At 33.4% G+C, this 57,211-nt stretch carries 47 protein-coding genes and 3 tRNA genes; 30 read left to right on the top strand and 20 right to left on the bottom strand.

The features are described 5' to 3' along the window. Positions 1-104 precede the first annotated feature (104 nt). The 3 genes from YW9_RS0102525 (at position 105) to YW9_RS0102535 (ending at position 3,330) form a co-directional block, all read left to right on the top strand. Positions 105-2,045: a DUF349 domain-containing protein gene (locus tag YW9_RS0102525; RefSeq protein WP_018278609.1), complete on the top strand. Its 1,941-nt coding sequence runs from the start codon at positions 105-107 to the stop codon at positions 2,043-2,045. 77 nt (positions 2,046-2,122) lie between these two features. Further along, positions 2,123-2,710 carry a non-canonical purine NTP diphosphatase gene (locus YW9_RS0102530; RefSeq protein ID WP_018278610.1) on the top strand — a complete coding sequence of 196 codons (588 nt, stop codon included), beginning with the start codon at positions 2,123-2,125 and terminating at the stop codon, positions 2,708-2,710. 5 nt (positions 2,711-2,715) lie between these two features. Further along, on the top strand, positions 2,716-3,330 hold the full coding sequence (locus YW9_RS0102535) for a 3'-5' exonuclease (RefSeq protein WP_018278611.1): 615 nt from the start codon (positions 2,716-2,718) through the stop codon (positions 3,328-3,330). An 8-nt stretch (positions 3,331-3,338) separates the two neighbouring features. Here the strand turns inward: YW9_RS0102535 and YW9_RS0102540 are convergent, their stop codons facing one another. From YW9_RS0102540 to tgt, 6 genes are all read right to left on the bottom strand, one after another. Beyond that, entirely contained in the window at positions 3,339-5,672 is a 2,334-nt protein-coding gene (locus YW9_RS0102540) for an ATP-dependent helicase (protein WP_018278612.1), read from the bottom strand. Between the two features lie 143 nt (positions 5,673-5,815). Continuing rightward, positions 5,816-6,502: a PAS domain-containing protein gene (locus tag YW9_RS0102545; RefSeq protein ID WP_018278613.1), complete on the bottom strand. Its 687-nt coding sequence runs from the start codon at positions 6,500-6,502 to the stop codon at positions 5,816-5,818. A gap of 174 nt (positions 6,503-6,676) precedes the next feature. Continuing rightward, on the bottom strand, positions 6,677-7,156 hold the full coding sequence (locus YW9_RS0102550; RefSeq protein ID WP_018278614.1) for a Dps family protein: 480 nt from the start codon (positions 7,154-7,156) through the stop codon (positions 6,677-6,679). Positions 7,157-7,280: 124 nt separating this feature from the next. Then, on the bottom strand, positions 7,281-8,360 hold the full coding sequence (locus tag YW9_RS0102555; RefSeq protein ID WP_026193764.1) for an LptF/LptG family permease: 1,080 nt from the start codon (positions 8,358-8,360) through the stop codon (positions 7,281-7,283). Next, positions 8,357-8,776: a DUF6678 family protein gene (locus YW9_RS12415; protein ID WP_018278616.1), complete on the bottom strand. Its 420-nt coding sequence runs from the start codon at positions 8,774-8,776 to the stop codon at positions 8,357-8,359. The genes YW9_RS0102555 and YW9_RS12415 overlap by 4 nt, the downstream gene beginning before the upstream one ends. Before the next feature lie 24 nt (positions 8,777-8,800). Continuing rightward, positions 8,801-9,931 carry a tRNA guanosine(34) transglycosylase Tgt gene (gene tgt, locus YW9_RS0102565; RefSeq protein WP_018278617.1) on the bottom strand — a complete coding sequence of 377 codons (1,131 nt, stop codon included), beginning with the start codon at positions 9,929-9,931 and terminating at the stop codon, positions 8,801-8,803. 201 nt (positions 9,932-10,132) lie between these two features. On the opposite strand from tgt, the gene YW9_RS0102570 reads away from it, so the two are divergent. The 7 genes from YW9_RS0102570 to YW9_RS12420 all read left to right on the top strand — a co-directional run bounded on the left by YW9_RS0102570 (position 10,133) and on the right by YW9_RS12420 (position 17,716). Then, complete coding sequence (locus YW9_RS0102570; protein WP_018278618.1) at positions 10,133-11,539, top strand: SPOR domain-containing protein; 1,407 nt, start codon at positions 10,133-10,135, stop codon at positions 11,537-11,539. Between the two features lie 39 nt (positions 11,540-11,578). After that, complete coding sequence (locus tag YW9_RS0102575) at positions 11,579-12,211, top strand: 7-carboxy-7-deazaguanine synthase QueE (RefSeq protein ID WP_018278619.1); 633 nt, start codon at positions 11,579-11,581, stop codon at positions 12,209-12,211. 154 nt (positions 12,212-12,365) lie between these two features. Further along, complete coding sequence (locus YW9_RS0102580) at positions 12,366-15,131, top strand: sodium-translocating pyrophosphatase (protein ID WP_026193765.1); 2,766 nt, start codon at positions 12,366-12,368, stop codon at positions 15,129-15,131. Positions 15,132-15,438: 307 nt separating this feature from the next. Further along, positions 15,439-15,522: transfer RNA gene (locus YW9_RS0102585), tRNA-Ser, on the top strand. Positions 15,523-15,541: 19 nt separating this feature from the next. Further along, a tRNA-Pro gene (locus tag YW9_RS0102590) sits at positions 15,542-15,616 on the top strand. Positions 15,617-15,686: 70 nt separating this feature from the next. Further along, a tRNA-Arg gene (locus YW9_RS0102595) sits at positions 15,687-15,760 on the top strand. 129 nt (positions 15,761-15,889) lie between these two features. After that, positions 15,890-17,716 carry an alpha-1,3-galactosidase-related protein gene (locus YW9_RS12420; RefSeq protein ID WP_018278621.1) on the top strand — a complete coding sequence of 609 codons (1,827 nt, stop codon included), beginning with the start codon at positions 15,890-15,892 and terminating at the stop codon, positions 17,714-17,716. A gap of 639 nt (positions 17,717-18,355) precedes the next feature. On the opposite strand, the gene YW9_RS0102605 is transcribed toward YW9_RS12420, so the two are convergent. Next, on the bottom strand, positions 18,356-19,399 hold the full coding sequence (locus YW9_RS0102605) for an isochorismate synthase (protein ID WP_018278622.1): 1,044 nt from the start codon (positions 19,397-19,399) through the stop codon (positions 18,356-18,358). Between the two features lie 48 nt (positions 19,400-19,447). Continuing rightward, complete coding sequence (locus YW9_RS0102610) at positions 19,448-19,873, bottom strand: PaaI family thioesterase (protein ID WP_018278623.1); 426 nt, start codon at positions 19,871-19,873, stop codon at positions 19,448-19,450. Between the two features lie 94 nt (positions 19,874-19,967). Here YW9_RS0102610 and porD point away from each other — a divergent pair, with 94 nt between their 5' ends. Both porD and recN read left to right on the top strand, forming a co-directional pair. Further along, positions 19,968-20,849 (top strand): type IX secretion system protein PorD, encoded by an 882-nt coding sequence (porD, locus tag YW9_RS0102615; RefSeq protein WP_018278624.1) that lies wholly within the window; start codon positions 19,968-19,970, stop codon positions 20,847-20,849. Positions 20,850-20,915: 66 nt separating this feature from the next. Continuing rightward, entirely contained in the window at positions 20,916-22,574 is a 1,659-nt protein-coding gene (gene recN / locus YW9_RS0102620) for a DNA repair protein RecN (RefSeq protein ID WP_018278625.1), read from the top strand. A 53-nt stretch (positions 22,575-22,627) separates the two neighbouring features. On the opposite strand, the gene YW9_RS0102625 is transcribed toward recN, so the two are convergent. The 3 genes from YW9_RS0102625 to YW9_RS0102635 all read right to left on the bottom strand — a co-directional run bounded on the left by YW9_RS0102625 (position 22,628) and on the right by YW9_RS0102635 (position 25,087). Then, positions 22,628-23,062: a PepSY-like domain-containing protein gene (locus YW9_RS0102625; RefSeq protein ID WP_018278626.1), complete on the bottom strand. Its 435-nt coding sequence runs from the start codon at positions 23,060-23,062 to the stop codon at positions 22,628-22,630. A 73-nt stretch (positions 23,063-23,135) separates the two neighbouring features. Next, positions 23,136-24,419, bottom strand: coding sequence for a sensor histidine kinase (locus YW9_RS0102630; RefSeq protein WP_018278627.1), 1,284 nt, complete (start codon positions 24,417-24,419; stop codon positions 23,136-23,138). Further along, positions 24,416-25,087, bottom strand: coding sequence for a response regulator transcription factor (locus YW9_RS0102635; RefSeq protein WP_018278628.1), 672 nt, complete (start codon positions 25,085-25,087; stop codon positions 24,416-24,418). Before YW9_RS0102635 ends, YW9_RS0102630 begins: the two co-directional genes overlap by 4 nt. Before the next feature lie 177 nt (positions 25,088-25,264). Here YW9_RS0102635 and YW9_RS0102645 point away from each other — a divergent pair, with 177 nt between their 5' ends. Further along, positions 25,265-26,815: a sulfatase family protein gene (locus YW9_RS0102645; RefSeq protein WP_018278630.1), complete on the top strand. Its 1,551-nt coding sequence runs from the start codon at positions 25,265-25,267 to the stop codon at positions 26,813-26,815. Positions 26,816-26,878: 63 nt separating this feature from the next. Here YW9_RS0102645 and YW9_RS0102650 read toward each other — a convergent pair whose 3' ends face one another. Then, complete coding sequence (locus tag YW9_RS0102650) at positions 26,879-27,292, bottom strand: DUF4293 domain-containing protein (protein WP_018278631.1); 414 nt, start codon at positions 27,290-27,292, stop codon at positions 26,879-26,881. 167 nt (positions 27,293-27,459) lie between these two features. Here YW9_RS0102650 and YW9_RS0102655 point away from each other — a divergent pair, with 167 nt between their 5' ends. Then, positions 27,460-28,632 (top strand): AIR synthase related protein, encoded by a 1,173-nt coding sequence (locus YW9_RS0102655; RefSeq protein ID WP_018278632.1) that lies wholly within the window; start codon positions 27,460-27,462, stop codon positions 28,630-28,632. A 94-nt stretch (positions 28,633-28,726) separates the two neighbouring features. Here the strand turns inward: YW9_RS0102655 and YW9_RS0102660 are convergent, their stop codons facing one another. Further along, positions 28,727-29,437 carry a DUF6261 family protein gene (locus tag YW9_RS0102660; protein WP_018278633.1) on the bottom strand — a complete coding sequence of 237 codons (711 nt, stop codon included), beginning with the start codon at positions 29,435-29,437 and terminating at the stop codon, positions 28,727-28,729. Positions 29,438-30,195: 758 nt separating this feature from the next. Here YW9_RS0102660 and YW9_RS0102670 point away from each other — a divergent pair. Both YW9_RS0102670 and YW9_RS0102675 read left to right on the top strand, forming a co-directional pair. Continuing rightward, positions 30,196-31,383 carry a hypothetical protein gene (locus tag YW9_RS0102670; protein WP_018278635.1) on the top strand — a complete coding sequence of 396 codons (1,188 nt, stop codon included), beginning with the start codon at positions 30,196-30,198 and terminating at the stop codon, positions 31,381-31,383. Between the two features lie 56 nt (positions 31,384-31,439). Then, entirely contained in the window at positions 31,440-32,699 is a 1,260-nt protein-coding gene (locus tag YW9_RS0102675; protein ID WP_018278636.1) for a porin, read from the top strand. Between the two features lie 4 nt (positions 32,700-32,703). Here the strand turns inward: YW9_RS0102675 and bcp are convergent, their stop codons facing one another. Both bcp and YW9_RS0102685 read right to left on the bottom strand, forming a co-directional pair. Then, the gene (gene bcp, locus YW9_RS0102680; RefSeq protein ID WP_018278637.1) at positions 32,704-33,171 is read right to left on the bottom strand and encodes a thioredoxin-dependent thiol peroxidase; all 468 of its coding nucleotides are present in this window, start codon (positions 33,169-33,171) and stop codon (positions 32,704-32,706) included. Positions 33,172-33,204: 33 nt separating this feature from the next. Next, complete coding sequence (locus tag YW9_RS0102685) at positions 33,205-35,061, bottom strand: SLC13 family permease (protein WP_018278638.1); 1,857 nt, start codon at positions 35,059-35,061, stop codon at positions 33,205-33,207. Between the two features lie 180 nt (positions 35,062-35,241). Between YW9_RS0102685 and YW9_RS0102690 the strand changes: the two genes are divergently transcribed. From YW9_RS0102690 to YW9_RS13835, 12 genes are all read left to right on the top strand, one after another. Next, the gene (locus YW9_RS0102690; RefSeq protein WP_018278639.1) at positions 35,242-35,733 is read left to right on the top strand and encodes a phosphoribosyltransferase family protein; all 492 of its coding nucleotides are present in this window, start codon (positions 35,242-35,244) and stop codon (positions 35,731-35,733) included. Between the two features lie 124 nt (positions 35,734-35,857). Next, on the top strand, positions 35,858-36,406 hold the full coding sequence (locus tag YW9_RS0102695) for a nucleotide exchange factor GrpE (RefSeq protein ID WP_018278640.1): 549 nt from the start codon (positions 35,858-35,860) through the stop codon (positions 36,404-36,406). A gap of 14 nt (positions 36,407-36,420) precedes the next feature. Continuing rightward, positions 36,421-37,536, top strand: coding sequence for a molecular chaperone DnaJ (dnaJ, locus tag YW9_RS0102700; protein WP_018278641.1), 1,116 nt, complete (start codon positions 36,421-36,423; stop codon positions 37,534-37,536). Between the two features lie 132 nt (positions 37,537-37,668). After that, on the top strand, positions 37,669-38,472 hold the full coding sequence (locus YW9_RS0102705; protein WP_018278642.1) for a M48 family metallopeptidase: 804 nt from the start codon (positions 37,669-37,671) through the stop codon (positions 38,470-38,472). Between the two features lie 125 nt (positions 38,473-38,597). Then, positions 38,598-39,239 carry an endonuclease III domain-containing protein gene (locus tag YW9_RS0102710; RefSeq protein ID WP_018278643.1) on the top strand — a complete coding sequence of 214 codons (642 nt, stop codon included), beginning with the start codon at positions 38,598-38,600 and terminating at the stop codon, positions 39,237-39,239. Positions 39,240-39,710: 471 nt separating this feature from the next. After that, entirely contained in the window at positions 39,711-40,988 is a 1,278-nt protein-coding gene (bioA, locus tag YW9_RS0102715) for an adenosylmethionine--8-amino-7-oxononanoate transaminase (protein ID WP_018278644.1), read from the top strand. Between the two features lie 13 nt (positions 40,989-41,001). Further along, positions 41,002-42,213 (top strand): Gfo/Idh/MocA family protein, encoded by a 1,212-nt coding sequence (locus YW9_RS0102720; RefSeq protein WP_018278645.1) that lies wholly within the window; start codon positions 41,002-41,004, stop codon positions 42,211-42,213. Positions 42,214-42,290: 77 nt separating this feature from the next. Next, the gene (gene ribB / locus YW9_RS0102725; RefSeq protein WP_018278646.1) at positions 42,291-43,412 is read left to right on the top strand and encodes a 3,4-dihydroxy-2-butanone-4-phosphate synthase; all 1,122 of its coding nucleotides are present in this window, start codon (positions 42,291-42,293) and stop codon (positions 43,410-43,412) included. A 307-nt stretch (positions 43,413-43,719) separates the two neighbouring features. Further along, positions 43,720-44,484, top strand: coding sequence for an IS5 family transposase (locus tag YW9_RS0102730; protein WP_455737459.1), 765 nt, complete (start codon positions 43,720-43,722; stop codon positions 44,482-44,484). A 146-nt stretch (positions 44,485-44,630) separates the two neighbouring features. After that, complete coding sequence (locus YW9_RS13825) at positions 44,631-45,995, top strand: VIT domain-containing protein (protein WP_018278648.1); 1,365 nt, start codon at positions 44,631-44,633, stop codon at positions 45,993-45,995. After that, positions 45,996-47,240, top strand: coding sequence for a tetratricopeptide repeat protein (locus tag YW9_RS13830; protein WP_018278649.1), 1,245 nt, complete (start codon positions 45,996-45,998; stop codon positions 47,238-47,240). 18 nt (positions 47,241-47,258) lie between these two features. Next, positions 47,259-47,582 (top strand): YfaP family protein, encoded by a 324-nt coding sequence (locus YW9_RS13835; protein ID WP_018278650.1) that lies wholly within the window; start codon positions 47,259-47,261, stop codon positions 47,580-47,582. Between the two features lie 64 nt (positions 47,583-47,646). Here YW9_RS13835 and YW9_RS0102740 read toward each other — a convergent pair whose 3' ends face one another. The 5 genes from YW9_RS0102740 to YW9_RS0102760 form a co-directional block, all read right to left on the bottom strand. Continuing rightward, positions 47,647-48,924: an NAD(P)/FAD-dependent oxidoreductase gene (locus YW9_RS0102740; RefSeq protein ID WP_018278651.1), complete on the bottom strand. Its 1,278-nt coding sequence runs from the start codon at positions 48,922-48,924 to the stop codon at positions 47,647-47,649. Between the two features lie 82 nt (positions 48,925-49,006). Then, entirely contained in the window at positions 49,007-50,245 is a 1,239-nt protein-coding gene (locus YW9_RS0102745) for a DUF445 domain-containing protein (RefSeq protein ID WP_018278652.1), read from the bottom strand. 78 nt (positions 50,246-50,323) lie between these two features. Beyond that, entirely contained in the window at positions 50,324-52,165 is a 1,842-nt protein-coding gene (glmS, locus tag YW9_RS0102750; protein WP_018278653.1) for a glutamine--fructose-6-phosphate transaminase (isomerizing), read from the bottom strand. Positions 52,166-52,257: 92 nt separating this feature from the next. Then, on the bottom strand, positions 52,258-52,716 hold the full coding sequence (gene coaD, locus YW9_RS0102755) for a pantetheine-phosphate adenylyltransferase (protein WP_018278654.1): 459 nt from the start codon (positions 52,714-52,716) through the stop codon (positions 52,258-52,260). 2 nt (positions 52,717-52,718) lie between these two features. Then, complete coding sequence (locus tag YW9_RS0102760; protein ID WP_018278655.1) at positions 52,719-53,699, bottom strand: D-alanine--D-alanine ligase; 981 nt, start codon at positions 53,697-53,699, stop codon at positions 52,719-52,721. 194 nt (positions 53,700-53,893) lie between these two features. Between YW9_RS0102760 and aroC the strand changes: the two genes are divergently transcribed. Then, positions 53,894-54,958 carry a chorismate synthase gene (aroC, locus tag YW9_RS0102765; protein ID WP_018278656.1) on the top strand — a complete coding sequence of 355 codons (1,065 nt, stop codon included), beginning with the start codon at positions 53,894-53,896 and terminating at the stop codon, positions 54,956-54,958. 11 nt (positions 54,959-54,969) lie between these two features. Continuing rightward, positions 54,970-56,901, top strand: coding sequence for an LTA synthase family protein (locus YW9_RS0102770; RefSeq protein ID WP_018278657.1), 1,932 nt, complete (start codon positions 54,970-54,972; stop codon positions 56,899-56,901). The last annotated feature ends 310 nt before the right edge of the window (positions 56,902-57,211 follow it).

Here is a 57,211-nt window from a genome sequence, read left to right on the forward strand (position 1 = left end):
TAAATAAATAAATAAAAAAAATTAGGAGATTAAATATTTTGTTGTATCTTTAGGTCGTGTTTTACTTGAAGTTAAGTACAAAATAACCATAAATCATTAAACTTATGTCAGAACTAAAGAAGGATAATCTGCAACCAACAGAAAAAGGTGAAGTTTTTTACGAGAAAGAAAATCTTGAAGAAAATGTTAATTCAACTACAGGGGGGATTGAGTATTTAGACGAAATCCATCAGGAAAACGCTGAAGATGCTGAGGATTTGGAAAATTCAAAACGCCACGAAATTCCATTGTTGAATTACGAAGCTATGTCATTAGAGGCTCTTTCAAAAGAATTTAAGAGGTTACTTCATACCGAAAAGGTACAAGCAATCAAGAAACACGCTGAGGCAATTCGGCAGGAATTTGATAAAAAATATGAAGAACTTCTTGAAGAAAAAAAAGAAGAATACCTTGCAGATGGGGGAGAAGAGTACGATTTTAAGTACGAAAGTCCTATCCATAGAACTTTTTATGTTCTGTTCAATGAATATCGTGAAAAGAGAAACAATTACCATAAAGAATTAGAGAAAATTCATAAAGAAAACTTGATAGAACGTCAGGAAATTATTGAGGAAATCAAAAATTTAATAAATGTAGAGGAAAATATCAATACTACATTCAAGACTTTCCAGCAATTACAGGAACGTTGGCGTAAGGCGGGGGCTGTTTCGCGTAAGGATTATGATGTTTTGTGGGGAAATTATCATCATCACGTTGAAAATTTTTATGATTTTATCGATTTAAGTCGTGATTTACGTGACATTGACTTCAAACGGAACTTAGAAGAAAAATTGAAAATAATTGAAAAAGCTGAAGCTCTTTGTAAGGAAGATGTAGATGCGATGAAAGCTTTCCGTGAGTTACAAATTTTACATAAAATTTGGAAGGAAGATATTGGTCCTGTGGCTCGTGAGTATCGTGAAGAAGTATGGCAAAGATTTAGTGAGGCTACGAAAAACATTCATAAGAAAAGACAATATTATTTCGATAATTTAGACAAAGTTTATGAACAAAATGCAGTAAAAAGAACTGAAATTATTGAAAAAATTAAAGAAATTGCCAATAAAGATATTTCTTCCCATAATGCTTGGCAAAAAGGAATTAAGGAAATAGATGCTTTGCGTGAAGAATTTTTAAGTGTGGGCAAAGTTCCAGCTCATCTTACGGACGAAGTTTGGACTAAGTTTAAAGAGTCGGTACGCTTGTTCAATCGTAAAAAGAATAACTATTACAAAAAACTGAAAAGGGAGCAACAGGAAAATCTTGAAAAGAAACTTGCATTGTTGGAGATAGCCAAAGCTAATAAAAATAGTAGAGATTGGGAAGCTGTCACTCCTGTAATGAAAAAAATTCAGGAGGAGTGGAAAGAAATAGGAAATGTTCCGAAGAAAAATGCAGACAAAATTTGGAAAGAATTTCGCAAAGCTTGTAACGAGTATTTCGATGAATTACATAAAGCCATAAGGCATAACCAAAATGAGGAATATGTAGCTCTTGACAAGAAAAAAGAATTCCTTGATAAGATAAAAGAACATAAGCTCACGAAAGATAGAGAAAAGGAAATTGAGATTTTGCAAGGTTTTGTAAGTCAGTGGAATGAGTTAGGAAAGGTTCCTCAATCAAAAAGAGGAATTGACACAAAATTCAATAAAGTTATTGATGCATTTTATAAAAAGTTGGATTTTGATAAACAAGAAATTGAGCTTATTAAATACAATAACAAGTTAGAAAAATTAGCTAACGAGGATGATGAAAATTCATTAAATCAGGAGATGTTTTTTGTTCGTAGGCGAATTGATGAACTTAAGTTGGAAATTTTGCAATTGGAGAATAACTTGCAGTTTTTCAGTAATGTAGATGAGAGCAATCCGCTTTTCCGCGAAGTAATTAAAAATATCAATAATCAGAAAGAAAACCTCGAAACTTGGACTGCGAAGTTGCGTGAGTTGAAAAATTTGCAACATACACAGACTGAAGAAGTAGAGGAAGAAAATAAGGAAGGATAATTTATTTTCATAATTTTGTTAAAAAAGAGGTATATGACTCGTAAGTATACCTCTTTTTCTTGTGTAATAATAAAAAGATGAATAAAATGCGTGAATTTGTATTTGCTACCCATAACCATAATAAAATGAGGGAGATACAATCTCTTATGCCTGATGATATAAAACTTTTGAGTTTAGATGATATTAAATGTTTTGAGGATATTGAGGAAACGGAAGCAACCATTGAAGGAAATGCAATTTTAAAAGCGAATTATATTAAGGAAAAATATGGTTACAATGTTTTTGCTGATGATACAGGATTGGAAGTGAAAGCGTTAGATGGTCAGCCTGGAGTTTATTCAGCACGATATGCAGGAAATCATAAAAGTGATACTGATAATGTGCAATTACTTTTACGAAATATGGAAGGTAAAACAAACAGAGAAGCACAATTTAAAACCGTGATAGCATTGTGTTTAGACGATGCTACTTATGTGTTTGAAGGAATTGTAAAGGGAATAATTACAAATACTCCAGTAGGTACTAATGGTTTTGGTTATGATCCTGTTTTTCAGCCTAATGGTTTTTCTCAGACTTTCGCACAACTTCCTCTTGCTACTAAAAATGAAATAGGTCATCGAGGAAAGGCTTTTAAAAAATTACTTGACTTTTTAGAAAATTATTAAAGTATATGTCGTTTTTTAATATATTTCGGAATAAATCAAAAAAAAATGAAATTCCTCTGGAAAATGTTCGTTTTGTAGTTTTTGATACAGAAACCACTGGATTTAAGTTCTCTACAGATAGGATATTATCCATAGGAGCCGTAACCATTTTAAATAATCGTATTGATTTAAAAAATAGTATTGAATTTTTTTTGGAGCAGGAAAAATCAAATCCTGAAAGTATTCCTATTCACGGAATTATAAAAAATCATAAGTATCAAAAATTAGCTGAAAGAGAGGCTCTAGTCCAATTTTTGGAATATATTGAAGATGCTATTTTGGTAGGGCATCACGTAGGATACGATGTGAAGATGATAAATGCTGCATTACAACGAAATGAGCTTTCTCCCCTAAAAAACAAGTATTTAGATACTAATTATCTGTTTAAGAAAACCAAAGTCATTAATTATCTTTTGAAAAATGATAAGAATTATAGTTTAGATGAAATTTGTCAAGAGTTAAACATAACAACTCACGACAGACATAATGCAGCAGGTGATGCTTTTTTAACAGCAATTGCTTTTCTTAAAATTATAAATAAATTGAAAATTACTACATTAGGAGCTTTGCTAAAATTGTAAATAAATGCTTAGATTATTGTTAATTTAGCAAATTTCAATAAAATCTTTTTGATACCACCTACTTCAAAGTTGATTTCAGCTTTTTTGTCATTTCCAGCTCCTTCCAGTGATAATACTTTTCCGCGTCCAAAACGTTCGTGTTCTACCAACATTCCTATTTCTAATTGTAAACCAGTATTTGAGCCCATTGCGGACGAATTTCCATTCATCGGTTTTAGCTTTCGTAATCGCTGTAAGGCTTCTCCTGTGGGGGCGTTTGTTGATGGAGGAGTTGAACTTATAGGTTTTTGTAAACGTAATTTACTTTTATCTACTTCTCCAAAAATATCTCTGTTAATCAATGGTTTATATCGATAATTTGGATTACTGATAGGCGGAGTTAAGTACTGTACATATTTTGAATCAATCTCATCAATGAAGCGACTTGGCTCACTATCAACTATTTTTCCCCAACGATAACGATTTTCGGCATAAGTAAGGTATGCTTGTTTTTCAGCTCTTGTCAGTGCAACGTAAAAAAGTCGGCGTTCTTCTTCCAGTTCTGAACGTGAATGCACACTCATTCCAGATGGAAATAAATCTTCTTCCATTCCAACGATATATACATAAGGAAATTCCAATCCTTTTGCCAAGTGAATTGTCATCAAAGCCACTCGGTCATCATCTTCAATTTCTTTGTCCATATCGGTAGCTAAGGAAACATCTTCCAGATATTCGGAAAGACTTGAAGTACTATCAGCAACATCTTGCTGTCCTTCCACAAAATCTTTAATCCCGTTAAGCATTTCCTCAATGTTTTCCATTTTAGCAATACCTTCAGGCGTTCCATCTTTTTTGAATTCTTGTAGTAATCCTGTTTTTCGAGCCACTTGTTCAGCTATGTCGAAAGCATTAGCTTGTTTGCTGAATTCCTGAAAGTTACGAATCATTACTACAAATTCCGTCAAACGTTGCTTGATTCCAACTCCAATATTTAATCCCTCAATTCGATTGATGTTGTACATCACTTCAAAAATAGACTTTTTGTAATGATTTGCTGTCAAAGTCAGCTTTTCAATGGTTGAACTACCTATTCCTCTTGCTGGAAAGTTGATAATTCGGATAAGAGCTTCTTCATCATTTGGGTTAACAATTAGCCGTAAATAAGCTAACATATCTTTGATTTCCTTACGTTGATAGAACGATAATCCTCCATAAATTCTATATGGAATATCACGTTTTCGTAAGGCATCTTCAATGGCACGGGACTGAGAGTTAGTTCGGTAGAGTACAGCAAATTGCCCATTTTGCATTTGATGTAACATTTTATTTTCAAAAATAGAACTTGCTACAAATCGCCCCTCATCAGAATCGGTTGCACTTCGATGTATTTTTACGGGTTCACCCAATTCATTGGCTGTCCAAACAACTTTTTCTAAACGAGTTTTGTTATGTTCAATGACTGAATTGGCCGCCTCTACGATGTTTTTGGTAGAACGATAATTTTGTTCCAATCGATATACTTGGACATTTTGGTAATCCCGTTGAAAATTCAGAATGTTATTGATATTGGCTCCTCGAAAAGCATAAATACTTTGAGCATCATCACCTACTACGCAAATATTCTGGAAACGGTCAGCTAAAGCTTTTACAATCAAGTATTGAGAATGGTTTGTGTCTTGATACTCGTCAACTAAAATATATCGAAAACGATTTTGATATTTAGCCAAAACATCAGGATGCATATTTAGTAGTTCGTTGGTTTTCAGTAGTAAATCGTCAAAGTCCATCGCTCCAGCTTTGAAACAACGTTCTACATAGTTTTGGTAAATTTCTCCCATTCGCGGACGTTTTGCCATTGCGTCAGCTTCCATTAATTCAGGGTTGTTAAAATATGCTCGAACGGTTATCAAGCTGTTTTTAAAAGATGAAATGCGAGATTGAATTTGTTTGTATTTATAAATGTCTTTATCGAGTTCCATCTCTCGTATGATAGCACTTATCAAACGTTGAGAATCTTGAGTGTCATAAATAGTGAAATTTTGCGGATATCCCAATTTATCAGCTTCGATACGTAATATTTTTGCAAAAACAGAGTGAAATGTTCCCATCCACAGGTTTTTAGCTTCACTGTTTCCCACAATTTCCGCAATACGTTTTTTCATTTCATTGGCGGCTTTGTTGGTAAAGGTAAGTGCTAAAATATTGAAAGCATCAACACCCAAATGCATCAAATTAGCTATACGATAGGTCAAAACCCTCGTTTTTCCAGAACCTGCACCAGCAATAACCATTAAAGGTCCATCTTTCTGAAGAACAGGTGCTTTTTGAGCATCATTGAGTAGTGATAAATATCGTTCCATAATCAATTTTTTGAAGGGGCAAAAATAGAAAAATAATTGAAAATTGACAACGAGTTCAGAAGAGAGAAGCTTATATAAAAAAATATTGCTGACTCGAAAAAATCAGCAATATTCTCATTTTGATTATGAAAAAGTATGATTTACTAGTTTATTGAAAACAACCGAGTGAAAAAGTTTTTACGTCGTGTGTCTTCACTCTTTTCTTCGTTAAAGATATCATCAGAAATCTCTTTAAGCGGTATAATTTCGCCTTCAGGCTTTCTTTCATCAGAAATAATTTGTGTAATGTTTGCTGTTGTATCTTCACCTACGATGTCCATTATGTACTCAACATACGATTTTCCTTGTTTGTCAAGAAATCCTTTGAAATATCGATTACTTAGGTCTGTTCCGCCAATCTTCTCTAATTTCAGAAGTGTTTCATAAAGAGGCATAATATGCTCATTGATAACATTTTCTGCCACAGACCTTCTTCTTGCTGTAAATGATACAATTTCTCCTTCGGTATTTCTATTTACTTCAAAATCAGTGATTACCCAGTAATATTTTCCCGATTTTGAAATATTTTTAAGAATAACGTGAAAATTTCTTCCTGCGAGAATATTCTCCCAAAGAATCTTGAAAAGAATCTGCGGAGAGTCAGGATGCCGAATGATATTATGCGGCTGTCCTAGTACTTCTTCAATTGAATATCCACAAACATCTAAAAATGTTTGATTAACATCAATAATTGTCCCAAATTTGTCAGTAGTAGAAACAATAGTTTTTGTTTTATCCCAAACAACTTCCTGATTAATGGGAACTGGCTTACAGATAGATTGCTTTACCATATAGCAGTAATATTATGTATTCGGGGCAAAAGTAATAAAAAAATGTAAAAATAAAAATAGAAAATGTTAAAAACTTTTACATTTAAATTTATTGTAAATATATGTTTTTGAATATTTTTATTTTAATTTATTGGTTATAAAACTTTTATGTTTTTGTATCAGTTTTTAAATAGCTTATATTGTTTCGTTCAAATATGCTTTTAACATCCAAATATTTTTCTCTTGGTCTGCTATCAGCTCTCCAACTAAGGCAATAGTTCCTTCGTCATTTGCTTCATCGGCTGTGTTTAGCAAGTTACGTTCTATTTTAAGAAGTTCTGAAATGCTATCCATAATCAAACGTACAGTCGCATCATCATTGAATACGTTGTGTCCTACAGGTACTTTTGAATTTTTTACGTAGTCTTCAAACGTATGAAATGGAGTAAACCCTAATGTTAAAATACGTTCCGCTATTTCATCAACGTGAACTTGAGCTGCGTTGTAAAGTTCCTCGAATTTTACGTGAAGCTCAAAGAAGCGTTTTCCTTTGATATTCCAATGTACACCTCTCAAATTTTGATAATATGTTTGAAAGTTTGCTAAAAGTACATTTAATTCATTTGCTACATTTTCTACTTTTGACTTTTCAAGTCCTAATGCATTATAACTCATAATATTAATATTTTTGATTTGTTAGATGCAAAGGTAGGAAAATTAAATAAGCATAAGAGAGTTTTCGGATTGATTTTTCTTATAGTATTATTTTATTTTTCTTATAAATTGATTTACAAACGATTTATCTTTTTGTAGCCCTTAGTAGATATATGGCTAAAATCGAAAATATAACATTTGGAATAGCTACAGCCATCAGGGGAGATAAGCCTGAAGTTTCTGCAAGAGTTCCAAAAATACGGTCAAAAAATACAAAAACAAAACCTATGACAATTCCAAAAGCTAAGTTTATTCCCATTCCTCCTCGTCGTTTTACGGAAGAAACAGCAACTCCTATGATAGTTAAAATAAAGGCAGTTACCATCAATCCCCAACGGCGATATTTTACTAAAAGATAGAGGTTTAGATTAGGAGAGCCTTTCATTTTTTCGCGCTCAATAAACTTATTTAATTCAAAAATATTTTTGCTTTCAGCGGCGTATTCTACAGGCATTAAATCATCAACCTCAAAGGTGAAAAGTGTGTCAAGTACTTGTTTCTTTTCGATAATATCGTCATTCTCACCGATAGTTCTTTTTACATAATCTGTTAGCCGATAAGTTTTTATACTATCATTTTCAATCCATTTTATAGATTGAGCCATTATTTTCTGTTTTAGATGAATTCCATCAAAATGCTCAACAGAAAAATTATATCCCGTTTTATCTTCGTAATTGAAAGAACTTACATATAGGTAGTCATTCTCCGAGAATTGGTTGTACAAATCGCTTACGCTTGTTACTGAATTGCTTTGTAAGTATTTGTTATAGAATTCATTATAATATTTACTTGCTGCTGGAACTATGAACATTCCCATAAAAAATACCACTACAGAAACAATAGAAGCTCCAATGAAAAAGGGACGTAAAAAGCGGTTAAACGAAATTCCTGAACTTAAAATGGCGATGATTTCTGTGTTATTAGCCAATTTGGAGGTAAACCATATAATGGATAAAAACAACAGAATTGGAAATAAAATATTTGCAAAATAAATTGAAAAAGCCCCGTAGTACATTAATACTTCATCGATAGGAGCTTTTCTGTCAATCATTTTATCAACTTTTTCTGACAAATCCACAACAATTCCAATAGGTACGAAAAGCAATATTAACATTAAAAATGTCATCAAATATCTTTTTAGTATGTACCAGTCTAATATTTTCATTTGTATCCGTAGATTTTTAGTCCGTTTTCATCTTTTTCATAACAAAATTGTGCCAAATTGCTCATTGCTTTCTCAATTTTATCAATTGGATTTTCTTTGTATCGATAACTTAGCTTTTCCGTTCTGTTAAATCTTTCTATTTCATATTTTTGAGGAATAAAAATCCATTCAATTTCCTTAAAAGAAAACACTCCAAAAATAGTATCCATATAATTTTCTCCAATATATCCGATACTAAAATCATAAATTTTATCCTCTAATAAAAATTTGATTTTACTTCCGTTTATCGAAAGGTTGTTAACTGAAAATTCTTCAAAAAATTTGTACCACTTGCTATCGTTCATAAAAGACGCCCGATGAGAAATTTCTTTATCGAGTTTCTTTTGATAAATATCGTAAGGCAGTTGTGTTTTCATTGTTATGAACTTTAATTTTTTGATTTATAGTCGTTGCCCCAATTGTTTTACCATTTTTTCTTTCCAGAAAGCAAAATCCCCAGCTAAGATGTGTTTCCGAGCCTCGCGAACCAACCACAAATAAAAACCTAAATTATGAATAGATGCGATTTGTTTGCCTAAAAATTCATTCGCTGCAAATAAATGACGTAAGTAAGCCTTTGTGTAATAGGTATCTACGTATGTATGTCCGTCGGGGTCAATGGGCGAAAAATCATCTTCCCATTTTTTATTTTTGATATTGATAATCCCTTGGGAAGTAAAAAGCATTCCGTTACGTGCGTTGCGTGTAGGCATCACACAATCAAACATATCTACTCCTAAGGCTATGTTTTCCAATATATTAATAGGTGTTCCGACTCCCATTAAATAACGAGGTTTATCTTTAGGCAAGATATTGCAAACTAAGTCAGTCATTTCGTACATATCTTCAGCAGGTTCTCCTACCGAAAGCCCTCCAATGGCATTTCCGTCAGCTCCTTTGGAGGCAATGTATTCTGCCGATTGCTCACGTAAATCTTTATACACCGAACCTTGAACGATAGGGAAAAGCGATTGCGAATATCCGTATTTTGGTGGCACTTTTTCCAAATGCGAGATACATCGATCAAGCCAACGATGCGTCATTTGCATTGATTTTTTAGCATATTGATAATCACAAGGATATGGAGTACATTCGTCAAAAGCCATTATAATATCCGCTCCGATACTTCGTTGTGTTTCCATCACATTTTCAGGCGAAAAGAAATGATACGAACCATCAATATGACTTTTAAATTTCACACCTTCTTCCTTAATTTTTCGAGTATCGGAAAGTGAATATACTTGATAACCACCGCTATCGGTAAGGATATTTCTATCCCAGTTCATAAACTTGTGAAGCCCACCTGCTTTTTCTAAAATAGAAGTAGTTGGGCGTAAATACAAATGGTAGGTGTTTCCTAAAATAATATCTGGATTGATATCTTCTTTGAGTTCGCGTTGGTGTACTCCTTTCACCGATGCGACCGTTCCGACAGGCATAAATATCGGAGTTTCAATGATTCCGTGGTCGGTTGTGATTTTACTGGCACGTGCTTTCGTATGTGGGTCTGTTTTTAATAATTCAAATTGCATTGATATTCTTCGTATAATTTATGTTTTGCAAAAAGCAATAATCCGCAAAAGTACAAATAAAATTCAATAATTCTTCAAAAAAGAATTTCAAGCATTGATTTTAGGTTTATTCATAACATTTGTTTGATTCTTTACGTGTGTCGTTTTTTTATTTCTTGAAGAAAATATTTTTATCTTTGCAGAGTTTAATAAAATCAGAAGATGAAACACTTACTACTTATAACTTCAATTTGTGCAATGGTTTCGGTTTGCTCATATAGCCAAGCTCCATCTAAAGAATTTACTATTCGTTACGAAACTTCTTTAAAAGGAGAAATGAAAATAATAGGAAACAATATTGTTAATAGGAAAGACAGAAAAAACACTGCAAATGTTCCTTTTGACGACCGTTCTAACAAGGTAAAAATGAATGATGAATTGGATATGCAATATATTGATATTGATGACAATCCAAATACATTTTCTTCAAGCAGTGCAGATTTTTCTTTTGATGGAAAGGGAGGTTCAAAAGTTATTTATGCAGGATTGTACTGGACAGCGACCTATCCGTATGATTTTGGGGGGCTTAAAGGTAAAAATTACAAAATTAAAAAATCGGATAGGCAAATTGATGATAATGTGATGATTAAAATTCCTGCTAAAGAAGAATATCTATCAGTAAAAGGAGAGCTTATTTTTGACGGAATTGAGGAAATTTCACTAAAAGGAGTAGCACCATATCTTTATTATGCCGATGTATCTCATTTATTTACAGATTCTTCAGTAGTAGAAGGAGAATATACCGTTGCGAATGTAAAAGCTACAAATGGTTACATAGCAGGTGGGGTGGCGGCAGGTTGGGCTTTGGTGTTTGTTTATGAAAGTGAGAATAGTAGTGAGAAAAAAATCATAACATACGATGGTTTTTCTGTTATTAATAATTATCCTAAATCGTTCAACTTCAGTGGATTTTTAACTCCAAAGGAAAACGTATTCCATACAAAAGTTATGGGAGCTGTGTTAGAAGGTGATTTTAGTATAGCGGGAGATAAAGTCTTTATTTCCAATCCTGTAACTGGAATTTCTTTAGACTTAGAAACTGAAACTCGCTCTTCAAGAAATTTTTTCAATAGTGGAATTACTGATAATAATACTTTTGTGACAAGTAGAAATCCAGCGAGTCAAAATACATTAGGTTTTGATATTTTTAGTTTTGATGTTCCCGACAATCAATTACTTATTCCAAATGGAGCAAGTTCTTTGAAAGTGACTTTTTCAAGAAGTGCAGATCAATATTATTTATTTCTGACTGCATTACAAATAGAAAATGTTGTTAAAGAACTGAAAGAGGAGCAATTTTTAGAGCCTGTTGTTGAAAATTCTAACTTCAAGTATTACGTAATTGTGGGAGTCTACCTAAATCAACGCAATATGTTAAAACAAATAGAAAAACTTAAAAAATTAGGGTATCAAACAAATACAATCTATAACAAAGAGCGAAATCTTAACTACATATATGTAGAAAAATACGGTACCTATAAAGAAGCGTATTTGAAAGCAGAAGAAATCAAAATTATAGCCAATATTTCTGATGCTTGGGTCTTAAAGGCAGAAGACTTACCAGAATAGAAATTATTATTGTATTTTTGCACCACAATAATTGTTAAGATGTTAGATAAAGAAACTCAAAAAGCTGTGGATAAAGGAGAAATGCTTCCATTAATGGAGGCATTTTATACGATTCAAGGAGAGGGATATTATAAAGGTTCGGCTGCTTACTTCATTCGTGTAGGAGGTTGTGACGTGGGGTGCCATTGGTGCGATGTAAAAGAAAGTTGGGATGCAGAGAAACATCCTCCCACACACATAGATACAATTGTGAATGAAGCTGTTAAATACTCTGATACAATAGTAATTACAGGAGGAGAGCCTCTTATGTGGAATATGTTTCCTCTAACGCAAAAATTGAAAGATAGTGGTGTAAAAACACATATAGAAACCTCAGGTTCTCATACACTTACGGGTGTTTGGGATTGGATTTGTTTGTCTCCAAAAAAGATGAAATTACCAACTCCAGAAATTTTCGAAGAAGCTGATGAGTTAAAGATAATTGTTTACAATAATCACGATTTTATTTTTGCTGAAGAAATGGCTTCAAAAGTATCTGAAAAGTGTATTTTATATCTACAACCAGAGTGGAGCAGACGTGAAAAAGTAATTCCTGAAATTGTGGATTTTGTTATGAAAAATCCGAAGTGGAAAGTTTCTCTTCAAACACATAAATATTTAAATATTCCTTAAAAATTAGTCAATTGTTGGTTGTTCATTTTTCATAAAATGAAATTTTAAGAGCTTTCAATTGTTAAATTTTAAGATTTTTTTTGATACTACCTTTAATAGTGTTACTTTTACGGCTTTATTTTACATTAATATAAATTTAAGTTAATACGTCATTATGGAGAAATTTGTACTTTATCTTCCATTAGTCCTTGCAGTTTGCGGACTTATTTTTATGATTACCAAAGCTATATGGATTAACAAACAAGCAACAGGTAATGAAAAGATGCAAAGCATTTCTGAAAAAATTCAGGAAGGAGCTTTGGCTTTTTTGAATGCGGAATATCGCATTTTAGCTATCTTTGTGGTAATCGCATCGATAGCTCTTTTTGTGGTTTCCCGAATGGTTGAAACCTCACATTGGCTTATTGTAGTGGCTTTTGTTTTCGGAGCATTATTTTCTGCATTGGCTGGAAACATTGGTATGCGAATTGCCACTAAATCAAACGTTCGCACTACAGAAGCAGCTCGTACCAGTCTTCCAAAGGCTCTGAAAGTTTCTTTCGGAGGAGGAACCGTTATGGGATTGGGAGTCGCTGGATTGGCTGTACTTGGTTTGAGTTTATTTTTCATTATTTTTATTAACGTTTTCTTACAAGGCAATAAGAGTTTTTATGATGAAATGACTATTGTTTTGGAAGCCTTAGCAGGATTTTCGCTTGGTGCCGAGTCTATTGCACTTTTTGCTCGTGTTGGTGGCGGTATCTATACCAAAGCAGCTGACGTTGGAGCAGATTTGGTAGGAAAGGTAGAAGCTGGAATTCCAGAAGACGATCCTCGTAATCCAGCTACAATTGCTGATAACGTTGGAGATAACGTTGGAGATGTAGCAGGTATGGGAGCTGATTTGTTTGGTTCGTATGTGGCTACCGTATTGGCTTCAATGGTATTAGGAAATTATATTATCAAGGATATTACTGAGGCTACAGGGGTAGCTTATTCCGATAGTTTTGATGGTTTGGGACCTATTTTACTTCCTCTTGTGATTGCAGGTGTGGGAGTTATAGCTTCTATTGTAGGGACTTTCTTCGTAAGTATTAAAAATAACGAAGCTAAGGAGAAACAGGTACAACAATCATTAAATATGGGGAATTATGTGGCATTAGCCCTGACACTTATTTCTTGTTGGTTTTTGATTGATATGATGCTTCCTGAGACTATCCAAATGAGATTCTTTGGTGAAGGTATCAAAGATATTCCAAGCAGTAATGTATTTTTTGCAACAGTTGTTGGATTAGCCGTAGGACTTTTGATTTCTGCTTTTACAGAATATTTTACAGCTTTGGGTAAAAAACCAGTGTTGAATATTGTTCAAAATTCATCAACAGGGGCTGCAACTAACATAATTGCAGGTTTGGCAACAGGAATGAAATCAACATTTTCGTCTGTTTTGCTTTTTGCTCTAGCAATTTGGGGTTCTTACGAATTAGCTGGTTTTTATGGAGTTGCAATTGCAGCTTCAGCTATGATGGCTACAACGGCTATGCAATTAGCAATTGATGCTTTCGGACCAATTGCTGATAATGCAGGAGGTATTGCTGAAATGAGCGAACTGCCCAAAGAGGTTCGTGGACGTACAGATATTTTGGATTCAGTAGGAAATACCACCGCTGCTGTTGGTAAAGGATTTGCTATCGCATCAGCAGCTTTAACAGCGTTGGCTTTGTTTGCTGCTTATGTTACTTTCACAGGAATTGACGGCATCAATATTTTCAAGGCAGATGTATTGGCCGCATTATTTATTGGGGGAATGATTCCTGTTGTTTTTTCAGCTTTGGCAATGCAATCGGTAGGAAAGGCAGCGATGGATATGGTTAATGAAGTTCGTCGTCAGTTCCGTGAAATTCCAGGTATTATGGAAGGTAAAGGTACTCCTGAATATGGAAAATGTGTTGATATTTCAACAAAAGCAGCACTTCGCGAAATGATGCTTCCAGGAGCTATTACTATCATTACACCTATTATTATTGGTTTTGTGATGGGAGCTGAGGCTTTAGGAGCTTATATGGCAGGTGTGGCTGTATCGGGCGTTCTTTGGGCTATTTTCCAAAATAATGCTGGTGGAGCTTGGGATAATGCGAAAAAATCTTTTGAAGCGGGAGTTGAAATTAACGGACAGATGACCTACAAAGGTTCTGATGCTCACAAAGCTGCTGTAACAGGTGACACGGTAGGTGACCCTTTCAAAGATACATCAGGTCCTTCAATGAATATTTTGATAAAACTCACTTGTTTAGTAGGTTTGGTAATTGCTCCAATTTTAGGTGGACATACATCAACTGCAAATGATTTACCTTTATCTAAAGTTGAACTAAATCAAGAAAATGTTTCTGATATTGTTCAAAAAGAAGATGTTAGTGAAAATTCAGATAAAGAGTTATTAGATGCTTATGGGAATTATAAATATGATGTAGGAGAGGTTTCTATGCTGAATTTACCAGATAATAATGGGCTTCAAGTTGGATTAAACTCCTCTGAAAGAAAGATTGTTAATCTATTGTTAGATGAAAATTTTGATATAGAAAGAGACGCAAAACAAAATTGGATTACTCTTGATAGAACTTGTTTTAAATCAGGAAGTGATGAATTAACATCTGATTCTGATGCACAGTTAATGAATATAGTTACAATTTTAAAAGCCTTTCCAAAAGCTGGACTCCGTGTTGGTGGATATACGGATAATTCAGGAGATGCTCAGAAAAATATCGAATTATCAAAAAGACGTGCCGAATCTGTGAAAATGAAGTTGGTAGCTTTGGGAGCAAGTGAATCTCAATTAAGTGCAGAGGGTTATGGAGATAGACATCCTGTATGTCCTGAAAATGACACGCCTGAGTGTAGAGCAAAAAACAGACGTGTTGATGTTAGATTGTTCGCTAAATAATTAAGAAAAAAACTATACAAAAGAAAAGTACAAAGTAAGTAGAACTTTGTACTTTTTCTTTTTTCAGAAGTAGTGAATTTTTAAGAAACGGCTCATTATTTTATGAGGAGGTTTATAATTTTTTTAAGATATAAAAATTTTCACAAAGAAATGAATAAATTTATGTAATGTAAAATATTGAGAATAAGTGTTATGAAAAAAAAGTGAAAAAATCACTAAAAAAAACTTCAAATTTATTTGCATAGAAAAAAATAAAATTCTACATTTGCACTCGCAAAACGGAAACAAAGACGTTCATAATAATAAAGGAGAGGTGCCGGAGTGGTAACGGAGCAGATTGCTAATCTGTCATCGGGTAACCGATGCCTGGGTTCGAGTCCCAGTCTCTCCGCATCAAAGCAAAAGTTTTTCGGGGCGTAGCGTAGTCCGGTCATCGCGCCTGGTTTGGGACCAGGAGGTCGCAGGTTCGAATCCTGCCGCCCCGACTGAAAAGTAAAATATATTTCACAAATGTTTCAATATTGCATTTTGGAAATATATTTTTTTGGTTAAAGGGGTCACGTAGCTCAGCTGGATAGAGCATCTGCCTTCTAAGCAGACGGTCGCAGGTTCGAATCCTGCCGTGATCACGAGAATTTGTTTCATTTTGTATTAAAATTTATGTTCAGAGTAACGCGGGACGAGAGTTCCGCGTTATTTTTTTGCCTTTTTTCTTCACTATTGTTATCTTTGCTCAACTAATTTCAAAAAACAGATTAATGAAAACGTACATTTTTCTTCTGGCTCTTGCTTTAGGAGTGTTCCTAAGTTGTGCCGTTAAAAAGACAAAAACAATTCAGGAAGTTGAACACAAAGAAAACTATTCTCCTGTGATTAAAAAACAGATAGAAGAAATTAAAGCAAAGAACAATACACAAAGAAATATTGTTCTGGAAAAAGGAATCTATCATTTTTATCCTGAAGGAAGTTTTCAAAAAGAACTCTACATCTCCAATCACGATCAAGACAATCCTAAAAAGGTTGCATTCTATTTAGAAAACCTTGAAAATGTAGTTATTGATGCAAAAGGAAGTCAGTTTATATTTCACGGAACAATGATTCCTTTCGTTTTGAAGAATTGCAAAAATGTTGTCCTAAAAAATTTTTCAATAGATTTTCAATATCCGCATTTGAGACAGCTGGAAATTCTGGAAGTTGATAAAGAAAACAATATCACCATAGCTGAAATATATCCTAAACAAAATTACCGAATAGAAAATGATAAATTGATAGTCTTTGGGAAAGATTACTCCGTAAGTCCGATAGTTGCAATGGCTTTTCGGGAAGATAAAAAATTAGCTTACAAACGTGCTGATGTCAATTTTACTCCTGAAAAAGTAACTGAACTACGTGATAATGTATTAAAAATAGAAGGCTGGGAGCAAAATCAATTTACAGAAAGGGGAGAGCGATTTGCTTTACGAACGTATCATCGTCCTACACCAGGAATTGTAATTGATTATTCAAAAAATACACGTGTTGAAAACGTAAAAGTACATTACGCTTATGGGATGGGATTATTAGCACAGCTTTCGGAAAATATAACACTTAATAAGTTTGCTGTCTGCTTAAAAGAGAATGATTTCCGATACTTTACCACACAAGCCGATGCAACTCATTTTTCTGCCTGTAAAGGAATTATTCGTTCTGAAAACGGTTTGTATGAAGGAATGGCTGATGATGCTATTAATGTACACGGAACGTATCTTAAAATAATTGAGCGGACAAATGACCATACCATTAAGGCACGTTATATGCACGATCAGGCTTGGGGATTTTTATGGGGAGAAGTAGGCGATGAAGTTCAGTTTATTTCCTCAAACACGATGGACTTAGTTGATAATAAAATCTATAAAATAAAAAGCATCAAAGCTGTTGATAAACCTTCGGAATTTGGTGCTAAGGTTTTCGAAATTGCTTTTACAGAGAATATCCCTCAGGAAATTGAGCCAAGCAAACCTTTCGGAATTGAAAACCTAACGTGGACACCCGAAGTCATCTTCAATAATAATCTGATAAGGAATAACAGAGCCAGAGGAGCGTTGTTCAGCACTCCAAAAAAGGTGGTTTGTGAGAATAATGTGTTTGACCACACGCACGGAACAGCCATTTTGCTTTGCGGAGACTGCAACGGATGGTATGAAACGGGTGCTTGTAGAAATGTTATCATTAAAAATAACAAATTCATTAATGCTTTAACGGCAAGATATCAATTTACAAATGCTGTCATTTCCATTTATCCTGAAATCCCGAATTTAAAAGATCAAAAGCAGTATTTCCATTCAGGAATCGTGATTGAAAATAATGTTTTTGAGATGTTTGATGAACCAATCCTATATGCTAAATCAGTAGATAATCTTGTTTTTAAGGATAATAAAGTTATTAGGAATGATAGATTTAAACCTTTTCATTGGAATACGCATAAATTTTTGTTTGAACACGTGAAAAATGTAACCATAGAGAACAATCATTTTGAAAAACCACTTTCCGAAGAGGATATCAAAGTAAATCTGTCTAATAAAGAGGAAATAAATTGGAAGAAATAGATTTCTTTATATAAGGGAAACATTACTCATATTAAAACTTTGCTGTAAAATGGTAAGATATACATTTGCAGCAAAGTTTTTTAGTTTTACTAAATCATAATTAATCTCACTTTATAATAGTTCTACTTAAAATTATAATAATTTCATATTGATTTTATCAAAGTACATCTGGATTTTGTTTAAGTACATCTGTATTTAGTTGAAGTACATCTTGATTTAGTTGAAGTACATCTTGATTTAGTTGAAGTACATCTTGATTTAGTTGAAGTACATCTTGATTTAGTTGAAGTACATCTTGACTTAGTTGAAGTACATCTAGATTTTATTAAAGTACATCTATATTTAGTTGAAGTACATCTTGATTTGATTGAAGTACATCTATTTTTTCTATTTGGATAAAAGAAAAATCCTTCAAAGAATAAAGATATAAAGCATATCTACATCGATGAAGGATATTTATAAATGAATAAGAACAAATTTCTGTAGGAATTACTTTCTATCATTCATTCTGAACTTCTTTACATTCTGATTTTTGTTTAGAACGATATTACTTGTGTCAGTTTGAATGTAACCTAATAAGTATTATTTCAGTAATTTTTAAATTTTAACTAGTATCAAGACTAAAAATAGAATACTTTATCAAAGAATTGCGAACATTGTTTGTGCTTTATTCTGTGTTTCTTCCCATTCCGCTTGTGGATTGGATTCTTTTAGAATGCCTCCGCCTACATAAATGAAAACTTGGTCATTTTCTATCTGCATACATCGTAAATTCACATAAAAATCAATAGAATGTTCATTGCTATCAACAATTCCGCAGTATCCTGAATAATAGGAACGATTATAATGCTCATTTTCCAGAATGAATTGCTTTGCTTCATTGTAAGGGAAACCACAAACAGCAGGGGTTGGGTGTAATTTATTAACGATAATGAAAGGATTTTCATTACTTTTTAATTCAGCCACGATATCTGTGCAAAGATGTACAACGTTTGCCGCTCTGACGGTTTTTACTTGCGAAATATCAAGATTATTTACGTGCGGAGCTATCTTGTGAACAATTACATTGGTTACGATTTGTTGTTCATCTTTCTCTTTTTCTTTCCAAGTATGCTTTCCTGTTTCGTTGTAAGGTTGTGTCCCCGCAAGAGCCATTGTATAAAACTGATTTTTGTTTATGCTAAGCAGTTTTTCGGGCGTTGCGGCAATCCAAGTGCCTATTTTTGGGTGTGAAAATAGATAACAAAATGCTGAAGAATAGTGTTTTGTTATTTTTTCAAAGACATTTACAGGATTTGCTTTATGATTTATGGTTATTTTTCGGGAAAGAACAACTTTTTCAAAGTTTCCTTCTTGCATTTGTACAATAGCTTTTTCTATTAGCTTGATATGTTGTTCTTTTTCAAGATTACTGAAAGGAATTTCTTTCTTGACAGGGGCATCAATATGATTGCTTTTTAGTTCTTCTTGATACTTTTTGTCTGCTTTAACAATGATTGAAGAATTATCATCATTATGAAAAGGAGCTAACACAAATCCATCAGCGGAAAATGAATTATCAAAACGATAAACTACATCATCTGATTGTTCAAATACTTCTATAATGTTTGAATTAGGCTTTTTGAAAGCAACAAAAGGAATACCAGAATTATATAATTCAATGATTTTATTAAAAATGGTCATACTAAGTTATTTAGTAATGATGATTAGAAAGAAAGAATGCTATTTTTGCTATTGTTCTTTTATTTTTATGGTTGTAAACTTACAGAATGAAATTAGTTTATGTTCTTGGTTTGTAATTTCTATCTCCCAAAGTTGTAAAGTACGACCCGCATTGATGCAAGTGGCTTTAGCGAATACCATTTCGCCTATTTTTGCAGACCTAACGTGATTGCCACTCAATTCGATGCCTCGTATGCTTTCTCCTTCCTTACGATAAAGAATCCAAGCAGCAATGCTTCCTGCACTTTCTGCCAAAGCGAGAGTCGCTCCTCCGTGTAATACGCCATCAATTTGAGTAACTTTTTCCGTAACAGGCATTTTTAAGATAATATAATCTTGACCCAATTCCACGAAATCAACTTCCCAGAATTTCATTAGGTTATCACTTGAAGTTTCTTTCCATTTTTTTAGTAAAGTTTGTTTATTTTCTTCCATAAATATTATTTAAAGCGTAAAGATATAAAATTTTTCAATTCTTTTTCTATTCCATAAAAATAAATTATATTTGCGTGAAATATAGACGAAAATTATGAAAAAAATTTTATGTATTTTAGTTTTAATTCTTGGTTGGAATTTGCATTCACAAGAACTAAATGCTTTGGTTTCTATCAATACACAAAAAATAAGTGTTACCAATAAGTCTGTGTTCAGAACTCTTGAGAAATCATTACAAGAATTTATCAATAAAACACAATGGACAAACCAAAAGGTACGAGAAAATGAGCGTATTCAATGTAGTTTTACACTTGTGATTAATAAATACGAAGGAAATCGATTTGAAGCAAGTTTGCTGGTACAATCTTCTCGTCCTGTTTTTAATACATCGTATCAAACACCTATTTTAAATTTGCAGGATAAAGATGTTTTTTTTAATTATCAAGAATACGAACCTCTTTCTTTTAATGAAAATGCATTTGAATCGAATTTAACTTCAGTTGTGGCGTATTATGTATATCTGATTTTAGGTTTTGATGCTAATACTTTTTCTGAATCAGGAAGTCATCATTATTTTACACAAGCTCAGAATGTTGTAATTTCAGCTCAGAGTAGTGGATTTGGAGGTTGGACAGATGATGGAAGCAATAATCGTTGGTTATTAGTGAATGAGTTACTTTCCGAGAATTATCAGAATTATCATAAAACTTGGTATCAATATCACCGATTAGGATTAGATGTAATGAGTGGCAATGAGAAACAAGGAAAAGAAGAAATTCAAAATGCGATTTTGCTTCTTGAGAAAATCCCAAGCCTAAGACTAAATTCCTATGCAATGAATTTATTTTTCAATGCTAAAACTGATGAAATTGTGTCAATCTTTTCAGGAGGAAGCATCTTTAATACAGCTTCATTAAAGGAAATGTTAAGCAGAATAGCTCCTTCGCAAATAGTAAAATGGAATCAGATTAAGTGATAATTTCTTAATCGAAAAATAAAATATCATTTGTAATTTTATATAATACCTATTAAATACAAAAAAATGCTAAAAGCACTTTCAATAAAAAATTTCGCACTAATTGATGATTTGCAGATTGATTTTCCAGAAGGTTTTATTATCATTACGGGAGAAACAGGAGCTGGAAAATCTATTTTGTTAGATGCGTTGTCTTTAGTTCTTGGAAAACGGGCAGATATGTCAGTTTTGCGAAATACTGATGAAAAATGCGTCATTGAAGTAGAATTTGATTTGGATAAATATCAATTTAAATCTCTTTTTGATGAATTAGAGATTGATTATGACACAAATACGATTATCCGAAGGGAAATACTCCCAACAGGAAAATCACGTGCTTTTATCAATGATTCGCCTGTAACGTTAGATATTCTCAATAAATTAGGACAGGTATTGGTCGATATTCACTCACAACATCAAACCATTTCGTTAGGCGATTTGGGGTTTCAGTTTGAAATCATTGATGCGATGGCAGGTAATAAGGATTTAAGAGAGGAATATAAATCTCTGTGGTCATCGTTGAAGAAATCACAAAAAAAGTTGCAAGAACTTATTGATTTTCAGAAAAATGCAACTAAAGAATACGATTATAATTTACACTTACTCAAGGAATTAAAATCGGCTCCCTTGCAAGAAGGTATACAAGAACAATTGGAAGAAACCTATGAAGAAGCTTCGAACATAGAAGAGATAAAGGAACGTATTTCCGAGAGTTTGCATTTGCTCAGTGATGAAAATACGGGGATTGTTAATCAACTTCGAGAATTAAAACGAACCTTTTCAAGCCTGACGGATTATAAACAGCAATACAGAGATATATTTGAACGTATTGAATCTGCATTTCTTGAGTTGGAAGATTTACAAAATGAAGTTTTTGATATCGATGAAAATATAGAAGCAAATCCTGAAATTTTAGCAGATATTTCTCAGCAATTAAATTTAATTTATACGCTTCAGAAGAAACATAAAGTATTAACAGTTAATGAATTAATAAAAATTCAAGAAAATTTAGAAAAATCAGTTTCGCAAACTGAAAACATTGAGGATTCTATCACAGAACAGCAGCAAATTGTTGAAAACAAAAAGGCAGAAACGTATCAAAAAGCACTTCAAATTCATAAAACTCGAGAGGAAATAATACCGAAATTGATAAAAAAACTTACTGATTTTACACACGAATTGGGAATGCCAAATGCTCAGTTTTCTGTTGAAGTAACCCCTACAGAAACGTTTTTCAGTAATGGAATTGATGAGCTTTCATTTTTGTTTTCAGCCAATAAGGGAGGAAATTTTGGTCAGCTCAAAAAGGTAGCTTCAGGAGGAGAACTGTCACGCATAATGTTGTCAGTCAAGGCAATAATGGCAGAACACACTGCGCTTCCTACTATTATGTTTGACGAAATTGATACAGGAGTTTCAGGAGAAATTTCTCAAAAAATGGGCGATATTATGAAAATGATGAGTACAAATCGCCAAGTTTTTGCCATTACTCACTTGCCACAAATTGCAGCCAAAGGAGATTATCACTTTAAGGTTTTCAAAGAAGATGTAAATGGTAAAACTACAACTCAGTTAAAACATCTTTCTGAAGATGACAGAATTACTGAAATTTCTGAAATGCTTGGAGGTAAAAATAGTAGCAAATCAGCAAGAGATCACGCTATAGAATTATTGAAAAAAGGATAGTGAAATAGTTGCTAAGTAAATAACCCCACAAAAACTTTGTGGGGTTATTTACTTTAATCATCAACTCGTTTGAAATTACCTTTAGAATCAAATTCAAGCTCTAATCCATTGGATAATTTTACTTCCTGAGTACCAAAGAAGCCTTTTTCAATTTTTACAATTCTTGTATTCGCAAATTTTGCTTTTACGTACGAGGTGATGTTTTTTGAAATGAATTCAGTAGGGATTTCAGTGTAATTTCCATCAATTTCCGTCCATTCTCCCTTTTCATTGAATTCAATTTTAAGTCCTTCCGAAAATCTTACTGTGTAATCATCTGAGGAAAAATACTCTTTATCAAGGATTATGTAATCCAAAGTGTATTGCGAAAAGTGTTTTTTTATAAAACTTTGAGCCTCTTGAGGCAGTTCATTTTGAGTTACAACAGATTCTTGAGCATTGATTGTCATTCCTACAAATAAAAATAACATTGTAGCTAATTTTTTCATATGTGATATAAGTTTAAATTTGTGATGCAAAATTGAGCAATGATTTGGGAATAAAATGGGAAAAGTGAAAAAATTATATTTTTTTTACTTCAAAAGTGTGTAAATCATTTTCAAATTGATAGTTAATTTTCAAGTTTTGTGCATTATCAATGATTGTTTTTACAATAGAAAGTCCTAATCCTGTTGATGTTGTATCTTGATTGGATTTATAAAATCTATTGAAAATGAGTTCTTTATTAAGTGGTTTGGATTCAAGAGATGAATTTTGAATATTGAAACCATTTTCATAGAAATTGATGCAAATAATTCCTGAATTTTTGTTGTATTTGATGGCATTACGCATAAGATTTGAAACCAAAATATAAGCTAAATCAGGATTTATCATTGATTTGAAAGTGTTATTTTCATTCAGTTTTAGTTCAATTTCTTTAAAATCAATCATATCGGAAAAGTCTTCAACAATTTTTTTGGTTACATCATTAAAGTTAACTTCTTCTTGTGGACTAAATTGATTATTTTCAATACGTGAAAGCATCAGAAGGGATTTATTCATTTTTACCAGCTTCAGTAAAGTTTCACGCGTATTGCTAAGCTCAATGAGATTTTCTTCGCTCAGAGTTTCATCTTCTAAAAGTATTTCTATTTTGTTAATTGCAATAGCCAGAGGAGTTTGCAATTCGTGTGAAGCATTTTCGATAAATTGTTTTTGGTGTTTGAACATTCGTTCATTTCGGTCAATCATTTTTTGAATTTGGCTATTCAAAAGATTAAATTCCCGAACATTAGTTGGTTTTTCTTTTTTATCGTCACTTCCTTTTCCTAATTGATAATTTCCTAATTTTTCAAGTATTTTATAGAAAGGTTTCCAGGTTTTTCGCAGAATTATATTATTTATCATAATAATGCTCGTTACAATTACAATGTAAAGAGCAATTAAAGCTATGAATAGATTTTGTCCAAATTCATCTTCTTCCACAATTGAGGTGCGAATTTCAAGGCGTTTGGGTTGTCCTTCTTTATCTCTGAAATAAGTTTCCAAAACACGATAAGGCTCAACATCGTCTTCATATTCCATATAAAATGACTCAGTTCTGAAGTAATTACCTTCTCTGTATTCATCAAATTCGATGGGAGTAATTCGAAATTGATTGAAATCAAAATCATTGATAGCTAGTATTTTATCATTTACATATGCTTCACGAATAATCTGAATTTTTAAGTTCTTCAGTCCGTCATCAATGTTATCATAAACCTCTTCAATCAGAAAAGTATAAAAAAGTGCCGCCCAAACAGCAATGATAATGAAGAGTGCTGAGGCAAGATATTTTAACGTATAACTTTTTAACGAAACACTCATACTAATTTGTATCCAATTCCGTAAACTGCTTGAAAATCAATCTCCGCATTATATTCTTTGAGTTTTTTTCGCAAATTTTTTATTTGTGAATAGATGAAGTCCAAACTATCGGCTTGGTCAATATTATCACCCCAAACCGATTCCGCCAGAGATGTTTTTTGTAGTGTTTTTTCGGGGCGAATCATAAAATAATAAAGCAAATCAAATTCTTTGCGATTCAAAGTCATTTCTTGCTCATTTACCAAAACTTTTCTGTCTTCAGGAAATAGTTTTACATTTTTGAAAGAAATAAAATTTTCACCATTTTGGTTTCTTCTTCGTATGGCTGATTTTATTCTTGAATGTAACTCTAACAAATTGAATGGTTTAGCTAAATAATCATCGGCTCCTAAATCCAATCCTAAAACCTTATCTTCAACGGAATCTTTTGCAGAAATAATAATCACAGCATCTTTTTTGTTCAGGCGTTTAATTTCTTTCAGGATTTCAATTCCATTTCCCTTAGGTAACATAATATCGAGTAAAATACAATCGTAATCGTACGCTCCAATTTTATCAACACCTGAAATATAATCAGTTGCCGTTTCAACAATGTATTTTTCTGTTTTGAGAAATTGTTGTATTGTTTCCAGCAGAGCAGGTTCGTCCTCAATGATTAAAATTTTCATACCTTTCAAAATTTTTAGACGCAAATTTATAAAATCATTTGGGAATAAACTTGGAAAAATCGCTATTTTGCATAAAATAGTTCTTTGGCATATTTTTTAACAGATGAAAATTTCACACTAAAAATTATTTCCTAAATTTGTCGGTATTATTTTATTCAAAATTCAAACAATTGTTTTATGAAAATTAAAATTATCAACTTATTGTTTTTACTACTTATTTTTTCTTGTGGGGTTAGAACAAAAAAAGAAGATGATAAAGTACAGCAAAAACCAAATGTGGTACTGATTGTTGCCGATGATTTAGGTTATGGCGATTTGAGTTGCTATGGGGCAGAACGTATTCAAACACCTCACGTAGACAAACTTGCCGATGGAGGAATTTTATTTACTAACGCACACACAACTGCGGCAACTTGTACACCCTCACGTTATTCATTATTTACAGGTGAGTATAACTGGAGAAAAAAGAATACAGGAATTGCAGATGGCGATGCAGGAATGATAATTCGTCCTGAGCAAACTACTATTGCAGATGTTTTCAAATCAGTGGGTTATACAACGGGAGCCGTAGGAAAGTGGCATTTGGGATTAGGAGATACGCAAGGTTCTCAGAATTGGAATAGTTTTATATCGCCAGGTCCTTCCGATATAGGGTTTGATTATTCTTTTTTGATGGCTGCTACGGGAGATAGAGTTCCTTGTGTTTGGGTTGAAAATCAGAAGGTTGCTAATTACGATGCCAATGCACCAATAGAAGTAAGTTATAAAGAACCTTTTGAAGGAGAACCTCTGGGGAAAACACATCCTGAACTGTTAACAAAATTAAAACCTTCTTTAAATCACGGGCATAATCAAGCCATTGTAAACGGAATTTCTCGTATAGGTTATATGAAAGGTGGAGGAAAAGCTTTGTGGGAAGATGAAAACATTGCAGATTCCATTGCTTCAAAAGCGGTACAATTTATTGACAAGCATACTAAATCGCCATTTTTTTTGTATGTAGGAACAAATGACATACACGTACCAAGATATCCACACGCTCGTTTTGCAGGTAAAAGCGGAATGGGGTACAGAGGAGATGCTATTTTGCAGTTTGATTGGACTATCGGACAGATAGTTGAAGCTCTTAAAAGAAAAGGATTGTTTGAAAATACACTAATTATTGTTACCAGCGATAATGGTCCTGTGATTGATGATGGTTATCAAGACCAAGCCGAAGAACTTTTGGGGAACCACAATCCGTGGGGAAAATTTCACCATCGTGGTGGGAAATATAGCAATTTTGAAGCAGGTACTTGTGTGCCTTTCATAGTAAGTTTTCCCAAAACAATTAAATCTGGTACGTCTGACGCCTTATTTTCTCAGGTGGATTTATTTGCAACGTTAACAACTCTTATAAATAAAAATATTCCAGAAGGAGCAGCAAAAGATAGTCAAAATCAATTAAGAACATTATTAGGAAAAGAAACGAAAGGACGTTCCTATATCATAACTTCAGCAAATTCATTGTCAATCAACGATGGAAAATGGAAATACATTGAACCTAATAACAGAAATGCTTATCAAAAGTTGACGCGTACTTTTTTAGGAAACTCACCTGAGGAACAATTATATCATATTGAAAAAGATGTTTCTGAAAAAGAAAATGTAGCCGATAAGTTTCCTCAAAAAGTAAAGGAATTAAAAGAAATTCTTGAACAAGAAAAACAAAAGGGATATTTGAAATAATAAAAAAACCTAAGCAAATTGCTTAGGTTTTTTTAACGCACTAACACTACTAAGATTATAGGTCTATCGTAATCTATCTGCTGATTTTATAAGGTTTTCGTCCCGTCGGATAGCTTGGTTAGCTAAAAATAAAAAAACGATAGAAAGAACGGGTAAGAAAATCCCAACACCCTTCTCAGAAATTAAACTTTCTCCGGATGAGGTTAGCACTCGATATACAAACATTCCTAGTAAAGTAAGATTTATAAGAATATTCAGTCTGTTAAGAACAAACTGAGTTTGTCTTGTCTTAAATTTCAAAATACTATAAATCGCTAAAAGAGCCGATACAGCGAACAGAATTCCGCTTATTGTGTCGTTTTTGTAAGCAAATATGGTTACATCATTTGCTTGTTTGTACAATGAAAACAACCAAGGTAGCAACCCTCCAATAATCACTACTGCTAACATATAAACGCTCTGTATTCTCTGAATCATAGCCTAAAATTTTTCATCGTGCAAACTTACACAAAATTGCCATATCTGCAAAATTTGAATCACATTTTTTGTTCTGAAAAAGCAAAAGACACCTAATAAAAATCAATAGGATTTATTAAAAAAAAATTGTAGCTTTGCCACTTATTTTAAGAAATAGACTGATAGTTATGGAAGTAAGTAAACGATACGCCGAGCGTGGTGTTTCTGCCTCAAAAGGAGATGTCCACAGTGCAATTAAGAATATCAATAAAGGGCTTTTTCCGAAGGCTTTTTGTAAAATAGTTCCCGATTACTTAACAAATGACCAAGAATATTGTTTGGTAATGCACGCCGATGGAGCTGGTACAAAATCTTCTTTGGCTTATGTCTATTGGAAAGAAACAGGCGACTTATCCGTTTGGAAAGGCATTGCCCAAGATGCTCTCATTATGAATGTTGATGACTTACTTTGCGTAGGTGCGGTTAATGATATTATGCTATCTTCTACCATAGGAAGAAATAAAAATCTAATTCCTGCTGAGGTGATTTCGGCAATCATTAACGGAACAGAAGAACTTATTTCCGAATTGAAAGAATTTGGCGTGAATATTCATTCCACAGGTGGGGAAACGGCAGATGTAGGTGATTTGGTACGCACCATTATTGTAGATTCAACAGTGGTTGCACGTATGAAACGTAGCGAGGTAATCGATAACTCGAATATTAAAGATGGCGATGTAATTGTAGGATTGGCTTCTTTCGGACAGGCGAAATATGAAAAAGAATACAACGGGGGAATGGGCAGCAACGGACTGACTTCTGCTCGGCACGATGTATTTGCTAATTACTTAGCGAAAGAATATCCTGAAAGTTTCGATAGTTTAGTTCCTAAAGATTTGGTTTATTCCGGAACAAAAAAAATAAATGATTCGGTGGAAAACAGCCCGTTAGATGCAGGAAAACTAGTGCTTTCACCTACGAGAACCTATGCTCCGATAATTAAAAAAATTCTTGAAAAATATACTTCCAAACAAATTCACGGAATGATACATTGCAGCGGGGGAGCTCAAACAAAAATTTTACATTTTGTAGATAACTTGCATATTATTAAGGACAATATGTTCAAAATACCTCCTTTGTTTCAATTAATTCAGCAAGAATCGGGAACGGATTGGAAAGAAATGTATCAGGTTTTTAACTGCGGACATCGTATGGAAATTTACGTCCCTGAAGAAATCGCAAATGATATTGTTGCAATTTCCGAAAGCTTTGGCGTTGAAGCTCAAATAATAGGTAGGGTAGAGAAGTCCGATACCAAACGACTGACAATCAAAAGTGAATACGGTACTTTTGAGTACTAATAACAAAAACGGATAATTGAAATTATCCGTTTTTTATTGGCTTTAAGTTGTTATATTTTTTGCAATTCCATTCTTTTAGTAACTTCAGAAACGATTAGCTTTGAGGTTTTTCAGGTTCATTGCTCTTCTTTTCGGAAATATTAGGCTTTACCGACTTTACCAATTCATTAATTTCGTTGTAGAGAGGTTTCCATTCGGGGCTTTTCTGCATTACTTTTATGAAAGTAAAATATGCACGTAAATATTCTTCCAATTCGGTTCGCACTTTAGATGCTGAAGGAATATTACGGAGTTCAGAATTACTGGCTATTTGCTCAGCGTAAATAACATCAAAATCATCTTGGGCTTGTTTCAATAACTCCAAAACAGCCTTTACACCCAAATCTTCCAATAGCAACAGATTTTCTGGTAGATTCATTTCTTCAAGGAACTTTCGTAGTTGAGCGGTTTGTTCAACATATTTTAATTTTGAAAGTCCCGTTCCATATTTTTTAAATACGGCGTAAATAGTTTTAGCTTTGGCATTATGGGGGAGAGGTTCTAAACCTGCGTATCCCTTTATGTAATCGCGTAAGCCGTTGTAAAGTTTGTCGCGATTTTTGTCCGCTTCGGCTACTGATTTGCCTTTTCCGCTGAAAGTTGATTTCGTATAGACAATCCTATACACATTAAAAATTTCTTCTACTTGTTTGAGAAGTTCATTACTTTCTACAAATGTGTACTTTCCACTTTTGGAAATAGAAATTGTCGTTTCAGTTAATGTAGCTAACTCTTTGGTGTTAAGTTTTGATAAAGTGATTTTCATAATAATTCAATTTAAATTTATAAAAATGTATTTTACTGCGACTAAGGTACTTAAAATTATTAAAAAGACAATATTTTTTCTTAATAATTTTTTTCAAAATGAATAAAATATGTTTTTATGAATAATAATGTTAGTACATTTTACTTTGTTCAAAAATGATTTACGCTTCGACTCCGATCAGTTTGATGTTGTGTTTGTCAGTCTGAGCGAAGTCGAAGATATTATTTTAATGAAAATTTTTCAGAAGATAATTTCTGCTTAGGCAAATTCTTTGGAATTTTCTGGAAAGTAATTTCTGCTTGGGCGAACTCTTCAGAATTTTTTGGAAAATAGTTTCTGCTTGTTCAAACTCTTCGTAAATTTTTGAATATTAATTTTTGTTTGGGCGAACTCTTCGGAAATTTTTGGAAAGTAATTTCTGATTGGGTAAACTCTTCGGAAAAAATTGTATAGTATATTTCAGGAATAAAATAAATAAAAATAAAAAATATAAGATAAAATAGCAAGAAATATATAGTACCTATTTTTATGTTATCATTTACTAATTAAAAATTGATTTTTATGAAGTTACGTTGAAAATAATACGTTGTATTTTTTATTTATTGAGTAAAATAATTATTTTTGTAGGTGAATGAAAAACTTAACTTTATAATCTGATTTGCTATTGATAATTTGATTTTTATTTCTTTTTTCAGCAAAAAGATTACAATTTGAGTTTACTATTCATATAAAAGAGGTTTATTAATAGTATATTAAAAATGAAAATTAATATAACAACTGATATTCGTTATGCATTCTTCTATTTTTTTGTAGTAGTTTGTTTGGGTATTTTTTTGCGTTTTGCATTTGTTTTGCCAATTCCTTTTGAATATAACTATCGATATGTACTTCACGCACATTCTCATACTGCTTTTTTAGGTTGGATGTACGTTTTGTTATCATCGCTTATTAGTAGAGAATTTATCAGTATTACTTATGAAAAACAATACAGAAGATTGTTTTATGCTACACAATTTTCGGTAATAGGAATGTTATTTAGCTTTTTGTTTCAGGGTTATGGTGCAATTTCTATTACATTTTCATCTTTGTTTGTAATTCTTTCGTATTGTTTTGCATATTTATTCCTAAAAAAATGGAAAAATGATAATGCTAAGAATTCTATTTCCTATCTTTTTATAAAAATGGGTGTGATTTATCTTGTGCTTTCGAGTTTAGGCATTTGGGCAATACCATTTTCAATTATCAAATTTGGGAAAGATTCTGCTATTTATAACGCTTCAATAGCCTTCTTTTTGCATTTTCAGTACAATGGTTGGATTTGTTCTACCCTCATAGGATTATTCATACATAAATTCAAGTGGGAAGAATATTTTCCTAAATTAATAAAAAAAGTTTTTTATCTTTTTCAAATAGCTGTAGTGGGTACTTTAGTAGTATCGTGGTTAGGTATTTATAATTATCTTCCTTATTATATTATAGGTGGCTTATCATCTTTTCTTTGGCTAATAACTATCGGGATTATAGGTTATTTATATTTTTTTAGAAATAATCAAAAAATGTATTTAGCAACTTTATTTTTAGTATTTTTTATTCTAAAAATATGTGTGATGATTATTGGCATTGTGTTAGGTTATTCAAATTCAATTTTTTCAAATCCTGATTTGCTGATTGCATATTTGCATCTTAATTTTTTAGGAATTATCAGTGTGGGGTTATTATATTTTTTGAAAGTTGATAATTTACTGAAGATACACAAATTTTCGGTTTTTGTGTATCTATTTGCCTTTCTGTCAACAGAACTACTGATAGTTTACAAAGGAATTTCGGTTTGGCTGAATTTACCTTTTTTTGATGGTTATTTTCAGCTTTTAGCCATTGGTAGTACGTTGTTTCTTTTTCCTATTTTTTCGTGGTTGATGATTAGTTTAAAAATGAAAAAAGGATAATTATATATTTTATTTTTGAAAAATTCTTAATATTTTTGCGGTAAAAATAGGATATAATGAAAAGAATAGTTTTTTTGCTCTTAGGTGCTTTGTTTTCAGTGAATTCTCATTCGCAGTTGTTAAAATACAAATTCGATGAACAAGGAGATACGTACATTCAAGGTTCGTTCCGTGGGCAATTTTGGATGAGATATGTTGATACAAATCCTGGCACAAGCATTAACGGAGAGACCGTGAATCAAACCTTAGATTTTTCGATAAGAAGATACCGAATAGGTTTTCAAGCACAGATTAATAAAAAGTTATTCTTTTTCGTTTTGATGGGTAATAATAACGTTAACCAGAAAACACTTCGTTCAAGCGACATTCGTTTACTTGATTTTTTAGCTCAATATACATTTAGTGATAAATTTACCTTAGGGGTAGGAAAAATTATTTTTGGAGGTGCAGGAAGATTTGTAGCGTTCTCTAATGGTTCAATGCTGAATTTAGACCCCGCCGTACATCAATTATTTACCTTAAATCATTATGATGATGTAGGCAGAAATTTAGGAATATATGCAAAAGGGCAATTAGGTAAATTCGATTATAATATTTCCTTACAAAGCCCAACGTCACCAACCGAAAATCAGGTGAAAGAATTTGGATATTCTCGTAATATTGCCCGATTTTATACATCTTCGTACATAAAATATGAATTTCTGGACAACGAAAGTAATAAAACTCCTTACAGCGGAGGGGTGGGTACTTACATCGGCACAAAAAGAATACTAAATTTAGGTATAGGATATGCGTATCAACCTAAAATGCTTCAGAAGCAAAGTAATAATTCTGTAGTATATGATAATTATCGAAATTTGGGAATAGATTTATTCTTGGATATGCCTATCTCTGAAAGAAATGCTGCTATCACCGGATATTTAGGATATAATAACATAAATTTGGGAGATGATTACGTCAGAAATATAGGTACAAATAGTATTTTTGATGCCTCAGGAAGTTCTTTCAACGGAGGAGGAAGTGCTTTTCCAGTAGTAGGAACAGGAAATTCAATTTTTCTGCAATTGGGATATTTACTCCCTAAGTCAGAAAAACACAAAGTACGTTTTCAGCCTAATATCGGTTGGAAATGTGCTAACTTTGAAGGACTTAACCAAAGCGTAAACTCTTATGCTCTCGGATTTAATACGTATTTTAACGGACATAAGAGTAAACTATCCTTCGGTTATCACAATCGTCCTATTTTTGATAAAGTAGATAAAAAAGTGAGCAGTCGTAAAGGAATGTACGTTCTTCAATATCAAATAGAATTGTAGAATATTATTCGCTTTCGTTTTCTATTACCTGCATAATTTGTTGAGCGTGGCTTTTGGTTTGTACCTTTTCAATTATGTTGGTAAGTATTTGACTTTCGTTTACTATAAACGTTTTGCGAAGAATGCCATCAAATGTTCTTCCCATAAATTTCTTTTCTCCCCAAACTCCAAATTGTTTAATGATTTTCTTGTCCTCATCGGCAATTAATGGAAAAGGTAGATTATTTTTGGTTGCAAAATTCATTTGTTTACTAACGGAATCAGCACTAACTCCTAAAAGCTCATATCCTTTTTCTTTCAAAACGGAATATTCATCACGCAAACTACAAGCCTCTGCCGTACAGCCAGGGGTACTTGCTTTCGGATAGAAGAAAATAATTAACTTGTGTCCTTTATAGTCAGAAAGTTCAATTGTATTTCCGTTTTGGTCTATTCCTTTGAAATTTTCTATTGCTTCGCCTATTTTTACCATCGTTTTTGTAATTTATTTTAAGTTGTAGATTTTCTAAAAGGGAAATAGCAAAGGTAGTACAAAAATCATTACAATTCCCATAATAATTTGCAAAGGAAGTCCTATTTTTACATAATCCATAAAGGTATATCTTCCAGCAGACATTACTAACGCATTAGGAGGTGTGGAAAAAGGCGAAGCAAAACACATACTCGCACCCACCGCCACGGCAAACAAAAATGCTTGAGGATTTAGCCCCAGCGAAACCGCCGATTGAAAAGCAATAGGAGCTAAAAGCACAGCGGTTGCGGTATTGCTGATAAACATTGTCATTAGCGAAGTTGTGAAGTAAATGCCCGCTAAAAGCACGTAAGGGCTATAATTACCCAGACTTCCTACTAAAGTTTTGGAAACTAAGTCTGAAACGCCTGTTTTTTCCAAAGCTAGAGCCATTGGCAACATTCCTGCAATCAGAACAACACTTTCCCAGTTGATGGTTTTATAAGCCGCTTCAGTATTGCGTAACGCTCCAGAGATAACCATCAAGAGCGATGCAATTAGAACAGCAGTGACGGGAGCTATAGGTATGAAATCGAACATCATAGCACAAATCATAGCAATCATAATAATTCCCGCAATGGGAGCTTTATGAGTTAGCGTTACTTTGGAAGCCTCTGCCATTGGTTGTCCTAAAACTACTAACTGACTGCGTTCCGCATCAAGTTGGGCGATGTGTTCCCAAGTTCCTTGTACAAGCAGAATGTCACCAGAATGCATTTTTTCGTCTTTAAGATGTTGCAAAATGTAAGTGTTTTTGCGTTGTATTCCCAAAATATTCAAACCGAAGTGTTCTCGTAACTTGGAATCTTTTATAGGAAGATTTACCAATTTTGATGCTGGCATAATTAATACTTCAGCAATTCCTACTTCGTGAAAATCAAGAACATCTGTTTTCTTTTCTTCTGTTTGGTGTGTATCTAAAAGAAGTAAATTATTTTCAGAAACCATCGTTTGCACATTTTCAAATTCACCTCTTAGATAAAGTATATCACCCTCATAAACAATGGTTTCAGCTCCGACCAATTCTTGATTACTGGTTTTAAAAAACGGGTTGTTAGATGTTGATTTTCTTCGTATTTCTAATACAGAAATGTGGTATTTTTTGTGAATATCAATTTCTTTGATTGATTTTCCATCGAAAGGAGAGTTTTTATGAACCTGAACTCGGTACAGATTTTTTGAAAGTTGATATTCTCCTACCAAATCGTGTAGTGTTTTTCCGTTTTTTTTATTCTCATTGCTGGAATTCTCTTTTTTGGACGACAGAAGTTTGCTAAAGGGAATCAAAAAAAGTGTTCCCACCGCTAAACAAGTAATTCCTACGGGAGTGAATGAAAAAAAGGTAAGTTTTGGAAAGCCTTCCTTTACAAGTACTTCATCAATAACTAAGTTGGGTGGCGTACCAATGAGTGTCATCATTCCTCCCATACTACTTGCAAAAGCCATAGGCATAAGTAATCGGCTTGTGTTAATATTGGAACTCATCGCCATACTAACTACAATAGGAAGCATCAGAGCGACCGTTCCAGTATTGCTTACAAAAGCTCCAATGAACGAAGTAACAAGCATTATTAATATCAATAGTTTTATTTCGCTGTTTCCTGCCAATCGGAGAATTTTGCTACTAATCATTTTTGCAAGTCCTGTTTGGAATATAGCTCCTCCCACAACAAACAAGCCTATCATCATAATAACCACCGAATTGGAAAATCCAGAAAGGGCTTCTTCAGGGGTGAGAATGCCAAAAACTACCAACAAAACCAAAGAACAGAGAGCCACCAAGTCCGAACGAACCTTTCCACTCATAAAAAAAATGGCTGAAACTAAAAGAATAGCTATTGTGATGTACATAGGAAAAATATTAAATGAAGAAAATATATTTTGTAAATATGAAAATTATCTATTATCATAATTATCAATACGCCAAATATTTGTTTGCCCAAAAATATAGAAAAAAAGTAATATATCATAATTTTTTGAGCTTATTTCTACTCATTTTCATATCTTTGAGCCGAAATAATTGATATGAATATGATACCAATACTAAATCACAAAGATATTCAACATAAAATCAGACGAATAGCATATCAAATTTACGAAACAAATTTGAATGAAAAGCAGATTATTTTGGCAGGTATTCAGGGAAATGGCTATATTTTCGCTGAAAAGTTGAAAGTTGTATTGTCTGAAATAAGTCCCATTGAAGTAATTTTGTGTAAAGTTACTATGAATAAGAAAAATCCTTTGGAGGGAATTACAACATCTATTAAATCAGATGATTATCAAAATAAAGTAGTTGTTTTGGTAGATGATGTTTTGAATTCAGGATTGACGTTAATTTACGGGGTAAAACACTTTTTGGAAGTTCCTCTAAAAAAATTGACAACGGCAGTTTTAGTAAATCGAAATCATAAAAATTATCCAATTAAAGCTGATTTTAAAGGAATTTCATTGTCTACTTCTTTGCAAGAACACGTATCAGTTGATTTTAGCGAAGGAAATTATATAGCATACTTACGATAAAATTTACTAAACATTTTTCATTTAGAAGAAATATAGAAGAAACTGCCATATTGACATAAATAAACAAAGTGGCATACTTTTATCTATAATTGTAGTGTCTTTTTGTTAAAAAAATAAATTTGATATGAATACGAAAAAAAATACTAAGGAAGAACCGATGCCTAACGAAGATATTAATAAAGAAGAAGTTACTCCAGAAACAAACTCTGAAACGAATGCTGAGATAGCTCAAGTGGATTTGAATGAGGAACTTTTAAAAGAAAAAGATAAGTTTTTGCGTCTGTTTGCGGAGTTTGAAAACTATAAAAAACGCACAAATAAAGAACGTTTGGAATTATTCAAAACTGCAGGTCAAGACATATTGTCAGCAATGTTGCCAATTATAGACGATTTTGACAGAGCTTTAGTGGAGATTACAAAATCTGAAAATGATGAATTGTTCAAGGGTGTTGAGCTTATTTATAATAAGTTAATTAATACTTTGAAATCTAAAGGGTTGGAAAAAGTAGAGGTGGCTCCAAATGACACTTTTGATAGTGAAATACACGAGGCTATAACGCAAATCCCTGCTCCTTCAGAAGATTTGAAGGGTAAAATTGTTGATGTTGTAGAAAAGGGCTATAAATTAGGAGATAAAATTATTCGTTATCCAAAAGTTGTTGTAGGACAATAATTTAGTTGAATTCAATGAAAAAAGATTATTACGAAATATTAGAAGTTTCGAAAAGTGCAACAGCTGCTGAAATAAAGAAAGCATATCGAAAACAAGCCATTAAATATCACCCTGATAAAAATCCAGGCGACAAACAAGCTGAAGAAAACTTTAAATTGGCTGCAGAGGCGTATGAAGTGCTAAGTGATGAAAACAAACGAGCTCAGTACGATCGTTTTGGTCACGCAGCTTTTGATAACGGAGGAGCTGGTTATCATTCAACAATGGATGATATATTTAGTCACTTTGGTGATATTTTTGGAGGGCGTTTTTCAGGATTTGGCGGTTTTGGTGGCTTTGGCGGAGGCACACAACAAGTTCGTCTTCGAGGAGAAAACCTCAGAGTTCGCTTAAAAGTTTCTTTAGAAGATATTGTAAAAGGTACAGAGAAGAAAATAAAAGTAAAGAGAAAAGTTCAGGCTGAGGGAGTTACTTATAAAACTTGTACTACTTGTAACGGTACGGGACAGATAGTTCGTCAAGTAAATACAATGCTTGGAATGATGCAAACAGCAAGTACTTGTTCTTCTTGTTCTGGAAGTGGTCAAATTATTGATAATCGTCCATCAGATGCGGATAGTCAAGGATTGAAACTGGTTGAAGAAACTATTTCTGTTAAAATTCCTGCTGGAGTAATGGAAGGTGTTCAATTGAAGGTTAGTGGTAAAGGAAATGATGCTCCTGGAAAAAATGGTATCGCGGGGGATTTATTGGTCGTAATTGAAGAACAAGAGCACGAAACCTTAAAACGAGAAGGAGAGAATTTACACTATGACTTGTATATCAGTTTTTCAGAAGCCATACTTGGAGCCTCAAAAGAGATTGAAACTGTAACAGGAAAAGTACGTATTAAATTAGAAGAAGGAATACAATCGGGAAAAATTCTTCGTCTGAAAGGAAAGGGAATACCAAGCCTAAATGGTTATGGAACAGGTGATTTAATTGTTCACGTAAATGTCTGGACTCCGAAAAATCTTTCAGAAAAACAAAAAGAATTTTTCAGAGAAATGCTAAACGACAAAGGATTTACGCCTCAACCTGAAAAGTCGGACAAATCTTTCTTTGAAAAAGTTAAGGAAATGTTTTCATAGTAATAAATAATTTAAAATTTGTGTTAGAATAAAGTTGGAAGAGCAGTACAAAACTACTGAACTTTCAGCTTTATTTTTTTGTATCTGTGCATATACAAAAATAAATTCTTACTTTTGCAAAAAAAGAAAGTTATGAGAAGAATTAGTCTGATTATTATTTTTTTAGTGGTTTTCTCTTGTAAGACAAATCCATTTACGGGAAAAAATACTTTGAATTTTAAATCCAATAGTACGTTGTTTCCTATGGCTTTTACTCAATATTCTACTTTTCTGAAGGAAAATGAGGTTGTTATGGGAACTTCAGAAGCCGAAATGGTTAAGCGAGTAGGGCAACGAATTGCCAAAGCAGCACAGATGTGGGCAGAAGCAATTGGTCATAAGGATTATTTGAAGGATTATAAATGGGAATATAACTTGGTACACGACAAACAAGCCAATGCGTGGTGTATGCCTGGCGGAAAGATTGTAGTTTACACAGGAATTCTTCCCATTACCAAGAGCGAGGAAGGCTTGGCGGTTGTTATGGGACACGAAGTAGCTCACGCACTGCTCGATCACGGAGCCCAACGAATGAGTGCAAGTGACATACAGATGCTCGGAGCCCTCGTAGGCAATGTGGCTCTTCACGACAGCAAATATAAAGACACATTCAACGCAGCATACGCACCAGCAACGCAAATATTAGGAATGTTGCCTTATAGTCGTTCGCACGAAACCGAAGCCGATGAAATAGGAATTCAACTTATGGCAATTGCAGGGTATAATCCTGAAGAAGCACCTAAGTTATGGGAAAGAATGCAAGCAAATAGCTCAGGGCAGTCTCTCGAAATATTAAGTACACACCCTTCCAATGCTTCGAGGATAGCAAATCTTAAAAATTGGGTTCCTAAAGCGAAATCAGAAGCAGCAAAATATGGAATAACAACCTTTAAATAAGGAACATTTCATCAAAAAAAATATAGTTCTGCATTCTTTAAAAAAGAAGTACAAAACAATATTGTGAGTACAAATAATTCTTTTTTAAGGAATGCAGATAAACGTTAAAGAGGAAGCATATAAATATGAAAAAATCCGAAAAAGTAGCCTTCGTCATCGATACGTTGGAGGAAATATACCCCAAAGTAGACGTCCCACTCGACCATAAAGACCCATACACCTTATTAATTGCCGTACTCCTTTCTGCACAAAGCACAGATGCTCGTGTAAATCAAATAACGCCTTTACTTTTTGCAAAAGCGGATAATCCGTACGATATGGTAAAGCTATCTGTTGAAGAAATTCGTGAAATCATCAAACCAGTAGGGCTTTCTCCAGCCAAGTCAAAAGGAATTTATGAATTGTCACATATTTTGATTGAAAAACATAATGGAGAAGTCCCTCAGAGCTTTGAATATTTAGAAGAACTTCCGGCAGTCGGACATAAAACGGCAAGTGTAGTGATGTCACAAGCCTTTGGCGTTCCTGCGTTTCCAGTAGATACGCACATTCATCGATTAATGTACCGATGGGGACTATCAAATGGGAAGAATGTGACCCAAACAGAGAAAGATGCTAAGCGTTTGTTTCCAGAGGAAAAGTGGAATAAGCTCCATATTCAGATTATTTTATACGGAAGGGAGTATAGTCCTGCTCGTGGGTGGAATATTGAAAAAGATATTATTACAAAAACTATTGGTAGAAAGTCAGTTATTAATTCTATCTAATAAAAATATTTTTTGATAAAGTAAAAGATAATATAACAACTGATAAAAATTATATATCAATATAAAAAAATCAAAAAACAAATAGGGGCTTTAGAAGAGTAATCAGTAATTATTAAAATCATTGAATAAAAAATAAAAAATCAACTATATTTATTTAAAATGTAATTAGGGGCTTTGTTAGAGAAAGATTAAAAGATATAAAAACAAGTGTGAGCAATCAAAAAACAAGTGCTATTCATTTAAAGTGATTAATGAAAATTTAATAATCGTGTTGTATTTTTGAGAATGTAATATATAAAAATCTAAATTCAAGAATTTATAATATAAAAACAATACGTATAAGTTCAATTTATAGAATTAAAATATAAGTTGAATTGTATTAAACGATATTACAATAGATATAACATTAAAAATCATAGAGAAAAAATAAAAGATATTTATAAAAATATAGGTAACTAACAATCAATAATTATGAAGTTACAAGAAAGAGATGAAAAACATCTATGGCATCCTTATACGCAACATCAAACAGCTTCTAAGCCTTTAGGAATTGTCAAAGGGAAAGATGCTTTGCTTTGGGACGAGGATGGAAAAGAGTATATTGATGCCATTTCAAGCTGGTGGGTGAACCCTTTTGGGCATAGTAATGAACGTTTGGCACAAGCGGTGTACAAACAATTAACACAACTGGAACACGTACTTTTCGGGGGATTTACACACGAACCTGCGGTACTCTTGGCGGAGAAACTCATCTCCATTTTACCTTCCAATCAACGGAAAATATTCTTCTCGGACAATGGTTCTACTGCAGTGGAAGTCGCAATAAAGATGGCGATACAGTATTTTTTTAATAAGGGAGACCAAAGAAATGTAATAGTGGCATTCGAAAATGCTTTTCACGGCGATACTTTTGGGGCGATGGCTGCTTCTGGGATAACATTCTTCACGGAATCGTTCAAGGGACAGCTTCTGGAAGTAGTGAGGATTCCTATTCCAGAGGAGGGGAAGGAGTACTTGTCTGAAAACAAGTTGAAAGAAGCCATAAGAGAGCATAAAGTAGCCGCTTTCATCTTTGAGCCATTGGTTCAAGGGGCTGCGGGAATGAAAATCTACTCTGAAAAAGCCTTAGACAATCTGATAAATATAGCCAAAAGCGAAGGAATACTCACCATCGCTGATGAAGTGATGACTGGGTTTGGTAGAACGGGGAAAACATTCGCTTGTGATTATTTAAGCGAACAACCAGATATCATCTGCCTTTCAAAAGCATTAACTGGAGGGACAATTCCGTTGGCAGTAACCTCTGCAACTCAGGAAATCTTCGATGCTTTTTATGATGAAGACGTGAATAAGGCTTTATTCCACGGGCATACTTATATGGGAAATCCTACAGGATGTGCCGTAGCCTTGGGAGCAATCCAAATCCTACAAACAAATGAAACCCAACAAAACATAAAACGTATTGAGGAACACCATAAGAGTTTCGTACAAAGGTTAAAAGACAATCCGAAGGTTGAAAATCCTCGTACTCTGGGCGTTATTTTAGCTTTTGAAGTTAAAACAACAGGAAATACGTCGTATTATGGAAGTATACGCAATCAATTATATGAATTTTTCATCAATAAAGGTATAATCCTGCGTCCGGTTGGTAATACGATTTACATACTTCCTCCATATATCATTACAAATGCACAATTGCAACACATTTATAACGTGATTGAAGAAGCAATTGAGGAAGTTACGACATAAAAATAGTTCGAGAATGAAAAAAGTATTCGATTTAAGAGTAGCTCCAATAGAAAACCTTTGTGTGGGATTCATCGGCGTTGGTATTCGAGGGATTGAAGCCTTGAAGCGATATATGTACTTAGATGTGCGTATCTCGGCAGTGAGTGATGTGTATGAGGAATATATAGAAAAGGCAAAGAAAATCACGGAAAAGCAGCCTGTCAGGCCAATTTTCTTCACGGGGAAGGAGGATTGGAAGAAGGTTTGTGAGATGGAAGAGGTCGATTTGGTGTATATATCTACGCCTTGGGAGTTACATACCGAAATGGTGAAGTATGCAATGCGTAAAGGAAAACACGTGGCGGTGGAAGTCCCATTAGCGATGACCGTAGCCGATTGTTGGGATATTGTTAAAACTGCCGAGCAAACTCAACGGCATTGTATGATGTTGGAGAATGCGTGTTACGATAGCTTCGAGCTGATGACTATTGAAATGGCAAAACGAGGGGATTTTGGAGAAATTGTTCACGGAGAAGGAGCTTATATTCACGATTTGAGACGTTTGAATTTCCAACAAAATGATAGAGATACATTACGAGGTGAATGGCGAATGAAATACAGCCAGACGCATAACGGGAACCCGTATCCAACGCACGGGATAGCTCCTATCTGTCAGGCAATGAATATACTAAGAGGAGATAATTTAGTGAAATTAGTGTCAATGTCGTCACTTTCAATAGGAATGAAGCGTTATGCAGAAGCTACTTTTGGAAAGGAATCTCCACAGGCAAAAGCACAATATACAGGCGATATTAATTTGACATTAATTCAAACCGAAAAAGGTAAAACAATATTACTACAACACGATGATACCAGTCCACGACCATATTCACGAATATTTTTAATAAGTGGAACTGATGGATTTATTCAAAAATATCCAACACCTCAAATTTATTTTGACAAACGAGAAACACCTCAACTTACTTCAGAAGAAGTAGTGACTTACTTGGAAAGAAATCAGCATCATTATGTGTCGGAAACTGCTTATTTGAGAGAAAAGCTTCCAGAACAAAAGCCGATGGACATTATTATGGATTATCGATTAGTACATTGTCTCAAAAATGGACTTCCGTTAGACCAAAACGTGTATGATGGTGCATTGTGGTCTTGTATTACCGAACTTTCACAAATTTCCGTAGAAAAGGGAAGTGTTCCTGTTGATATACCTAATTTTTTGGAAGGATAGTTCAAGCAACAAAATTGAAATCCTTTTATTGATTATTATTTTAAATGAGTTATATTTGCCCAAAATTTTGAGTTAAAATGAAAAAAATAGAGCTGAATACCATTGAAGAAGCCATCGAAGACATAAAAAAAGGAAAAGTAGTTATTGTCGTAGATGACGAAAATCGTGAGAATGAGGGAGATTTTATAACAGCTGCAGAAAAGGCTACTCCCGAAATGATTAATTTTATGATTACACACGGTCGTGGACTGGTTTGTGCCCCACTAACTGAAAAGCGTTGTGCCGAGCTGGAATTACCAATGATGGTGCAAAATAACACGGTGTTACATCAAACTCAATTCACAGTTTCTGTTGATTTGATAGGGCAGGGGTGTACTACTGGAATATCAACCCACGATAGAGCAAAAACGATTTTGTCATTGGTTAATCCTCAAACAAAACCATCGGATTTGGGACGTCCAGGGCATATTTTTCCACTTAGGGCGAAAGAAGGAGGCGTACTTCGCAGGACAGGACATACCGAAGCAGCTATTGATTTGGCTCGACTTGCAGGGTTTCAACCAGCAGGAATTTTGGTGGAAATTCTTAATGAAGATGGCACGATGGCTCGGCTTCCACAACTTGCAGAAATTGCTAAAAAATTTGATTTGAAATTAATTTCAATAGAAGATTTGGTGGCTTACAGAATGCGAAAAGACACCTTAATTATCAAAAAAGAAGATTTTTATTTGCAAACACCTTACGGAGAATTTCGATTACGTGCCTATGAGCAAACTACTAATAAACAAATACATTTAGCATTTACGAAAGGCACTTGGGAACCTGATGAGGCTGTACTTACAAGGGTTCACGCATCATTTATTAGTAATGATATATTGGAGATTTTGGCAAATGATAAGGATAATCCTCTTGAGAGAATATTCAAAAAAATCAATGAAGTGGGCAAAGGAGCCGTAGTTGTTATTAATAAAGAAGGATACTCACAAGATTTACTAAAACGTATCACCGAAATCAAGGAAAAACAAAACGGAAATTATATAGCACAATCTTCGGCAGATACAAAAGATATTGGAATGGGATCGCAGATACTCCACGACCTAAATATACGTAAAATACGATTGCTAACGAATTCAAAACAATCGCATTACGTAGGAATGTCGGGTTATGGACTCGAAATTATAGAAGAAATTGGATATTAAAAAAATTAAAGAGGTTGTCTGAAAAATATTAGATAGCCTTTCTTTTTTTTCACTTTATATTAATTTTTGTTCAAAAGTAAGGAAAAAATAAATGCATTAAAGCGATAATCAGTATTCGATAAAATTTCCAAACTTACTTCATTTTTGTTAATCGATTCCTATATCTTCATAGGTAATTACTAATAAACCTGTCTAAACTTTTAAAAAAGTAAAAAGTTCCAAGAAATTTTAGTATTTTTTTGTATAACAATCTGAAAATCAAGGAACTTTGGACAAAGATACAATAAAAAAATGGATTTTTCCTTATTTGAGCATAGGAAAAAGAGGATTTAAAACNAAATTTGATTTATCATTAATTTTTCTTCTGATTATCAAACGATTAAAAACAGGTTGCCAATGGAGGGAACTTCCGGTAGAAATGTATTTTAAAGACCAAAAAATAAGCTATCAAACGGCATATTATTATTTTAACAAATGGAGTAAAGATGGTAGTTTTAAACGAATTTGGATGAATCTATTGCTTGACAACAAACGAAAATTAGATATGTCTTGCGTACAATTGGATGGTAGTCATACTCGGTGTCGTATGGGAGGTCAATCGGTTGGTTATCAGTCGAGAAAGAAGTCAAAAACCACGAACACTATCTTTCTGTGTGATAATTCGGGGCAAATTTTAGCAATGGGTAGTCCAAAATCTGGTAATCATCACGATTTGAATGATATAGAGTTGATTTTAAAAGAAATTTTAAAGTTTTTGGAAGAGGCAAAAATAGAACATAAAGGCTTGTTTATCAATGCGGATTCAGGTTTTGATAGTCGAAATTTGAAAAGATTTTTAGAAGAAAAAGAAATCATAGCAAACATTCCGAAAAACGCTCGAAACGGAGACAATCAAGAGTACGAAAATTTTTATTTTGATGAAAAATTATATAAAAATCGGTTTAAAATAGAGAGGAGTTTTGCGTGGTTAGATGGTTTTAAAGGGCTGATAATGAGATATGAAACCCTAAATACAACTTGGAATGCAATGTTGTATTTAGGGATTATAATGAGATTTATTGCAAAAGTTTAAACAGGTTTAATATTAGTTTCAATTTCTTATTGCGATAAATATACTGAAAGTACAAGCTATAAAAAGTTTATTCAGAATTTTAACAGAAGATACGTATTCTTTGGCATACTATTTGACTATTTTAAAATGTTAAAATATGTAATAATATGCAAAATAATCGTTTACTTTTAGGGATATATATTTTCATCACCGCGATTTCTTCCTATGCACAATCGGTGCTTCCGAAAATGAAAATTACAAATCAGCAAAATACGAATCCAATGGAATTGCAAGAATTGCACACTGACATTTACGTCTTTGGACAAACAGCGATTACCACTATGGAAATGGTGTTCTATAATCCTAACGATCGGGTAATGGAGGGTGAGTTTGAGTTTCCTCTCGGAGCAGGGCAGGTGATTTCTCGTTTTGCCTTGGACATCAACGGAAAGTTGCGTGAAGGCGTGGTAGTGGATAAAAAACAAGGACGTGTGGCCTTTGAAAACATTGTAAGGAGAGGAGTTGACCCTGGTTTATTAGAGAAAACTGAAGGAAACAATTTCAAAGCACGTGTTTATCCCATACCTGCAAAGGGTTCTCGACGTATTTTGATTGCTTTTGAACAAGAATTAAGTCATAGAAATGGACAAGATTTTTATTTTCTCCCCGTAAAAAGTGATTTTACACTGAAAAAATTCAGTTTGAAGGCTGAAGTTGTGTCACGAGAAGTAAAAACAGAAGACGATAGTGTGGAATTATCATTCAAAAATTGGCGAAATTCGTATATTTCAGAATTGACAAAAACGGATTATAGGCTTAATAAAAACATCGCTTTAGTATTTCCGAAAATAGAAAAACAGCAGATTTTTGCCTCCACAGAAAACGAAAAAACGTACTTTTATGGGAGTATTTTACCTGAAAAAGGGATAATCAACAACAAATCGTTTCCAAAAAAAATTGGATTGCTTTGGGATATTTCAGCTTCAAGTGAGGAACGTGATTTTGATAAGGAATATCAGTTGTTAGATGCCTATTTTAAAACTATAAAAAATGTTGATGTTGAGCTAATTACATTTAATATTCGTGCTAATGTTCCTAAAAAATTTAGTATTAAAAATGGGGATTGGTCAGCTTTAAATTCTTATTTAAAAAAACAAACCTATGATGAAGCTACTTATGTTAATCCATTGGAAATTAAGGATTCTAGTGATGAATATTTAGTGTTTACGGACGGAATTTTCAATTTTGGAGAGGAAAAAGATTTGAAATTATTGACTGCTATTATCCAAAAACCTGTGTATGTAATCAATTCAAAATCAGTAGCAAATACTGATAAAATGCAATATATAAGCAATCAGACAGGCGGAAATTTTATCAATTTATCACAACAAACAGTTGAAAATTCTTTGGAAAAATTACTAAAACCAACATTTCGTTTGATTGAGGCAAAAGTGAAGTCAGGAAAAGTGTCGGATGTATATCCAAAAGTAGGAAGTCCAATCACAGAGAACTATTTTTCATTTGCGGGGTAATTGCAATCAGACAAAGCAGAGTTGGAGTTTTCTTTCGGATATGGAAATAAAATCACTGAGAGTAAGATAGTTACCATTCGAAAAAATATGGATTCTTCCGAAAAAGAATTTAAGCAATTGGAACGTTTCTGGGCAGGAAAGAAAATCGCACAAATGAGGTCAGAAGCTGAAAATCAGGAGAAAATAGATGCCGTAGGAAAAGAGTTTAATATTGTAACTGAAGGAACATCTCTCATCGTTTTGGAACTTTTATCGGATTATGTTGCCAACAGAATTGTTCCTCCAACAGAACTACAAAAAGAGTATTTTGAAGCCATTGCTCGGGAAGATAAATACGCTAAAGAGGAAGAAAATCGCAAAAAATCTCATAAAAAAAACAAAATTGAGCAGGTTATTGCGATGTCAAAAAACCAAAGTGAATGGTGGAACACGAGTTTTCCAATTAATGTTAAGAAAAAAGACGGAAAGGGAGAGATTCCTCCTCCACCGTTACCTACATCTGCAATTGAGGAAGTTGTGGTAATATCTGCTACTCATTCAGATAGGAGAGAAGTGGCAGTAGAAGAAATAGCTATTATGGAAGAAGCCGAAGTAGCGTCCGAAATGAAAGAGATGGTTGCGATGACCGGTGCAGTAAGCAAAAAAATGACTGAAAAAACAAACGCTAGTCAAACTAAAAATATTGGTATTCAGTTAAATACTTGGAATCCTGATACACCATATCAAAAAGTGTTGGAATATACCGATGAAGAAAAAGCCTATGAGACTTATTTGAAATTAAAGCAAGAATATGGTAAAACGCCTGCTTTTTATGTTGATGCAGCCGATTATTTCTTCAAAAAAGGAAAAAGCGAAACTGCAACTTTGATACTTTCAAACTTAGCGGAACTCAACTTAGAAGAAGCTCAAATTTTGCGAGTTTTGGGATATAAATTATTAGAGTACAAAAATCCTAAATTAGCGATATTGATATTTCAAAAAGTATTGAAAATGAGAGAAGAAGGGCCTCAATCGTTCCGTGATTTAGGTTTGGCATTGGCTCAAGATAAACAGTATAACAAAGCTGTTGAAACGCTTTATAAAGTTGTTACCGAAGTATGGAATAGTCGTTTTTATGGTATCGAACTTATTGCAATGAACGAAATTAATAACATTGTTAATACGCAAAAAAATGTAAAAACGTCCTTTATAGACAAGCGATTACTGAAAAATGAACCAGTTGATGTACGTGTTGTACTTACTTGAGATACAGATAGTTCCGATATGGATTTATGGGTAACCGACCCTAAAAAGGAAAAATGCTATTATTCAAACGACCTGACGAAGTATGGAGGGAAAATATCAAATGATTTTACAGGAGGCTATGGACCAGAGGAATTTATGATAAGAAAAGCAATTGATGGTGAATATGAAATTCAGGTACAATATTATAGAAATTATTCACAAAAACAATTGTTTCCAGTAAGTCTCCGTTTGGAGTTTTTCACCAATTATGGTTCTGGAAATCAGAAAAAACAAGAAGTTGTCATTCGGCTTACTAATAATAAAGAAGTTATTGATGTAGGAAAGTTTATTTATAAAAAGTAATTTTTTGATTTTGTCCGAAAGAAGTAGTTTTATTCTTATAAAAATTACTCCTTTCGGACAATTTTTATCCTTGTGCTTTTTTATCACTCGGTTTTAGTACCATTCGATAAGATTGGTCTTTGCTTATGTAATATCCTAACCAATTGTAAAAGGCTCGTAATCTATTTCGGAATGTTACAAGTGACATAATGTGTACAAAAACCCAGATAAACCAAGCAAAAAATCCTTTCAGAAATATTTTTTTAGGAATATCCGCAACCGCTTTATTACGTCCGATGATAGCCATAGAACCTTTGTCGGTATATGAAAAAGGTGTTGGATTTATAAAATTATTAATCAGGTTTTTACCCAAATTTCGTGCTTGTTGTATAGCAACTTGAGCTAATTGTGGGTGACCTTCTGGAAAGTTAGAATCAGCAGTCATAATGCAAGAATCACCTATAGCATAAATGTTGTCAAACCCTTCCATTTTGTTAAAGGCGTCTGTTTTCATTCTCTTTCCTCTGCCTAAAAAATATTCATTGTCAATGCCTTTGAATGATTTAGCGGAAACTCCTGCTGCCCAAATGAGATTTCTTGCATCTAAAATTGTTCCGTCAGACAAATGCACTTCATCGTTTACGAAATCTTTTACAAAAACGTTGAGTTTGAGTTTTACTCCCATTTTTAGTAAAGATTTTTCAGTATATTTTTGAGATTTTTCTGACATTGGTGCAAGTACTGTTTTTTGTCCGTCAATTAAGAAAATATCTCCTAAATCCTCTTTTGCAAGTTCTGGATAGTCCTTTTCCAAAATGTAGTGTTTCATTTCTGCAAAAATCCCTGAAAGTTCAACTCCTGTTGGTCCAGCACCTGCGATGGCAAAAGAAAGCAATTTTTTTCGTTGTTCTTTATCCTCAGTGCGAGTAGCTCTTTCAAGCCTTGTGTACACCAAATTTCGTAACATCAAAGCATCACTAATTGTTTTCATTGGCATTGCTTTTTGTGCTACATTTTGATTTCCAAAGAAATTGGTTTCGGCTCCTGTCGCCATTACCAAAATATCGTAAAACATTTCTCCATTGCTGAGTATCAGTTTGTTTTCAGACGGAATGACTTCCTTTAGCTCTCCCATTCTGAAATTTGTATTTTTGTATGAACGGAGAATTTTCCGAAAAGGATACGAAATAGCAGAAGGCTCCATAAAACCTGCCGCAACCTGATAAAGTAAAGGTGGAAAAAAATTGTAATTATTCATATCCACCAAAGTAACACGAAATTCATCAGAATGATTTAATTCTTTAATAAGTTGCAATCCAGCAAAACCACCTCCAACAATAACGATATGTTTCTTATGTTTCATTTGAGTTTTTCAAGTTTTTTAAAAAATTGCTGCAAAAATAAAACGATTTTTTGAAATTGGAAGAAGAAATTTAATGCTAAAATCAGAAAAATTGAGTGATGATGTAGATGATAAGCCCTACTAAACCACCAACTAATGTTCCGTTAATACGAATAAATTGCAAATCTTTACCTACTTCAAGTTCTAATTTTTCGCTTAATTCTCGTCCTTTCCAATTACCAACAGTCTGACTTATAAGCAATCCTGCTTCGTTTCTATTTTTCAAAATAAACTGGTAGATTGTCTTTTGGCTCCATCCATCTATGCGATTTTGAAGTTGTTTGTCGGTTTGAAGTTGATTCGTAAAATTTAGCACTGATTTTTTTAAATAACTTTTTAAAACAGAATCATTTAAGGGTTTTGATAGGTCTTCTTTTAGGAAGTTTTTGATGTATACCCAAATACTTTCAGCGTATTTTTCAATATTTTCAGATTGTAATAAATTATCTTTTAGCTTTTCTAATTTTTGTTTCCAGTGAGGCTCATTTTTTAAGTCTTCTTTAAGTAAAAGTAGTTGATTTTCTATTTCTTTTCGAATAGAATGTTCTTCATTTTCAGCTACTTCTCCCATATAATTTGCTAATCCCGCAGTGATTTTGTCAGCTAAAATCTTGTCGATAAAATCGGGAATAAAAAAGGCACTTTCTTGTGAAATTTTTTTGTGAATTAAGTCCTTATTTTCTAAAATGTAAAATTGTATTTTCAGAAAAATAAAATCAAGTATTTTTTGATGTTCTTTTTCTTTTAGTAAATATTCTAATGCGTTACTTATTAATGTGTTTAACTCTATTTCTTGAAGTAATAGTTTAGATTTTTCTGTAATAAAATTTGTAATTTTTTTATCATTCGTATTTTCTATTATTTCTTCAAGTTTTACTTTAATTTCATTTATTAATATATTGATATTCTTTTCTTTATTTAAGTATTTAACAATGAAAGAAGAAACATTGATGCTCTCCACATATGGTCGGATATTTTCTGCTTTTAAAAAATTTTCTACCACAAAATTTCCCAAATTATCTCCAATATCTTTTTTTCTATTTTCAATCAAATTTGTGTGTGGAATTGGAAGTCCCAAAGGTTTGTGAAAAAGGGCAGTAACAGCAAACCAATCCGCTAAAGCACCGACCATAGCTGCTTCAGAAAAAGCCTTGATGTAGCCTACAAAAGACCATTCAGGAGCCTTTTTTTGCAGAATTACCATTGCAATATACATTAAAGTCATAAATAGAAATAATGCAGTGGCAATTCGCTTGTGGAAACGTAATTTTTTTTCTTTCATATGTAGTATTTATAAAAAGAAAAGAACCAACAATTAAGAAAATATCGAAATTGTTGATTCTTTGTGTTAATTTTTTGATTATTCAACGGTTACTGACTTAGCCAAATTTCTTGGTTGGTCAACATTGCAACCTCGTTTTATGGCAATATAGTACGACAGTAATTGCAATGGTACTGAAGCCAGAATTGGAGACAGAGCTTCACTAACTTCTGGAATTTCGATTACGTGGTCGGCAATCGACGCCATTTGTGTATCTCCTTCAGTTACAATTGCTATAATTTTTCCCTTTCGGGATTTGATTTCCTGAGCGTTAGAGACAATCTTATCATAATGACCTTTGAGTGGTGCTATGAAAATTACAGGCATATTTTCATCAATCAAGGCGATAGGTCCGTGTTTCATTTCTGCTGCAGGATATCCTTCTGCGTGAATGTATGAAATTTCTTTTAGTTTCAAAGCTCCTTCCAAAGCTGTAGGAAAATTAAATCCTCTACCCAAATATAAACAATTTGAAGCGTTTTTATAAATATCAGCAACTTCAATAGCTGTTTGATGCGTATTTTTGAGTGTTTTTTCAACCAGATTAGGTATGTTAGCCAAATTTTCTGCCAATTCTCTGTAAATTGCTTTGTTGATAGTTCCTTTTTTGTATCCTAAATGTAAAGCCATCAGAGTTAGTACAGTTAATTGTGTGGTAAATGCTTTTGTTGATGCAACACCAATTTCGGGACCTGCGTGTGTGTAAGTTCCTGAATCTGTGATTCGAGCGATAGATGAGCCTACCACATTGCATATTCCATAAATGAAAGCTCCTTGTTCTTTTGCTAATTTTAAGGCTGCCAGTGTGTCAGCTGTCTCTCCTGATTGTGAGATAGCTATGACAATATCATCTTTATGAATAATTGGATTACGATAACGGAATTCTGATGCATACTCTACTTCAACAGGAATTCGGGCAAATTCTTCAAATAAATATTCTCCTACAAGTCCTGCGTGCCAAGAAGTTCCACAAGCTACAATAACAATTCGTTTGGCATTTAAGAATGTATCAATATGATTATCAATACCAGACAATTTGGTTGTATAATCATCTAACAATCTGCCTCGCATTGTATCTTGTATGGATTTGGGTTGTTCGTAAATTTCTTTTAGCATAAAATGGTCATAACCACCTTTTTCAATAGCTTCCAAACTGATTTTTAGTTCTTGCATAAGTGGAGTAACACTCTCATTACTAAGAATATTACGAACATTTAATGGTTTTCCTAATCGAATGGTAGCCATTTCGCCATCTTCCAAATAAAGGGCGTTTTTTGTAAATTCAATGAAGGGAGAAGCATCTGAAGCGATAAAAAATTCATCTTTACCAATGCCAATCACAAGTGGACTTCCTAATCGAGCCACTACAATTTCCTCAGGACGACCTTCTTCCATAACGGCAATGGCATACGCTCCAACCACTTCATTGAGAGCGTGACGAACAGCACTTTCTAAAGATAAGTTTTCTTTTTCTTTAAAATATTCAATAAAATTTACTAATACTTCAGTGTCAGTATCCGATTGAAAGGTAAATCCTTCCTGAATTAGTCGTTGTTTGATGCTGTCATAATTTTCGATAATTCCGTTATGAACAATGGCAAGTTTTCCTGAACTTGACAAATGAGGATGTGAGTTTACATCATTTGGAACTCCGTGTGTAGCCCATCGAGTATGTCCCATACCACAACCAAATTTGGGAACTTCGTTTCCTGCTTTGGTTTCCAGATCGGAAACCTTTCCTTTGGTTTTTACATTTAAAAATTTTTCGGAGTTCAGAATGAATCCTGCACTATCATAACCGCGATATTCCAATCGCTTCAATCCGTCAATTACAACGGGAAAAGCAGCTCGGCTGCCTAAATAACCTACGATTCCGCACATAATTTTTATTTTAATTTAAGATTTGTTCTCTTTTTGAATGGTAGGTAATAGTATATTTGCATTATGTTAGCCTTTGAAAGCTAAAAAATATGTTATAATTCAATTTTGACACTCTCAGGAACAAGAACGGTGTAATTTCCGTTATTCCGAATTACATCACGCACGATAGATGATGAAATGAATGATGTACTTGCAGCAGTAAGTAAAAAAACAGTCTCTATTTTCGATAATGTTCTGTTAGTGTGGGCAATTGCTTTTTCAAATTCAAAATCAGCTGGATTTCGAAGACCTCTCAAAATAAATTGAGCATTGATTTCTTTGCAAAAATCCACCGTAAGTCCTTGATAAGTAGTTACTTTAACTTTGGGTTCATCAGCAAAAGCTTTTTCTATAAAGTTTTTGCGTTGTTCCAACGAAAACATATAATTTTTGTCGTTATTTACTCCAATGGCAACTACTATTTCATCGAATAAATCCAATGCTCTGTGAATGATATCGTAATGACCAAGTGTAATTGGGTCAAATGAACCAGGAAATAATGCTCTTTTCATTTTTAAAATTCATTTATAGCCTCTTCGATAGCGTTTTCAAATAAATCTGAAAGTGAAATTCCTGCTACTTTAGCTTGTTGAGGCAACAAACTGGCTTCAGAAAGCCCTGGTGTAGTATTCATTTCTAGTAAATAAGGAGTTTCTCCAACGATAATGAATTCACTTCGGCTAAATCCTTTCATTTTTAGTATTCGATATATTTTTTCTGCCAGAATATTGATTTTCTCAGTCATTTCATCAGAAATTCTTGCAGGAGTAATTTCATCGGATTGTCCCAAATATTTTGCTTCATAATCAAAGAAATCATTATGTGATACAATTTCCGTCATTGGCAGGACTTTTATTTTTCCTTTGTAAGTAATTACACCAACGGAAACTTCAGTTCCTTCCAGAAAACTTTCAATCAAAATTTCATCATCTACTTCAAAGGCTTTTTCGATAGCTTCCGATAGTTTCTGCTTTTCGTACACTTTGTAAACACCAAAGCTACTGCCTGATTTATTCGCTTTTACAAAACAAGGAAGCCCTACTTTTTTAATAATTTCAGAAACTGAAAAATCTTCTCCTTTATTGAGATAAAACGAAGGAGCAGATAGTATGCCGTAAGGTTTTAAAACCGAAAGCATATCCCTTTTATTAAAAGTTAAAGCCGAAGCATACATACTACAACCAGTTAAAGGTAAATTTATTAGTTTGAAATATGCCTGTAAATAACCATCTTCGCCAGGTGAACCGTGTATTGCATTAAAAACAGCGTCAAAAATTATTTTTTTGCCTTTTATTTCAACCGAAAAATCATTTTTATTAATCGGAATTTCTTGATTTTGCTCATCAACAAAAAACCATTTTTCTTTGTAAATATGGATAGGAAAAACGTCGTACTTTTCTTTGTTAAGGTGTTGTACAACAACATTTCCACTTTTTATAGATACTTCTGCTTCAGCAGAATATCCTCCCATAATAACAGCTATTTTTTTTCTCATTCTTTTTTCAAAAATCTCTGTAAATAAATTTTATGAACGTGCCAAAAATAGTGTTTATTATTTTAAGAAAAAGTTAAAACCCATTTTTTTTATTATTTAAGCAGATTTAGAAAGAAATAACTTGATAGATTATTGTTAATTATGTGTTATTTTTTACTTTTGCTTCAAGAAGAATACTTTCACACAGCAAAACTATGGCAGGAAATACATTCGGAACGATATTTAGGCTAACTACTTTTGGCGAATCGCACGGGGAGGCCCTTGGCGGAATTATTGATGGCTGTCCAGCAGGGATAAACATTGATTTTGAAGCAATTCAAAAAGAATTAGATCGGCGAAAACCTGGGCAATCGGCTATCGTTACTCAACGCAAAGAACCTGATGAAGTACGTTTCCTTTCAGGGATTTTTGAGGGAAAAACAACAGGAACTTCCATAGGTTTCATTATCGAAAATACAAACCAAAAGTCGGACGATTATAGCCATATAAAAGAAGTATATCGACCAAGTCACGCCGATTATGTTTATCAACAAAAGTATGGGCATCGTGATTATCGTGGAGGCGGACGGAGTTCAGCTCGTGAAACGGCTTGTCGTGTTGTGGCAGGAGCTATCGCCAAGCAAGTTTTGAAAGGCATTCGGTTTTTGGCTTATGTTTCTTCCGTAGGGGAACTTTCTGTAAATAAAGATTATACAGAATTGGATTTGTCACTAACAGAAACTAATCCTGTTCGTTGTCCTGATTTGCAAATGGCTTCAAAAATGGAAAATTATATAAAAGAAATCCGAAAGGCAGGGGATACAATAGGCGGAACAATAAGTTGTGTTATCCAGAATGTTCCTGTGGGGCTGGGTGAACCTGTTTTTGACCGACTTCACGCACAATTGGGCAAGGCAATGCTTTCTATCAACGCTGTGAAAGGTTTTGAATACGGCAGTGGTTTTGAAGGAACCAAACAACGTGGAAGCCAACATAATGATCTTTTCAATCCTGACGGAAGTACGCAAACCAATCGTTCTGGCGGAATTCAAGGAGGCATTAGTAACGGAATGGATATTTATTTTAAAGTGGCTTTCAAACCTGTGGCAACCCTTATGCAAATGCAACCTGCTTTGGATTCAGAAGGAAACATCGTGCAAATGCAAGGAAAAGGACGTCACGACCCTTGTGTAGTACCACGTGCAGTCCCCATTGTGGAGGCAATGGCTGCAATGGTTATTCTGGATTTTTATTTGATGAATAAAACAATAACAATTTAATCAATCACTTTATGAAAAATATTCGGTTTGGAGAATATAAAGTTTTGTTTTACAGACTTTTTTTAGTTTATCTGTTTTATTTTTTTGCCAGAACTTTGTTTTATGTTTTTAACAAAGATGTAATTTCAGTAGAAAGTATTTCTGAATTTTTCAGACTGGCTTTTTATGGTCTGTTATTTGATTCATCAGCAATTATTTACTTAAACCTACTTTTTATTTTGGTTAGTTTGTTGCCGCTTTGGATAAATACTTCCAGAGGTTATCAAAAAGTAGTTTTTTGGATATATTTTCTGACCAATATTCCTGCGTATTTACTCAATTTCATAGATATTGTTTTCTTTGAATACAATCGTTCTCGCCTTACGTTAAGTGCTTGGAATTTGGCTGCGAATGAAGAAAATAAATTCACACTTCTTTTCGGATTTTTGACAAGGCATTGGCTGGTATTTGTAGCTTTTATTCTATTGGTAGTTTTTTGGATTTTTCTGTACAGAAAGGTAAAAATCAATACATTTCAGGTTAAAAACAAGTTGATTTATTTTGGGATTTCTGTAGTTGTTATGGTACTTTTAACACCTTTATTCTTATTAGGAATACGAGGAATGCCTTTCAAAAAAGGAACTATCCCGATAACAATTACCGATGCAAACAGATACGCCAATGACCTTTCACAAGTTAATTTGATACTAAACACGCCTTTTTGTTTGCTCAGGACATTGGGTAAAAATGATACTTTCCGAAAATACAATTTTGTTTCAGAAGATTATATTGAAAAAAATATCCAACCTATTAAACGATATAGTAGAAAAGTAGAAAATAAACCCAATGTGGTGTTATTTATTTTGGAGGGAATGGGAGCTGAGTATTTTAATACATTTAACAAAAATAGAAATATTCCAGACTTTAAATCATACACCCCTTTTTTGGATTCTTTGGCACAAAACGGCTTTTATTTTTCCAATGTATATGCTAATGCAAGTCGTTCGATGGAAGGTATTTCGGCAGTTACAGCAGGAATTCCTACTTTTGAGATTGCTCTGGCTTCCTCGCCATATTCTCAACAAGAAATTGCTTCAATTGCCAATATATACAGCGAGTTAGGGTATAAAACCGCTTTTTTTCACGGAGCGACTAATGGTTCAATGGGTTTTGACGGATTTACCAAACAAATCGGGTTTGAAAGTTATTTTGGGCGAACAGAATTTAACGATGATAGCCAACATAATGGAAGCTGGGGAATACACGATGAGCCTTTTTTGCAATTCAGTCGAAAGGAAATAAGCAAAATGCAATCTCCTTTTTTGGCAACAATATTCACACTTTCCTCGCACGAACCTTATACTTTTCCGAAAGTGTACGAAACTCGGTTTAATAAAGGATATATTCCGATGCATAATGCTGTTGCCTACGCCGATTATTCCATAAAGAAATTTTTTGAAAGTGCTAAGAAAGAAAAATGGTTTGCAAACACAATCTTTGCTTTCGTAGCCGACCACCCCGCAACAGCTTTTTACGATTATTACAAACAGAAAATTGCCTATTACAACATTCCGATTATTTTTTATAGCCCGAATCCAAACTTAATTCCGCAAGGAAATTCAGATGAATTGGCACAACAAATAGATATTTTTCCTACATTGGTAGATGTAGTTGGCTATGAAAAACCATTTCGTTCGTGGGGAAGAAGTTTGTTTTCAGATAAAAATGAACCTCAACGAGCGTATGTCACTAACCGAAATTTCTATCAATTGATGCAAGGAAATTACATTTACGTTTCTGACATAAAAGGAAACATCATCGGAATTTATGATAAAACCGATTTAGACCTTAAAAACAACTTACAAAAAACAACAAACAATCAGGAAGTTGAAAAAGGCATTACCGACCTTAAAGCCTTTATGCAAGATTTTATGAATCGTGTTCTTGATAAAAAACTCAAATAAAACAATCGTTTTATTCGTATCTTTATGTATGGGAAGGTTTGTTCTGATTGAGCAAACCTTTTATTTTTTTATAAGAATGAAAACTCATTGATATTAAACTGAACAGATTTGAGGATTTATTAATAACACTTAATAAAAATTTTTTTGATTTTTGATTTTGGTTCTCTCTGTTAGATTAAAGCTTCTACCACTTGGAATTTTTCTTTTTCTGTCAGATTAAAATTTCTACTACTTGGAATTTTTCTTTTTCTGTCAGATTAAAGTTTCTACTACTTGGAATTTTTCTTTTTCTGCCAGATTAAAGTTTCTA

Origin of the sequence: Capnocytophaga cynodegmi DSM 19736, assembly GCF_000379185.1 — a bacterium.
Classification (GTDB): Bacteria; Bacteroidota; Bacteroidia; order Flavobacteriales; family Flavobacteriaceae; genus Capnocytophaga; species Capnocytophaga cynodegmi.

Coding starts and splice junctions, on each gene's coding strand:
- YW9_RS0102525 (WP_018278609.1), top strand. CDS start 105: ATGTCAGAACTAAAGAAGGATAATCTGCAACCAACAGAAAAAGGTGAA.
- YW9_RS0102530 (WP_018278610.1), top strand. CDS start 2,123: ATGAATAAAATGCGTGAATTTGTATTTGCTACCCATAACCATAATAAA.
- YW9_RS0102535 (WP_018278611.1), top strand. CDS start 2,716: ATGTCGTTTTTTAATATATTTCGGAATAAATCAAAAAAAAATGAAATT.
- YW9_RS0102540 (WP_018278612.1), bottom strand. CDS start 5,672: ATGGAACGATATTTATCACTACTCAATGATGCTCAAAAAGCACCTGTT.
- YW9_RS0102545 (WP_018278613.1), bottom strand. CDS start 6,502: ATGGTAAAGCAATCTATCTGTAAGCCAGTTCCCATTAATCAGGAAGTT.
- YW9_RS0102550 (WP_018278614.1), bottom strand. CDS start 7,156: ATGAGTTATAATGCATTAGGACTTGAAAAGTCAAAAGTAGAAAATGTA.
- YW9_RS0102555 (WP_026193764.1), bottom strand. CDS start 8,360: ATGAAAATATTAGACTGGTACATACTAAAAAGATATTTGATGACATTT.
- YW9_RS12415 (WP_018278616.1), bottom strand. CDS start 8,776: ATGAAAACACAACTGCCTTACGATATTTATCAAAAGAAACTCGATAAA.
- tgt (WP_018278617.1), bottom strand. CDS start 9,931: ATGCAATTTGAATTATTAAAAACAGACCCACATACGAAAGCACGTGCC.
- YW9_RS0102570 (WP_018278618.1), top strand. CDS start 10,133: ATGAAACACTTACTACTTATAACTTCAATTTGTGCAATGGTTTCGGTT.
- YW9_RS0102575 (WP_018278619.1), top strand. CDS start 11,579: ATGTTAGATAAAGAAACTCAAAAAGCTGTGGATAAAGGAGAAATGCTT.
- YW9_RS0102580 (WP_026193765.1), top strand. CDS start 12,366: ATGGAGAAATTTGTACTTTATCTTCCATTAGTCCTTGCAGTTTGCGGA.
- YW9_RS12420 (WP_018278621.1), top strand. CDS start 15,890: ATGAAAACGTACATTTTTCTTCTGGCTCTTGCTTTAGGAGTGTTCCTA.
- YW9_RS0102605 (WP_018278622.1), bottom strand. CDS start 19,399: ATGACCATTTTTAATAAAATCATTGAATTATATAATTCTGGTATTCCT.
- YW9_RS0102610 (WP_018278623.1), bottom strand. CDS start 19,873: ATGGAAGAAAATAAACAAACTTTACTAAAAAAATGGAAAGAAACTTCA.
- porD (WP_018278624.1), top strand. CDS start 19,968: ATGAAAAAAATTTTATGTATTTTAGTTTTAATTCTTGGTTGGAATTTG.
- recN (WP_018278625.1), top strand. CDS start 20,916: ATGCTAAAAGCACTTTCAATAAAAAATTTCGCACTAATTGATGATTTG.
- YW9_RS0102625 (WP_018278626.1), bottom strand. CDS start 23,062: ATGAAAAAATTAGCTACAATGTTATTTTTATTTGTAGGAATGACAATC.
- YW9_RS0102630 (WP_018278627.1), bottom strand. CDS start 24,419: ATGAGTGTTTCGTTAAAAAGTTATACGTTAAAATATCTTGCCTCAGCA.
- YW9_RS0102635 (WP_018278628.1), bottom strand. CDS start 25,087: ATGAAAATTTTAATCATTGAGGACGAACCTGCTCTGCTGGAAACAATA.
- YW9_RS0102645 (WP_018278630.1), top strand. CDS start 25,265: ATGAAAATTAAAATTATCAACTTATTGTTTTTACTACTTATTTTTTCT.
- YW9_RS0102650 (WP_018278631.1), bottom strand. CDS start 27,292: ATGATTCAGAGAATACAGAGCGTTTATATGTTAGCAGTAGTGATTATT.
- YW9_RS0102655 (WP_018278632.1), top strand. CDS start 27,460: ATGGAAGTAAGTAAACGATACGCCGAGCGTGGTGTTTCTGCCTCAAAA.
- YW9_RS0102660 (WP_018278633.1), bottom strand. CDS start 29,437: ATGAAAATCACTTTATCAAAACTTAACACCAAAGAGTTAGCTACATTA.
- YW9_RS0102670 (WP_018278635.1), top strand. CDS start 30,196: ATGAAAATTAATATAACAACTGATATTCGTTATGCATTCTTCTATTTT.
- YW9_RS0102675 (WP_018278636.1), top strand. CDS start 31,440: ATGAAAAGAATAGTTTTTTTGCTCTTAGGTGCTTTGTTTTCAGTGAAT.
- bcp (WP_018278637.1), bottom strand. CDS start 33,171: ATGGTAAAAATAGGCGAAGCAATAGAAAATTTCAAAGGAATAGACCAA.
- YW9_RS0102685 (WP_018278638.1), bottom strand. CDS start 35,061: ATGTACATCACAATAGCTATTCTTTTAGTTTCAGCCATTTTTTTTATG.
- YW9_RS0102690 (WP_018278639.1), top strand. CDS start 35,242: ATGATACCAATACTAAATCACAAAGATATTCAACATAAAATCAGACGA.
- YW9_RS0102695 (WP_018278640.1), top strand. CDS start 35,858: ATGAATACGAAAAAAAATACTAAGGAAGAACCGATGCCTAACGAAGAT.
- dnaJ (WP_018278641.1), top strand. CDS start 36,421: ATGAAAAAAGATTATTACGAAATATTAGAAGTTTCGAAAAGTGCAACA.
- YW9_RS0102705 (WP_018278642.1), top strand. CDS start 37,669: ATGAGAAGAATTAGTCTGATTATTATTTTTTTAGTGGTTTTCTCTTGT.
- YW9_RS0102710 (WP_018278643.1), top strand. CDS start 38,598: ATGAAAAAATCCGAAAAAGTAGCCTTCGTCATCGATACGTTGGAGGAA.
- bioA (WP_018278644.1), top strand. CDS start 39,711: ATGAAGTTACAAGAAAGAGATGAAAAACATCTATGGCATCCTTATACG.
- YW9_RS0102720 (WP_018278645.1), top strand. CDS start 41,002: ATGAAAAAAGTATTCGATTTAAGAGTAGCTCCAATAGAAAACCTTTGT.
- ribB (WP_018278646.1), top strand. CDS start 42,291: ATGAAAAAAATAGAGCTGAATACCATTGAAGAAGCCATCGAAGACATA.
- YW9_RS13825 (WP_018278648.1), top strand. CDS start 44,631: ATGCAAAATAATCGTTTACTTTTAGGGATATATATTTTCATCACCGCG.
- YW9_RS13835 (WP_018278650.1), top strand. CDS start 47,259: ATGGATTTATGGGTAACCGACCCTAAAAAGGAAAAATGCTATTATTCA.
- YW9_RS0102740 (WP_018278651.1), bottom strand. CDS start 48,924: ATGAAACATAAGAAACATATCGTTATTGTTGGAGGTGGTTTTGCTGGA.
- YW9_RS0102745 (WP_018278652.1), bottom strand. CDS start 50,245: ATGAAAGAAAAAAAATTACGTTTCCACAAGCGAATTGCCACTGCATTA.
- glmS (WP_018278653.1), bottom strand. CDS start 52,165: ATGTGCGGAATCGTAGGTTATTTAGGCAGCCGAGCTGCTTTTCCCGTT.
- coaD (WP_018278654.1), bottom strand. CDS start 52,716: ATGAAAAGAGCATTATTTCCTGGTTCATTTGACCCAATTACACTTGGT.
- YW9_RS0102760 (WP_018278655.1), bottom strand. CDS start 53,699: ATGAGAAAAAAAATAGCTGTTATTATGGGAGGATATTCTGCTGAAGCA.
- aroC (WP_018278656.1), top strand. CDS start 53,894: ATGGCAGGAAATACATTCGGAACGATATTTAGGCTAACTACTTTTGGC.
- YW9_RS0102770 (WP_018278657.1), top strand. CDS start 54,970: ATGAAAAATATTCGGTTTGGAGAATATAAAGTTTTGTTTTACAGACTT.